This window comes from Cellulomonas sp. P22 (assembly GCF_044392165.1).
In genome coordinates this window covers 56095-111590 of the sequence record NZ_JBISBW010000001.1, presented here as the reverse complement: position 1 = coordinate 111590, position 55496 = coordinate 56095, and the positions used below count along the sequence as shown (strand labels likewise).

The following is a 55496-nucleotide window of genomic DNA, read 5'->3' as shown; positions in this document are numbered from 1 at the left end:
AGCAGCGGGCAGATGCACATTGTACCGGGCGAGATCCGGGTTGGACCGTGATCAGCGCGCGAGCAGACCTGCGCACGCCGTCCATGACGCCCACGCACGAATGCACGCTCCTGGTCAAACGGACCGCGCGGCCCGAAGATTCCCGATCTACGCCCGGGTCCCCGCCGGGCCCCGCCCGGCCCGTGTCTCCGCGAGGGTCAGACCGCGTCGGGCTTGACCGCGAGCACCGGGCACGGCGAGTCGAGCAGGATGCGCTGGGCGTTCGCCCCGAGGATCAGCTTGCCGACAGGGCTCCGACGGCGCAGCCCGATGACGATGAGCCGCGCACCGATCTCCTCGGCCGTGCTGATGAGGTCCTCGGCGACGTCACGCCCCCGGCTGAGCACCCGGATCTCGTACGTCACACCCAGCGTGTCGAGCTGGCCGCGGATCCCGTCGAGCGCGGCGTCGAGGTCCCTCCGCTGCTCCGGGGTCTCGTCACCGCGGTCGCTGACGACGACGACGAGCCGCTCCGCTCGACGCTGTGCCTCCGTCGCCGCGACATCGAGGGCGGTCTGCCCCTCCGGTGTCGCCAGGTAGCCGACCACTATGCCCATCGGATCTCCTCCAGCGTGCTCTCGCGACCATCGCGAGCTGTGACGCTACCGGAGCGCGGGGCCTCGGACGACCTCTACACGGCCGTGGGCGCACGTCAGCCGGACCTCACCCACCCCGGCGGGAGCGCAGCTGCGAGCGCGTCGTCGAGCAGGCAGGCCAGGCGGTGGGCCGGGTCGTGGGCCCGGGCCTGCGCCACGAGGATGCTCGCGCGCACCCCGTCGCCCTGCCACCAGGCGAGCATCGCGAGGAGCGTCAGGGCCGGCGCCTGGGCATCACGGCGCCCGTGCGCGACGACGCGTTCGAGCGTCTGCACGTGGGCCGCGGTGGGGCCGGGAGGCGGGGGCTGCGCGCTCTGGGGGTCGACGATGACGCCGACGGCCGCGCCCATCGCCCGCATGTCGGCGGGGTCGTCGGACCGCACCGACCGCTCGGCGAGGTCGCCCGTGCCCGGGACCATCGAGACGAGGACCGCGTCGCGCACCCGGCGGTCGGTCAGCCCGACCTCGATGCGTCCGAGGACCGCGGCCCGGGTCGGCTCCGCGCCGTCCTGCACGGCCCGTACCGCGGCACGCCACGCCGCCAACGACTGCTCACGCCAGGCCACCTGCGCGGCGGCTCCACCCTGTTCCGCGAGGACCTGGCGGGCCTGCCAGCGGCGCGCGACGCGGGCGACAGCGCGGCGGGCGTCGGCCGGGGCCGTCCGCACCCGCCCCACACCCGTGCGCGAGCGCGCGACGCACGATCCCGCGAGGACCATGTGGGCACCCACCGAGGTCGACTCGAGCTCGGCGAGCGGCCGCCCTCCGACGGGGCAGCACCGCACGTCCTCGCAGTCCAGGGCGAGGTAGCCGGTCGCGGTGACGACCCAGACCGGCACGTCACCCAGGGGAACGGCCGCCCCCTCGCGGAAGTGGGTCGCGGCGGCGCGGGCACCGACGGGGTCCAGCCCCGGCCCGCGGGGATCGGCGTCCGTGTACAGGACCAGCACCGTGCGCGCAGCGCGGTCGGCACCGAGGTGCGCGACGAGCCCGCGGGCCACCTGTGGCCCGCCCTGCGGGTCCGCCAGGTCGGGCAGGTCGACCCGGGCGACGAGCCCCACCCGCCCTCGGGGGGCGCGCAGGCTCACAGCGACCGCGCTCTCGTGCGGGTGGAAGCCCAGCTGGTGGGGCAGGTAGGCCAGGAGCTCGCGCGGTTCGTCGACCCGGAGGGTGGTGGTGTCCATGACGGCTAGACCACCGCACCCCGCGCGGCCCGGTGGAGCAGCCCGCGGCGACCTGTGGACGTCCGAGCGGCGCCACCTGCTGGGGGTGGCCACGCGCTCCCGTGGGCACCGCAGGACGCAGGCTACGGTGGCTCCCGTGCTCCCTCCCGACCGCCGCGCGCTGCCCGCCCTCGCCCTGACGGCGCTGCTGGCCGTGGCCGTCAGCGGCTGCACGGGCGACTCGGCGCCCGGCGCGAGCCCCGTGGCAGCCGTGTCCGCGACCGCGTCGCCCTCCCCCACCGAGTCCCTGCTCGCCGAGGCGCCCGACGAGCACTCGCAGGTCGGCGCCCTGGTCGAGGGCTTCCCGTCCGACCTCCTGCCGGTCCCCGAGGGCGCCGACGTGCTCGTGTCCGCCGCGGAGCCCGTCGACGGCACCGACATCACGACCGTCAGCCTCAACCTCCGCGCGCCGCAGGACGCCACGGCGCTCGTCGACAGCCTGCGCCAGCCGCTGCTCGCCGCGGGATTCACCGAGGCCCCCGTCGCGCAGAGCGAGCCGGGGCTCGCCGCCCAGACGACGTTCACGCGGGGCGACGGCTCGGAGTTCCTCGTGGTCGGGGTCCTCGACCGCGACGGCGTGCGCACCCTCACCCTGGGCGGACGCGTCCGCACCGGGACCTGAGCCCCCCGTAGGCTGCTCGCGTGAGCCCCACCAACCTGGTCGACGTCGAGGACGTCCGTTCCCGCGTGGACGCCGTCCTCGCCTCCCACGTGGCCGACCTGACGGTCCGGCTCGCCGCGTCGAGCTCCGACGCCGCACCCCTCGCTGACGCCGTCGCGCAGATGCTCTCGGGCGGCAAGCGGCTGCGGGCCGCGTTCTGCTACTGGGCGTGGCGCGCGCACGGCGGGGAGGTCGGCTCAGCGGCCTCGGACATGGTGGTCCGGGTCGGTGCCGCTCTCGAGCTGTTCCAGGCCGCGGCGCTGTTCCACGACGACGTCATGGACGACTCGGACACGCGCCGCGGGCTGCCTGCGGCCCACCGTGTGTTCGCAGCGCTGCACGAGCGCGAGGGCTGGAACGGTGACGCACGGCGCTTCGGCGAGGCCGCGGCGATCCTGCTCGGCGACCTGGCGCTCGTGGTGAGCGAGGAGGCGTTCGCGAGCGCGACCGCGGGCGAACCGGCCGCGGTCGCCGCGCCCGCCCGTGCCGTCTTCGACCTCATGCGCTCGGAGGTCACGGTCGGTCAGTACCTCGACGTGCTCGCGCAGGCGCTGCCGTGGGGCGAGGACCCGGCGGCCGACGAGGTCCGCGCACGCGAGGTCATCCGCGCGAAGTCCGCGCGGTACAGCGTCGAGCACCCGCTCGCGCTGGGCGCGACGCTCGCCGGCGCGACCCCCGAGCAGGTGCTCGCGCTGCGCGAGGTCGGTCTGCCGCTCGGCGAGGCCTTCCAGCTGCGCGACGACCTGCTGGGCGTGTTCGGCGACCCGGCCGCGACCGGGAAGCCCGCGGGCGACGACCTGCTCGAGGGCAAGCGCACAGTCCTGGTGGCCCGTGCCGTCGCGCGGGCCCGCGCCGCGGGCGACGACGCCACGGTCGACCTCGTCCGGGCGCAGCTGGGGCAGCGTGACCTCGACGAGCCAGCGGTGCAGGAGCTGGCCCGGGCCATCGGGGTCACCGGTGCGCCGGACGACGTCGAGGCCCTGATCGCCCTGCTGAGCGCGCGCGCCTTCGACGGGCTGGACCGGCTCGGACTGACCGAGCCCGGCCACGAGATGCTCGTCCGGCTCGGGCACGCGGCCGTCGACCGCCACGCCTGACCGCAGACGCGCCTCACCCCTCGGGGCGTGCCCACGCGGGGCACTCCCCGCGACTGCTCAGAGCAGGGTCTGCGCCCGACGCCGCACGGCCGTCTTGGCACCGCTGCGCAGCGCGTCGATCGGGCGGGTGGCGAGCTGATCGTCCTCGGTGAAGAGCCACTCGATGATCTCGGCATCGTCGAAGCCCGCATCGCCCAGGACGGTGAAGGTGCCCTGGAGAGCGGCGAGCACGGTCCACGCCGGGGCGGACTCCTCGGCCTCGTCGTCGCGCGGGCGGGTGGGTGCGGACGGGTTCGCGAGGTGCGCGGGCACCAGGAAGTCCTCGGGCACCGACAGGACGCGCGGGTCACCCCGCCGGACGCCCACGAGCCGCCCCTCCTGCACGATCCGACGCACCTTGCCCACGTCGATGCCGAGCCGCTCGGCGACATCGGGCAGCGTGAGCCACGAGTTGACGAGCTTGTCCAGGTCTGCGGTGTCGTTCACGGCGTCCAGCGTACGCACCTCGCGAGGTTCACCCGTTCGCCGACGGACGTGACCGCCACAATTCCCCCGGCCCGCTTTCGTTCGCCCCCGTCCTCGGATACGTTCGCATTCTGTCACTTGAGTCACATCAGCAACATCCATCACTTCAGTCTCAGAGGTTCACCGATGACGCAGCCCGTCGCCACCGCCTGCACCGCCCCCGCTGACGCCGCACCCGCGGGCGCCGAGCAGGGTCGTGCCCGCCGTCTGGGTGCGAGCGCGGGGGCCACCCTCGCGCTGGCCGCCGTCGCCGTCACCTCGGCCGGCTCGCCCGCGCACGCGGACGAGCAGTACACCGTGCGTCAGGGCGACACCGTGAGCCACATCGCGGCGCGCACCGGCACGAGCGTGCAGTCGATCGCCCGCGCCAACGCGCTCGCCGACGTGGCCCGGATCCGGGTCGGCCAGCAGCTCACGATCCCGTCGGCCGGCACAGCAGCCGCCCCCCTGACGACGACGATCGCACCCGCCGCGGCGACGCACACCGTCGCATCGGGCGAGACCGTCTCGAAGATCGCCGCGCGCTACGGCACGACCGTCCAGGCGGTCGTCGCCGCCAACGGCCTCGACTCCCGCGCCCTGATCCGCATCGGCCAGCAGCTCAGCATCCCGGGCACCACCGCGACGACGCCGACCACGGCCGCCCCGACCGCGACCGTCGCCGCTGCCACGACGAGCACCGCCACCACGACCCACACCGTCGCATCGGGCGAGACCGTCTCGAAGATCGCCGCGCGCTACGGCACGACCGTCCAGGCGGTCGTCGCCGCCAACGGCCTCGACTCCCGCGCGCTCATCCGCATCGGCCAGCAGCTGAGCATCCCGGGACAGGTGCAGGAGCCGCAGGCCCAGCTGGTCGGGAACACCTTCGCCGGACGCACCTACGCGGACGCGGTGGTCGCCTCGGCGAACGCGAACAAGGCGACGCTGCTGGCCATCGGCGTCCCGTCGAAGGCCGACATGCAGGCCAAGGTCTCCACGACCGCCCGCTCGATGGGCGTAGACCCCTCGCTCGCGCTCGCCGTCGCGTTCCAGGAGTCGGGCTTCAACCACACGTCGGTCTCGCCCGCCAACGCGATCGGGACCATGCAGGTCATCCCGAGCTCGGGCGAGTGGGCCTCGCAGCTCGTGGGCCGCCAGCTCAACCTGCTCGACCCGGACGACAACGTCGTGGCGGGCGTCGCGATCCTGCGGTCGCTCGTCAAGAGCGCCCCGGACCTGCCGACGGCGATCGCCGGCTACTACCAGGGCGCGAGCTCGGTCAAGCGCAACGGCATGTACGCCGACACCCGCCGCTACGTCGCGAACATCCAGACGCACATGGCGCGGTTCCGGTGAGCCCGCGCCTCCCCGTCGCACCCAGCGCGCGCCCGTAGACTGCGGACGTGGGAGCAACCGTCATAGATCCACTCGTCGGCCGACTGGTCGACGGGCGCTACGAGGTCGTGTCCCGCATCGCGCGTGGTGGCATGGCCACCGTCTACCTGGCCGTGGACCGACGACTGGACCGCGACGTGGCCCTCAAGGTCATGCACGCGCACCTCGCCGAGGGCACGAGCGGGTCGGCGTTCATCGCCCGGTTCCGCCGGGAGGCCCGCGCAGCCGCCCGCCTGACCCACCCGGGGCTCGTCGCCGTGCTCGACCAGGGCGTCGACGGCGAGATGAGCTATCTCACGATGGAGTACGTCGACGGCACGAACCTGCGCCGGCACCTCGAGGAGCAGGGTTCGCTCACCGTGGGCGGCGCGCTGCGGATGCTCGAGCAGATCCTCGACGCGCTGGCCGCCGCGCACCGCGCCGACCTGGTGCACCGCGACATCAAGCCCGAGAACGTGCTGATCGCCGCGGACGGACGCGTCAAGGTCGCCGACTTCGGGCTGGCCCGCGCCGTCACCGAGGTCACGGCCACCGCCACGGGCACCGTGCTGGGCACCGTGGCCTATCTCGCCCCCGAGCTCGTCTCGCAGGGGTCCAGCGACGCCCGGACCGACGTCTACGCGTGCGGCGTGCTGCTGTACGAGATGCTCACCGGCCGCCAGCCGTTCACGGGCGAGACCCCCATCCAGGTCGCGTTCCAGCACGTCAACAACGACGTGCCCTCCCCGTCCGTGCTGGTCGGATGGCTGCCTGCCGAGGTCGACGAGCTGGTCGGGGCGCTCGCCGCCCGCGCGCCCGCTGACCGGCCCGTGCACGCCGGCGCGGCGCTCGACCTGGTCCGCCGCACCCGCGCCAGCCTCGACGACGCAACCCTCGCCCGCCGGGCCGACGTGGACCCGACGATCAGCCTTCCCGCCGCGACCGATCCTGGCAGCGGCGACCCGGGGTCGGCCGACGACGACGCCGCCACGACGCGCCTCGAGCTCCCCGCCGCGGGCAGCACGGTCGCGCTGCCGATCGGCTCCTTCGCCGTGGACGGCACCGGGACGGGGGACGACGCGGCCCCCGCACGCCGCGGACGTCGCCGCCGTTGGGCGGTGGTGGCCGCGCTGCTCGTCGTGCTGCTCACGGCCGGGTCGTGGTGGTTCGTCACCGCCGGCCCGGGCGCGTACACGACCGTCCCGCCGATCCTGGGCGAGACCGAGGCCGAGGCGGTCGCGATCCTCGGCGACGCCGGCCTCGGCGCCGACCCGGTCACCGACTACGACGACGACGCCGCGCAGGGAACGGTCTTCCGCGCGGACCCCGCCGAGGGCGGCAAGGTCCGCAAGGACGGCACCGTGAGGTTCACCGTCTCGCTGGGCCCGGACCTGGTGGTCGTCCCCGGCGGCCTGGTCGGAGCGATGCAGGCCGACGCGTTCCGCGCCCTCGAGGAGGCGGGCCTCGTGCCCGAGACCGCCGACGGCGAGCACTACTCCGACACCGCGGCGACCGGCTCGGTGCTCGAGGCCTCCGCGGAGGCCGAGGCGCAGCTCAAGCGCGGCAGCACCGTGGTGCTCACGCTCTCGAGCGGTCCGGCGCCGGTGACGGTGTTCTCGGTCGTGGGGGCCTCGCAGGAGGACGCGACGAGCTCGCTCGAGGGCGCCGGGCTGAAGGTCGCGGTCGAGACCGCGTTCTCGGACACCGTGAAGAAGGGGCTCGTCATCTCGCAGTCCCCCGCGGCCGACACGACCGGGCACCGCGGCGACACCGTGACCCTGACGGTCTCGGACGGCCCCGAGCTGGTCGCCGTCCCGGACGTCTTCGGCCAGCAGTACGAGCGGGCCAAGGAGATGCTCGAGTCGGCCGGGTTCAAGGTCAAGCGCGAGAACGTCCTCGGCGGGCTCTTCGGCACCGTGCGCGAGCAGAGCATCGCGAAGGGCGAGATGGCCCCCAAGGGCACGGAGATCGTCCTCAAGGTCGTCTGACCTCCCACGCCGACGACGGCGGCTCCCGACAGACACGTGTGGCCGGTGACCCGAGGGTCACCGGCCACCGTCGTGCGACGTGGGGCGCTCAGGCCTTGCGGAGCAGCTCCACGACCTGGAACGCCATCTCGAGCGACTGCTGGTGGTTCAGGCGCGGGTCCACGAGCGTCTCGTACCGGCGGGCCAGGCCCGCGTCGTCGATCTCCTCGCTGCCCCCGAGCACCTCGGTGACGTCGTCGCCGGTGAGCTCGATGTGCAGCCCGCCGGGCACGGTGCCGAGCGCGCGGTGCACCTCGAAGAAGCCCGCGACCTCGTCCATGACGTCCGTGAAGCGGCGCGTCTTGTAGCCGCTCGCCGAGGTGATGCCGTTGCCGTGCATCGGGTCGCACACCCAGGTGACAGGCCGGCCGTCGGCCGCGACCTTCTCGACGATGGACGGCAGCAGCTCACGGATCTTGCCCGCACCCATGCGCGTGATGAACGTGATGCGCCCGGGCTCGGCGTTCGGGTTGAGCTTGTCGACGAGCGCGAGCGCGTCGTCCCCCGTCGTGGTCGGCCCGAGCTTGATGCCGATGGGGTTGTGCACGCGCGAGAAGTAGTCGACGTGCGCCCCGTCGAGCTGCCGGGTGCGCTCCCCGATCCACAGGAAGTGGGCCGAGCAGTCGTACGGCAGCCCGGTGCGCGAGTCGATGCGCGTGAGCGGCCGCTCGTAGTCGAGCAGCAGCCCCTCGTGGCTCGAGAAGAACTCGACCGACCGCAGCGCGTCGAAGTCGGCACCGCACGCCGCCATGAAGCGGATGGCCCGGTCGATCTCGGCCGCGATCTCGTCGTAGCGCGAGTAGGCCGGGTTGGCCATGAAGCCGCGGTTCCACTCGTGCGCCCGCAGCAGCGACGCGAAGCCGCCCGTCGTGAACGCCCGGATGAGGTTCAGCGTCGAGGCGGACGTGTGGTACGCCTCGAGCAGCCGCTGCGGGTCGGGCTGACGGTCCTGCGGGGTGAACTCGAACCCGTTGATGATGTCGCCGCGGAACGCGGGCAGCGTCACGTCGCCGCGCGTCTCGGTGTCCGAGCTGCGGGGCTTGGCGTACTGCCCGGCCATGCGACCCATCTTGATCACGGGCAGGCTCGCGCCGTACGTGAGGACGACGGCCATCTGCAGGATCGTCTTGATCTTGTTGCGGATGTTGTCGGCCGTGGCGGTCGCGAACGTCTCGGCGCAGTCCCCACCCTGGAGCAGGAACGCCTCGCCCCGGCCCGCCGCGGCGAGGCGGGCGCGCAGCGCGTCCGCCTCACCGGCGAAGACCAGGGGCGGGAGCCCCGACAGGCGGTTCGTGACGCGTTCGACGGCGTCGACGTCGGGCCAGCTGGGCTGCTGGCTCGCGTTGAGCGTGCGCCAGTGGTCGAGGCCCCGGAGGACCTCCGGGTCCGCCTCGACGCTCATGAGTGATCTGCGGGCACGAGGGGCTGGCCGATCTCCTCGAGCATCGCGCCGAACCACGGCTGGCTGACGTCGAACGCCTTCCCGCCCGCGATGCGCGGGAACGCGATGGCCTTGAGGCGGTCGCCGTCCTCCTCGTCGTGGCCGATGACGCCGGCGTCGCCCTTGAGCGCGCACTCGACCGCGAAGTCGGTCATCGACTTGATGAGGCGCAGGTCCTCGGGGTTGGCGGCCGCGGCGCGCGAGAAGTAGCCCGACTTCTGGACCATCGTCTTCTCGGCACCGAGCTTCTCGGCGAACTGCTTCGCGAACCACGCGCCGGGGTTGATCGTGTCGAGCTTGACGTGGCCGAACGGGTCGCGGGGCACCTCGGCGCCCGACGCCTCGAGCTGCTCGACGATCTCGTGCATGCCCGCACCCTCGGACAGGAAGATGTTGACGTTGCCGATCTCGTCCATGATGCCGCGCAGGCGGGCAGCCTCGGCGTCGATGTCGAGCGCGAGCTCGGGCACGAACACGGCGTGGATGTCCCAGCGCTCGCGCGTCTCACCGATGCCGGGGACCCACTCGCGGCTGTCGAGCCGCTTGCGGTAGTCGGCCGCGGCGGCGGCGGTCAGCCACCCGCAGTGCCGGCCCATGACCTCGTGCACGATGAGCATGCGCGGGCCCGAGCGGTGCTCGCCGATGACGTTCTCCGCGAACTTCGCGGTCTCCTCGGCAGCGGTCCACGCGCCCAGCGACTGGCGGATCGGGACGACGTCGTTGTCGATCGTCTTCGGCAGGCCGACGACGGTCAGGTGGTAGCCGTGCTCCTCGAGGTACGCAGCCAGGTCGGCGGCCGTGGTGTTCGTGTCGTCACCACCGATGGTGTGCAGCACGTCCACGCCGTCCTTCTGGAGCTGCTCGGCGGCGACCTGGAGCGGGTCCTGGCCCTCCTGCACGAGACCCCGCTTGACGCAGTCCGCGGCGTTGGTGAGCTTGACCCGCGAGTTCCCGATCGGCGAGCCGCCGAAGCCGTGCAGCAGGCCCGCGCGCGAGCGCGTCTCGTCGTCCACGACGATCGAGTTCCCGGTCAGCAGACCGTGGTAGCCGTACTGGTAGGCGATGATCTCGATCTCCGGCGCGATCTCGGTGTAGCGCTCGATGAGGCCACCGACGGCGGAGGACAGGCACGGGGCGAAGCCGCCTGCGGTCAGGAGAGCGACGCGACGAACCGACATGAGAAACACCTCTCGTTGTTCAACACAGCTGGCCTTGCAGATGTTGCAGGCTCGCCGCGGGCCACGATCAGGCCCTTGGTCCGGGGGGACCCTCACCGTCTGTGACGGCGACGACTGTCATCCTACTGAGGTGGGCGCGTCGTCCTCGGGCGGTCCCGGAACCTGGACGTCGGGGGCGGGCCGTCCTCCGGGCGCGGTGGGCAGGTGCTCGGCAGGGTCCGCGGTGACCGCGGGGTGCCCGGTCGCGATGCGCGCCTTCTGGGTCGCGGCGTAGACGTCGACGTACTCCTGGCCCGAGAGGCTCATCACCGCGTACATGATCTCGTCGGTCACGGCGCGCAGGATGAACCGGTCGTCCTCCATGCCCGCGTAGCGGCTGAAGTCGAGGGGCTTGCCGATCACGACGCCGAGGCGCTGCGGGCGGGGGAACTTGGAGCCCAGCGGCTGGGCCTTGTCGGTGCCGACCATGACCACGGGGACCACCGGCGCACCGGACTCGAGCGCGAGCCGCGCCACGCCCGTCTTGCCGCGGTACAGGCGCCCGTCGGGGCTCCGGGTGCCCTCGGGGTAGATCCCGAACAGGTTGCCGTCCTGGAGCACCTTGAGGCCCGTGGTGAGCGCCGCCTCGCTGGCCTTGCCGCCGCCACGGTCGACGGGGATGGTCCCGACCCCGCGCATGAATCCCGCAGTGAGCCGGCCTTTGATCCCCGAGCCGGTGAAGTACTCCGACTTGCCGATGAAGACGATCTTGCGGTCGAGCACGAGCGGCAGCACGAACGAGTCGATGACGGCGAGGTGGTTGCCGGCGAGGATCGCCCCGCCCTCGGCGGGCACGTTCTCCGCGCCCCGCACCCATGGACGGAACAGGAGGTGCAGCAGCGGTCCCACCAGGACCCGCTTCATCAACCAGTAGAACAACCTGCCACCTTCCGACCTCGCGCCCGCGGACGACGTGCGCGCCCGTTGCCCTGGTGTCCGACTCTAGAGTGCTCCCATGGGACCTGGCCCCGAAGAACCCGACGACGACGCCATCGAGCACGGCTCCGACGCCTCCGCGGAGGACTCGGTCGCGCCGGTGCCGACCGACGAGGAGCGCTGGGCCGCGATCGTCGCGGAGCTCGGAGAGCTCGACCAGGGCGCCCCGCAAGGTCCTGCCGTAACCTACCCCGTCGCCCCCTGGGTGTCCGACCCCCGCGTCGTGCGGGCGGCGAACGACGCCGCCGACGAGCCCTCCGTGACCGGGCGCGACTGGGACGGGACCCGCCAGATCGACGAGGCGGAGGCCCTGGTCGACGAGGACGAGCACTTCGTCCCGCCCGACCCCGGACCGGTGCTCGGCGGCGATCCGCTGCTGACCATGGCCTGGCTGGCCGCGGGGGGCATGCCCGTGCTCCTGCTCGTGATCGTCATCGCCTGGCAGGGCGCGCCGAGCGCGCTCATCCAGGCCGCAGGAGTGGTGTTCCTGCTGGGCGTGGGCGTGCTCGTCTGGCGCATGCCGAACCGCCGGGACGACGCCGACGACGACACGGGCGCCGTCGTCTGAGCGGACCCGCCGCGGGCAGGACGTGCGGTCCCGCCCACGGCGTGTCGCGGTGTCCTCAGACGCGCGAGAGGTCGGCCGCGCCGACGATGCCCGCGTCGTTGCCCATCGCTGCGAGCTCGATGCGCGCCTCGGGGCGGTAGCCCCGCGCCGAGAGCTGCTCGGCGAACGCGTTGCGGACGGGGGCGAGCAGCAGGTCGCCGGCAGCGCCGACGCCGCCGCCGATCACGATGAGCTCGGGGTCGATGAGCGCGGCGACGGACGCCGAGCCCTCGCCGATCCACCGGCCGAGGTTGGCGAGCAGCTCGATCGCGAGCACGTCACCCTCCTGGGCGGCCTGCGTGACGTCCGGGCCGGTGAGCTGGTCGACGTCGCCCCCGACGAGCTCGAGCAGGCGCGCAGCGCGCTCGGGCTGGGTGATGAGCGCGGACTGCGCGTCACGCACCAGGGCGCTCCCGGAGGCGTACTGCTCCCAGCAGCCCTCGTGCCCGCAGCCGCAGTAGTGCCCACCGGGCACGACGCGCATGTGCCCGACCTCGGCCGCCACGCCCCAGGCGCCGCGCACGAGCTTGCCGCCGATCACGAGCGCGCCGCCGAGCCCGGTGCCGACGGTCAGCATGAGCATGTCGTCGACGTCGCGCCCGACACCGAACCGGAACTCGGCCCAGCCCGCCGCGTTGGCGTCGTTCTCGACCACGATGCGCACGTCGTCACCGACGAGGGCGCCGACGCGCTCGTCCAGGGGGTAGTTGCGCCACGCGAGGTTCGGCGCGAACAGCACGCCCGAGCGGTCGGACGAGACGAAGCCGGCCGCGGCCAGGCCGATCGACCCGACCTCGTACGACGACGACAGCTCGGCGTAGATCTCGCCGATCGCCTTGTCGATCGAACCGGCGTCGTCGGGCTCGGTCACCCGCCGGGTCTGGGCGAGGATGTTGCCGTCCTCGTCCACCACCCCGGCGGCGATCTTCGTTCCGCCGATGTCCACACCGATGGCGTGCATGTCCGTCCCTGCTCCCCGCATGGTCGTGCCGGGCTGTGCGAGTGGTTGGAGAACCGGGCTCGTGCTCCGGTCCAGATGTGGGTCTCACGCTAGCGTGCGCCCGCGCCTCGGCGCGTCCACGTCCTGGCGCTGACGCCCCGGCATGGTAACCGTCGACGGAAGTCGGCGGCCGGTACGAAGGTCCCGGTATCGTGGATCTTCTCGCTTCGCCCACCTGCCACTGGAGTCAGCATGGACGAGTACCGCTCCCCCGCCCTCGTCGAGGTCGATCCCGACGAGAACCTCAACGACCTGCTCGCGGCACGCGTCGCCGCGATGCCCGACGCGACCTTCATCGAGCGCAAGCGCACCGAGGACGGTCCGTGGGAGGCCGTCACCGCGCGGCAGTTCGACGCCGACGTGGTCGCCGTGGCCAAGGGTCTGGTCGCACGGGGCGTCGCACCGGGCGACCGCGTCGGGATCATGTCGCGCACGCGCTACGAGTGGACGCTGCTCGACTGGGCCATCTGGGCCACGGGTGCCGTCCCAGTCCCGGTGTACGAGACCTCGTCCGTCGAGCAGGTGCTGTGGATCACCACGGACGCCGACGTGTCGATGCTGTTCGTCGAGAACGACGCCCACGCCGCGACGGTCGCCGAGGCGCGCGCCGACGCCCCGGACCTCACCGACGTGCTCGTGATCGACGACGGCGCGCTCGACCTGCTCCGCGCTGCGGGGGGCGAGGTCGACGACGCCGAGATCGTCCGCCGGCGGGGGCTCGCCCGCCTCGACGACCTGGCCACGATCATCTACACGTCGGGCACCACGGGACGACCCAAGGGCGCCGAGCTCACGCACGGCAACTTCGTGGTGCTGACCCGCAACGCGGTCGAAGGGCTCGGCGAGGTGGTGCAGACCCCCGGGGCGCGCACCCTGCTGTTCATGCCCCTGGCGCACGTCTTCGCACGTTTCGTCGAGGTGCTGTGCGTGCCGGCCGGCTGCGTCCTGGCCCACACGCCCGATACGAAGAACCTGCTGCCCGACCTGGCCTCGTTCAACCCCACGTTCATCCTGTCGGTGCCGCGGGTGTTCGAGAAGGTCTACAACTCGACCGAGCAGAAGGCCGCGGCGGGCGGAAAGCGCAAGATCTTCCAGTGGGCCGCGGCGACCTCGATCGCGTACTCGCGGGCCCTCGACGCGCCGCACGGCCCCGCGCTGGCCCTGCGCCTGCAGCACAAGGTCGCGGACGTGCTGGTCTACTCCAAGCTGCGCACAGCGCTGGGCGGCCGCGTCGAGTGGGCCATCTCGGGCGGTGCGCCGCTCGGTGAGCGCCTGGGCCACTTCTACCGCGGGATCGGCCTCAGGGTGCTCGAGGGGTACGGCCTGACCGAGACGACAGCACCGTCGACCGTCAACCGGCCCGGCCTGACGAAGATCGGCACCGTCGGTCCCCCGCTCCCCGGCGCGGGGGTGCGCATCGCCGCTGACGGCGAGATCGAGGTCTGCGGCCCGCACGTCTTCCGCGGGTACCACCGCAACGACGCCGCGACCGCCGAGGTCTTCGACGGCGACTGGTTCCGCACCGGCGACCTGGGCACCCTCGACGACGAGGGCTACCTGCGGATCACGGGTCGCAAGAAGGAGATCATCGTGACCGCGGCGGGCAAGAACGTCGCCCCGGCCGTGCTCGAGGACCGCCTGCGCAGCCACCCTCTCATCAGCCAGGTCGTGGTGGTCGGCGACGCCCGCCCGTACATCGGGGCGCTCGTCACGCTCGACGCCGAAGGGCTGCCGGGCTGGCTCGCCGCGCACGGGCGCACCGAGATCACGATCGCGGAGGCCGCGCTCGACGCCGAGGTGCTCGCCTCGATCGAGAAGGGTGTCGAGCGTGCCAACCGGGCCGTCTCGCGTGCCGAGTCCATCCGCAGGTACCGCGTCCTCGCGACCGACCTCACGATCGCGAACGGGTACCTCACGCCCAAGCTGAGCGTGCGGCGCGCGCAGGTGGTCAAGGACTTCGCGGCAGACATCGACGCGCTCTACGACGCCGCCCGCGTCGACAGCTGACCTCGAGCGGCCGCCCCGGGCCCCGCACCGCCTCCGCGGTGGCGCGGGGCCCGGGCCGGTCTACAGGCGCGACAGGCGGGCCAGCAGCGTCTCGGCAGGCACGGCCCACGCCCCCGCGGCCTGCACGTCGTTCGCGACCTGCTGGTCGCTCGTGACCACCACCACGACCCGGCCCGCGGGCTCGGCGTGCACGAGCCGACGGATGAGGTCGTCCGCGATCTCTCCCACCGAGAACAGCACCCTCAGGGTGCGCGGCGTCCCGGGCGTCCCGGCGGGGGCCCGCGACCCGGGCTGACCGTCGAAGCAGCACGTGATCTCGGCGCCGGTGCGGGCCGCGACGTTCGCGAGCTGGTCGACCAGCCGGCGACGCTGCTCGGTCAGGGTGAGCTGCGGGTACCCCGACTTCGTGACGTTGTAGCCGTCGACCACCAGGTGCGCGTGCGGCAGCGCGAGCAGCTCGTCCAGCAGCGCCGGGTCCTGCACCTCGCGCCCCCGTGACGTGGGGCGCGACCCCCCGCTCGCTGCGCGGGGGGCCACGGCGTCGGCGGGACGGACGTCGACCGGTGGCAGCGCGAGCTCGTGGCGCAGCGCCGCACCGGCGTCCACCAGCGTGTCCAGCAGCAGCCGGGCCCGGACCGTGGCGACGTCCTGGGCCAGGCGCACCTCGCCGCGTGCCGCGACGTGCTCGGCGGCCGCCGCCCTGCGCTGCTCGTCCGCACGGGTCGACGCCGCGACGGCCTCGGCCCGTGCTCGCTCGGCCTCGGCACGCTCGGCCTGCGCCGCGGCCAGGGCCTGGCGCCCCTCGCTGCGTGCCCGGTCGGCGTCCGAGCGCAGCCGGCGCTGCTCGCGGCGCAGCGTGGCCGCCTCGTCGAGCGCGCGGGCGGCCTCGAGCCGTGCGGTGCCGAGCTCGACGACCAGCCGGGCGGCCTCGGCCTCGGCCCGCTCTGCCCGACGCCCCGCGGTGGCCAGGAGCGCGTCGACGGGTGGGCCGCCCGGGGCTTCGTGGGGCGCGGTGAGGCGTGCTGCGGCCTGCCGCGCGAGCTCGGGCCACCCCTCGGGTCGCAGCAGCCACGCCCCCGCCGCGACCTCGGCGGGCTCGGCCGACGCGAGCCTGGCGAGCGCACCGGTGTCGGGCGGGTCACCGGCCCCCGCGACGAGCGCGTCCGCGAGCTCGGGCCGGGCGTGGCTCCAGACCCGCGCGACCCGCCCGCGGAACGCGTCGTCGTGCTCGAGCGCGTGCCACAGCGGCTGAGCACCGGCGCTCGCGCGGCGGCGGGGTGCGAACCGCTGCACCTGCCGAAGGCCCGCGGGAACCGCCGCGGCGTCGAGCGTCCCCAGCACCTCGGCCGCGGTACGGACCAGGCCGGCCCGCACCTCCTCGGGCAGCTCACCGGACATCCCGGGAGCTGCGTCGTCGTGCGGGTCCTCGCTCATGCGCCCACCCTAGGCGGGCACCCCCGACCGGACGTGTCGGCACCGGCGGATACCGTGCACGCCATGCCGTTCCACCCGCCGTCCCCGCCCTCGGGACGTGCCGACCTCACCTACCCCCCGTCCGGCCGGCCCGTGCAGCTCGCGCTCGACGAGCTCGGCACCCCGCTCTCGGACGTCACGTTCGTCGTGGTCGACCTCGAGACGACCGGGGGCACCCCGCAGACGTCCGCGATCACCGAGATCGGTGCCGTCAAGGTGCGCGGCGGCGAGGTGCTGGGCGAGTTCCAGACCCTGGTGAACCCGGGCGGCCCCGTCCCGGCGTTCATCTCGGTGCTCACGGGCATCACGACGGCGATGGTCGTCGAGGCGCCGCGCATCGAGGAGGTGCTGCCGAGCTTCCTCGAGTTCGCGCAGGGCGCGGTGCTGGTGGCGCACAACGCGCCGTTCGACATCGGGTTCCTGCGGGCCGCCGCGGCGCAGACCCACCACGCGTGGCCGGGTGCCCAGGTGGTGGATACCGTGCGCCTCGCCCGCCGGGTCGTGACGCGCGACGAGGCCCCGAACCACAAGCTCGGCACCCTGGCCGCCCTGTTCCACGCGACGGTCACCCCCGAGCACCGGGCGCTCGCAGACGCCCGCGCGACGGTCGACGTGCTGCACGCGCTCCTCGACCGGCTCGCGCCGCTGGGCGTCACGCACCTCGAGGACCTGGCGACCGCGACCGACCCGGTGCCTGACGCGGTCCGGCGCAAGCGTCACCTGGCCGACGACCTGCCCGACGCGCCGGGCGTCTACATGTTCCGCGGCCCGGGCGACGAGGTGCTCTACGTCGGCACGTCGACCACGTCGCTGCGCGCCCGCGTGCGCACGTACTTCACGGCCTCCGAGAAGCGTCGCCGGATGGCCGAGATGGTCCAGCTCGCGCACGCCGTGACACCTGTCGTGTGCGCGACCCCGCTCGAGGCCCGGGTCCGCGAGCTGCGGCTCATCGCCGAGCACTCCCCGCGCTACAACCGGCGGTCCCGCTTCCCCGAACGCATGCCGTGGGTGCGCCTCACGTCCGAGCCGTACCCCCGGCTCTCGATCGTGCGCGAGGTGCGCGACGAGGACCCCGACCAGACGGCGTACATCGGACCCTTCGCCTCCCGCGGCACGGCCCAGGCGGCGCTCGACGCCCTGCACGAGTCGTTCCCGATCCGGCAGTGCACCCGACGGCTGCCGCTCGTGGCCCCGCCGGGTGCGAGCTCGTGCGCCCTCGCGGGCATGGGCAGGTGCGGTGCCCCCTGCACGGGGGCACAGAGCCCCGAGTCCTACCGCGAGGTGACGGCGCGGGTGCGGGACGCGATGCTCGGCGACCCGGCGCCCGTGGTCGCGGCGCACGCCGAGCGCCTCGCGCTGCTCGTGGCGCAGGAACGCTTCGAGGAGGCCGCGGGGGTGCGCGACCGCCTCGCCGCGTTCGTACGGGGAGCCGGCCGCGCCCAGCGGCTCGCGCCGCTGGCCCGGTGCCCCGAGCTCGTGGCCGCGCGGCCCGGGGAGCGCGGCGGCTGGGAGCTCGTCCTGGTGCGGCACGGACGGCTCGCAGGGACCGCGACGACCACCCGGGGCGCCGACCCCTGGCCCAGCATCCGCGCGCTGCAGCTCGCCGGTGAGCACGTCGAGGCCCCGGTGGCCCCGGCCCCGGCGGCGCACCCCGAGGAGACCGACCTCGTGCTCGCGTGGCTCGAGTCGCCCGGGGTACGGCTCGTGCACCTCGACGACGGGTGGAGCTGCCCCGTGCGCGGCGCCCAGGCGCTCGCCGACCCCTCCGCGACCGTGGCGCACGTCGCCGCGGCCCGGACCGGTCCGACCGAGGCCGGGAGCACCACGGACGACGCGGGCGACGCGCCGTCGGCGGCGGTCGGCGTCGGTGCCACCGGCGCGGCATGATGTGGCCATGCTGACTGCGATCGTCCTCATCGACACCGACGCCGCCCGTATCCCGGAGGCCGCCGCCGCGATCGCGGAGGTCCCCGGCGTGAGCGAGGTCTACTCGGTGACCGGTGGCGCCGACCTCATCGCGCTGGTGCGGGTGCGCGAGCACGACGAGCTGGCGGACGTCATCGCGGACCAGGTCAGCAAGGTCGAGGGCGTGGTCAGGACCCAGACCTTCATCGCGTTCCGCACGTACTCCAAGCACGACCTCGAGCAGGCGTTCGACCTCGGCCTCGAGGACTGAGACCCGCACGGCGCAGGCCCCGGTCCAGGACGGACCGGGGCCTGCGGGCATGCTGCGGGGGGGTCAGACGGCCGTGGCGGCCTTCCACCGTGCGAGCACGTCGGCCGCGGCGCCGTCGTCGACCGAGCGTGCCGCGAGGTCGAGCCCCGCGGCCAACCGATCGAGCAGCGTGCCCTCCGCGGTGCCGGGCAGCGTGCCGTCCGCGACGATCGCAGCCGCCGCGTTGAGCAGCACGGTCTCGCGCGCGGGCACCTGGTCGCCCCTGAGGACGTCCTCCACGACGCGCGCGTTGAACGTGGCGTCGGCGCCGCGCAGGTCCGCGATCGTCACCGGTGCGAGGCCCAGGTCCCGGACCGCGTCCACGACGTGCTCGGCCACGAGCCCGTCGCGGACCTCCCAGACGTGCGCCAGCCCGGTCGGGGCGAGCTCGTCGAGCCCGTCGTCGCCCCGGAACACGAGGGCGCTGGTCCCCCGGGCGGCGAGCACGCCCGCCATGATCCCCGCCATCCGCGCGTCGGCCACGCCGATCGCGGTCGCGGACGGACGACCCGGGTTGGTGAGCGGACCGAGGAAGTTGAACGCCGTCGCGATGCCCAGCTCGCGCCGGGCGACCGCCGCGTGACGCATCGACGGGTGGAAGACCTGCGCGAAGCAGAACGTGATGCCGATCTCGGTCGCGAGGTCCTGCACCCGCTCGACCGGCAGGTCGAGCCGGATGCCGAGGGCCTCGAGCACGTCGGCCGAGCCCGAGGACGACGACGACGCACGGTTGCCGTGCTTGACCACGCGCAGGCCGGCGCCGGCGACGACGAGGGCCGCCATCGTGGAGACGTTGACCGTGTGCGCCCGGTCGCCGCCCGTGCCCACGATGTCGACGGTCCGGCCGGGCACCTCGAGGTGCTGGGCGTGCGCGAGCATCGTGTCGGCCAGCGCCGTGAACTCCTCGACGGTCTCGCCCTTGGCACGCAGGGCGACGAGGAAGCCGGCGACGCGGACCGGCGACGCCTCGCCCGACATGACCTCGTCCATCGCCCAGGCCGTCTGCTCGCGCGACAGGTCGCGCCCGGACACGAGGGCCGTGAGGAGATCGGACCAGGTGACCGCGACCGACATCAGGCCGGGGCCCCCGCGGTGAGGAGACCGGCGACGGCGCGCTGCAGCACTTCGGGGTCGAGCGGTCGGCTGATCACGAGGTCCGCGTTGGACCACGACCCGAGCCAGGCGTCCTGCGGACGTCCGGTGAGCAGGAGCACCGGCGGGCAGTTGTAGACCTCGTCCTTGAGCTGTCGCGAGACGGCCATGCCGCCGGTCTTGCGTGCCTCGCCGTCGAGGATGAGCAGGTCGTAGGTGCCCGTCGACGCCTCGGCGATCACAGCGGCGGGAGAGGCGGCCTCGGTCCAGGCGATGTCGGGAGCGCCGCGGCCCAGGCGACGGCCGACGGCGAGCAGCACCTCCTGACGCGCGTCGACGTCGTCGCTGTACACGAGGACGCGCGGCGCGTGGACGCGCTCCTCGGAAGCCTGCTCGTGGGGCTCGGCCGTGCTCATGGTGCTTCCTCACTCGTCGTCGACGTGCCTTCGGGTGCATCTTGGCATGACCGACGTGCTCAGGGCGCTGGGCGCGTTCGCACGCGCCGGAAGGTCCTCGGAATGTGACGGTGTGACATTTAACGCGCGGCGCGCCTAGGTCTAACGACCCATGCGGGCCCGTCTTCAGCCATACTGTCCGACGTGTCGACTGCAACGGCTGCCCCCCGCACCTCCGCTCACCTGAGCGTCAACCGCCCGAACCCCGTATCGGTCGGGACCATCGTGTGGCTTGCCAGCGAGCTCATGTTCTTCGCCGGCCTGTTCGCGATGTACTTCACGCTGCGGTCGGCCGTGCCGGACGAGTGGGTCAAGCAGACAGAGCACCTGACGGTCCCGTTCGCGCTCGGGAACACGATCGTGCTGGTGCTCTCGTCGGTCACCTGCCAGATGGGCGTATGGGCCGCGGAGCGCTTCCAGCCCGCACGCTCGGGGCGCCTGTACCAGGTCGGCCGGTGGGGCATGAACGAGTGGATGACGGCGACGTACGTCATGGGCTCGATCTTCATCGCAGGGCAGGTGCTCGAGTACGCCGAGCTCGTCGAGAACGGCCTGACGATCTCGTCGAGCCCCTACGGCTCGGTGTTCTTCCTGACGACCGGGTTCCACGGCCTGCACGTCATCGGCGGCCTGATCGCATTCCTCTTCCTGCTGGGCCGCTCGTTCTCCGCCAAGCGGTTCGGCCACCACGAGGCCACGACGGCGATCGTCACCTCGTACTACTGGCACTTCGTCGACGTCGTGTGGATCGCGCTCTTCTCGGTCATCTACCTGCTGCAGTGACGCGGCGACACCCCGCTCAAGACCTTCACCCTGACCCACCGTGCGAGACGAGGAACGATCCGTGAAAGCACTCGCAGCCCGCAGGCACCATCGGCACGCGCCGATCGTGCTGCTCCTGCTGGCGCTGCTGGCCACCGGCGCGCTGTACGCGGTCGCCATGCCGTCGTCGGCCGACGCCGCTGACGCAGCGACCGACGCGAACGACATCGCTGCCGGCGACAAGCTCTTCCAAGCCAACTGCGCGACCTGTCACGGCCCGTCCGCCGAGGGCACGAGCAGCGCACCCTCGCTGATCGGCGTGGGCGCCGCAGCCGTCGACTTCCAGGTCGGCACGGGCCGCATGCCCCTGGCGATGTCCGGCCCGCAGGCCCAGGCCAAGCCGCCGCAGTTCGACGCCGAGCAGACCGCGCAGCTGGCCGCCTACGTGGCCTCGCTCGGTGCCGGCCCCAGCATCCCCACCGCCGAGCAGGTCGACCCGTCGAAGGGTGACTCGGCGAACGGCATGGCGCTCTTCCGCACCAACTGCGCGATGTGCCACAACGCCGTCGGCGCGGGCGGCGCCCTGTCGGAGGGCAAGTACGCGCCCTCGCTCCAGGAGACGACCCCGACGCACCTCTACGAGGCGATGCTCACGGGCCCGCAGTCGATGCCCGTCTTCAACAACGCGAACCTCACCTCGGAGGAGAAGCGCGACATCATCGCCTACGTCGCGCTGCAGTCCGAGCCCTCCCCCGGTGGCATCAACCTCGGGTCCCTCGGACCCGTGAGCGAGGGCCTGTGGGTGTGGGTCGTCGGCATGGGGCTGCTCATCGGAGCAGCCGTCTGGATCGGAGCGAAGTCCTCGTGAGCACGCAGCAGAACCCCGGGAACGGCGACGGCAACGAGGTCGTGGTCCACGACGCCACGACGCCGATCCCGGCCCACTTCGAGAACCCCGGCCTCCCGCCGCACAAGGCGCGGCAGGCCGACGTGGACCCCCGTGCCGCCAAGCGCGCCGAGCGGCAGGTCGTGGCACTGTTCACGATCTCGATCATCGGCACCATCGGCATGATCGTGGCCTACGCGCTGGTGCCCCCGGGCGACACCCCCGGCAGCATGCGACAGTCGAACTTCCTGCTCGGCCTGGGCCTGTTCCTGAGCCTCATGGGCATCGGCACCGCTGCCGTGCACTGGGCGAAGACGCTCATGAACGACCACGAGAAGGTCGAGATGCGCCACACGCAGCGCAGCTCGGACGAGACGCGCGAGGCCGCCGTCGAGGTCCTCAAGGAAGGTGCTGAGGACTCCGGCATCGGGCGGCGCGGCGTGCTCAAGGGCGCGGTCGTGACGGCGCTCGCGCTGTTCCCCCTCACCATCGCGGTGCCGCTCGTCACGGGCGTCGGCGGCACGTGGAACGTCGGCGAGCTCAAGCACACGATCTGGCGCAAGGGCGTCCGACTGACCACCGACCCGGCCGGCCGGCCCATCAAGGCCGCCGACGTGACCATCGGCTCGGTGTTCCACGTCATCCCCGAGAACCTCGACGAGGCGCCCCACAAGCTCGAGGCGAAGGCCAAGGCCGTCGTCCTGCTCGTGCGGCTCGACCCCAAGGACCTCACGGAGGCCGAGGACCGCAAGGGCTGGTCGTACGATGGCATCGTCGCGTACTCCAAGATCTGCACCCATGTCGGGTGCCCCGTGGCGCTGTACGAGCAGCAGACGCACCACCTGCTGTGCCCGTGCCACCAGTCGACGTTCGACGTCGCCGACGGCGCAAAGGTCGTCTTCGGCCCTGCCAAGCGTCCCCTACCCCAGCTGCCCATCGAGGTCGACGACGACGGCTACCTGGTCGCACAGTCCGACTTCCTTGAGCCCGTCGGCCCGAGCTTCTGGGAGCGTCTCAAGTGAGCACCAGCACGACCAGCCCCGGCGCGCGGGCAGCAGCCGGCACCGCCGACTACCTCGACCAGCGCACCGGGATCGGCGGCGCGGTCAAGGAGTTCGCCCGCAAGATCTTCCCCGACCACTGGTCGTTCCTGCTCGGTGAGATCGCGCTGTACAGCTTCGTGGTCCTGCTGATCTCGGGCACGTTCCTCACGCTGTTCTTCGTCCCGAGCATGGGTGAGGTGCAGTACGACGGTCCGTGGCCCGCGATGCAGGGCGTCGAGATGTCCGAGGCCTTCGCCTCGACCCTGCGCCTGTCGTTCGAGGTGCGCGGCGGTCTGCTCATGCGTCAGGTCCACCACTGGGCCGCGCTGCTGTTCATGGCCTCGATCGTCACGCACATGATGCGCGTGTTCTTCACGGGGGCGTTCCGCAAGCCCCGTGAGATCAACTGGGTCGTCGGCTTCGTGCTGATGATCCTGGGCCTCGCGGCCGGCTTCTCGGGCTACTCGCTGCCCGACGACGTGCTCTCGGGCAACGGCCTGCGCATCACCGACGGTGTCGTCAAGGCGATCCCGCTCATCGGCAGCTACATGTCGTTCTTCCTGTTCGGGGGCGAGTTCCCCGGGACCGAGATCATCCCGCGCCTGTTCACCGTGCACATCCTGCTCGTGCCGGCGCTGATCCTCGCGCTCATCGGGCTGCACCTGTTCCTCGTCGTGCTGCACAAGCACACCCAGTACCCGGGGCCGGGCCGCACCGACAAGAACGTCGTCGGCTACCCGCTGTTCCCCGTGTACACCGCGAAGGCCGGCGGCTTCTTCTTCATCGTCTTCGGGGTCATCGCTCTCATGGCGGCCACGATGACCATCAACCCGGTCTGGAACTACGGGCCCTACGACCCGTCCCCGGTGTCCGCCGGCGCTCAGCCCGACTGGTACATGCTGTTCCTCGAGGGCGCCCTGCGCCTCATGCCAGGTCAGGCCGAGGTCGTGATCGCCGGGTACACGCTCTCGCTCAACGTGCTGATCCCCGCGATGGTCGTGCCGGGCATCCTGTTCGTCGCGATCGCCACGTACCCGTTCATCGAGGCGGCCGTGAGCGGCGACAAGCGCGAGCACCACGTGCTCGACCGGCCGCGCAACGCACCGTTCCGCACCGCGTTCGGGGTGTCGTTCCTGACGGCGTTCCTGGTGCTCGTGCTGGCGGGCTCGAACGACATCATCGCGACGCTGTTCAAGATGTCGATCAACGACATCACCTGGGCGTTCCGCATCCTGCTCTTCGTCGGCCCCGCGTTCGCGTTCTGGGTCACCAAGCGCATCTGCCTGGGCCTGCAGCGCAAGGACCGCGAGATCGTGCTGCACGGTCAGGAGACCGGGCGCATCGTGCGGTTCGCGCACGGTGAGTACGTCGAGGTGCACCGCCCGCTCGACGAGTACGAGCAGTGGGTGCGTGTCGCCTACGACCCGCCGCGCCCGCTCGAGATCGAGCCGGCCGAGGACTCCCGCGGCGTGCGTCGCAAGGGCTACCGCAAGGACCGGCTCAAGCAGCGCCTGTCGCGCACCTTCTTCGAGGACCGCGTCGAGCCGGTGACCCCTGCCGAGCTCTCGGCAGCGCACTCGCACGGGGAGCACGACACCCTCGAGCCCGGCACCTCGCACGCGCCCGCCCAGGTCACGTCCGAGGTCGGCGGCGGTCCGGTCCCTGAGACGGGCACGGACGAGCGGAATCGCTGAACCTGGTCCACAGTTGTCCTGTCCGGGCGGCGCGCACCCTCGCGGAGCGCGCCGCCCGGCCTATATTCGGAGCACCCCGTCGACTCGCACCCTTCGATGCGAGCAGAGGTAGGAGAGGCATCACGCATGGCTGACTACACACTCCCGGATCTGCCCTACGACTACGCGGACCTCGAGCCGCACATCTCGGGTCGCATCATGGAGCTGCACCACGACAAGCACCACGCCGCCTATGTCGCCGGCGCCAACGCCGCCCTGGCCAAGCTCGCCGAGGCGCGCGAGTCGGGCGATCTGTCCAGCGTGAACCTGCACGAGAAGAACCTGGCCTTCAACCTGGGGGGCCACGTCAACCACTCGGCGTTCTGGCTGAACCTCTCCCCGAACGGCGGCGACCGCCCCACGGGTGACCTGGCCGCCGCGATCGACGAGTTCTTCGGCTCGTTCGACGCGTTCCAGAAGCACTTCGCGGCCAACGCCGCGGGCATCCAGGGCTCCGGCTGGTCGATCCTCGCGTGGGACTCGATCGGTGAGCGCCTCATCGTCGTGCAGCTCTACGACCAGCAGAGCAACATCGCACTGGGCCTCGTGCCGATCGTGCTGCTCGACATGTGGGAGCACGCCTTCTACCTCGACTACGTGAACGTCAAGGCCGACTACATCAAGGCCTGGTGGAACATCGTCAACTGGGAGGACGCCGCGGCCCGCTTCGAGCGCGCGCGCACCCAGACGGCGGGACTCATCGTCCCGCGCTGAGCACTCCTCGCTCCACAGACAGACGCCGGTGACCCCCAGGGCCACCGGCGTCTGTCGTACCCGGCCATGGCCGTCCTGCCGTCGCCTGGGCGCCGCGCCGCGCGGACGCGCAGGGCAATGGCTCTAGTCGGCGATCGCAGGTGGCGATGTCGCCGAGCGAGGTCTTCAGCGTTGTGGTCTGCGTTGGTCTGGTCGAGCAGTGGGTCGAAAGCGTGTCGGAGCGCGGCCCCTGTGCACGCACGACGACGGCGCCCCCGCTGAGCGGGGGCGCCGTGGTCGTGCGTGCGTCGCTATGACGGATCGCGGGTCAGTGCGCGTGCTGTCCTCGGGAGAACTCGAAGACCCAGCCGATCAGGCCGATCACGCCGAACGCGGCGCCGATGTAGGCCATCCACCACCCGGCAGCCATGCCCAGGAACGTCAGGGCCACAGCACCGCCGATCACCAGCGGCCACCAGCTCCACGGGCTGTACACGCCCTGGTCGCCGGCACCCTGCTCGATCTCGCCGTTCGGGTCGTCCTCGGGCCGCGGGTCGATCCGTCGCGACAGGAGGGCGAAGTACCCGCCGATCATGCCGACGAGCGCTCCGACGAGCGGGATCCCGAGCGTGCCCATGGGCTCGCCATGGCTCCAGATGCCGTACACCAGGCCGACGGGCAGGAAGAACAGCAGCCCGTAGAGGAAGAGCTTGGACTCGAAGATCACCGCTGGTCCTCCGGCTTCTGGCCCTCGTCGGGGGCGTCGGTCACGTGCGTGGCGGACTGCTCGGGCTCACCCGTGCCCTGGGCGACCCGCTCCTGGACGAGCTCCTGCTCGCCGCGTCGGTCGGCGTCGCCCAGCAGCTCGTCGAGCACACCCGTGTTCGGCTGGGCGTGGTCGAGCGCGGCGATCTCCGGGTGGTGCAGGTCGAACGCGGGGCGCTCGGAGCGGATGCGCGGCAGTGACGAGAAGTTGTGCCGCGGGGGCGGGCAGCTCGTGGCCCACTCGAGCGACGCGCCGTAGCCCCACGGGTCGTCGACCGTGACCTTGGGCGCGTGCCGCCAGGTGATGTAGACGTTCCACAGGAACGGCAGCGTCGAGGCCGCGAGGAGCACCGAGCCGACGGTCGAGAGCTGGTTCATCCACGTGAAGCCGTCCTGCGGCGAGTAGTCCGCGTACCGACGCGGCATGCCGCTGACGCCCAGCCAGTGCTGGACGAGGAACGTGGCGTGGAAGCCGACGAACAGCATCCAGAAGTGGATCTTGCCGAGCCGCTCGTTGAGCATGCGACCGGTGAACTTGGGCCACCAGAAGTACAGGCCGGCGAACATCATGAACACGACGGTGCCGAACACGACGTAGTGGAAGTGCGCCACGACGAAGTAGGAGTCCGAGAGCTGGAAGTCGAGCGCGGGGCTCGAGAGGATGACACCCGTGAGGCCGCCGAAGAGGAACGTCACCATGAACCCGATGGTCCAGAGCATGGGGGTCTCGAAGGTGAGCTTCCCCCGCCACATCGTGCCGATCCAGTTGAAGAACTTCACCCCGGTGGGCACCGCGATCAGCATCGTCATGAGCGAGAAGAACGGCAGCAGCACAGCGCCGGTCACGTACATGTGGTGGGCCCACACGGTCACCGACAGCGCGGCGATCGCGATGAGCGCGTAGACGAGCCCCTTGTAGCCGAACAGGGGCTTGCGGCTGAAGACCGGGATGATCTCCGACGCGATGCCGAAGAACGGCAGCGCGATGATGTAGACCTCCGGATGCCCGAAGAACCAGAACAGGTGCTGCCAGAGCAGCGCTCCCCCGTTCTCGGGGTTGAAGACCTGGGCTCCGAGCCGTCGGTCCGCTCCGAGCGCGAACAGCGCCGAGGCGAGCGGCGGGAAGGCCATCAGCACGAGCAGCGCGGTGACGAGCGTGCCCCACGTGAACACGGGCATCCGGAACATCGTCATGCCGGGCGCGCGCATCGTGACGATCGTGGTGATGAAGTTGACCGCGCCGAGGATCGTGCCGAAGCCGGTCATCGCGAGCCCGAAGACCCACAGGTCACCACCGAGCCCCGGTGAGTAGATCGCGTTCGACAGGGGCGCGTAGGCGAACCATCCGAACGACGCCGCTCCCTGCGGGGTGAGGAAGCCGCCGCACGCGATGAGTGCGCCGAAGAGGTAGAGCCAGTAGGCGAACATGTTGAGCCGCGGGAACGCGACGTCGGGCGCGCCGATCTGCAGCGGCATGATCACGTTCGCGAAGCCCGCGAACAGCGGGGTCGCGAACAGCAGCAGCATGATCGTGCCGTGCATCGTGAAGAGCTGGTTGTACTGCTCCTTGGACTGCACGATCTGGATGCCGGGCTCGAAGAGCTCGGCCCGGATCAGCAGTGCGAGCACGCCGCCGAACGCGAAGAAGAGGAACGACGAGATCAGGTACATGTACCCGATCGTCTTGTGGTCGGTCGAGGTGATCCACTTGATCACCGTGCGGCCGAGCGTCTGGCGGCTGGGCGCCAGCCCGGGGATCTGCTCGACGGTTGCGGTGGCCATCAGTTGTCTGCCCCTTCGGTGGCGCTCTGCGTGACGCTGTCGAGCTGCTGGAGCCGGCTGTACTCGAGCCCCAGGGCGCCGGTCTGGCCCTTCTCGCGCAGCTCGGCGACGTGGGCGTCGTACTCGTCGCGCTCGACGACCTTGACGTTGAACAGCATCGAGGAGTGCTCCTCGCCGCAGAGCTCGGCGCACTTGCCGACGTACTCGCCGACGCGGGTCGGGACGATCTGGAACAGGTTGGTGCGGCCCGGGAACATGTCCTGCTTGTAGAGGAACGCGGGCACCCAGAACGAGTGGATGACGTCACGCGAGTTGAGCACGAACTGGACCCGCTCGTCGACCGGGAGCCACAGCGTCGGCTGCTCGGTCAGCACACCCTGGGTGCCGATGTCCTGGGCGTGCACGCCCGTGTCGTAGACGTCGTCGGTCAGGTAGTTGAAGTCCCAGCTCCACTGCTTGCCGACCACCTGCACGGTGAGGTCGGACTTCGCCTCGTTGGACTGGATCTCCGACTGGTCGCGCGCGGTGAAGTAGTAGAGGACGCCGACCATGATGATCGGCAGGATCACGTACATGGCCTCGAGCGGCACGTGGTACCGCAGCTGGACGGGGAGCGTCTCGTCGTCCTTGCGCTTCCGGTACACGGTGACGCACCAGAGGATCAGCCCCCAGGTGATGATGCCGACCACGAGGGCGGCGGTCCACGACCCGACCCACAGGTTGGTGATGCGTCCGGTCTGGTTGGTCACCTGCCCGTCGGTGTACCCGGGAAGGAAGCCGCGCCGGACCTCCGCGGAGCATCCCGACAGGGCGATGACAGCAACGGCGACCAGGCCCGCCCACTTCAGGGCTGGGCGCCGGTTCCGGCTGGGGTTCTGCGAGCGCACTGGGGACCTCTCACTCACGTCCCGGGTACTGTGCCACCACCTCGTCGGGCAGCCGTCACCTGGGACCTTCGTCCTCGACGCGAGCAGCCTAGCGTGATGTAGCGGCCGAGGAGTGCCCACGGCGCGCTGATGACGACGATCTGTCATCACCTGGCGGGTGGCGTGGGGTGCCTCCGCGGGCCGCCCGCGGGGCGGGGACGCGCGGTCTGCCGCGCTACGGTGCCGAGGTGAACCCGTACCGACCCCTCGCCCGACGCCTCGCAGCACGGAGGCACGTGTGACCGACACCACCCGTTCTGGGCGGGTCTTCCTCGACGCCGGCGGCCGCGCTCCCCTGCTTCCCGCGGCCCGTGAGGCGTTCCTCCAGGCCCTCGACCAGGGCTGGGCGGACCCGCGACGGCTGCACTCGGAGGGCCGCCGCGCCCGGCTGCTTCTCGACGGCGCGCGCGAGGCGATCGCCGCCGCGGTCGGCGCCCGCACCGAGGAGGTCGACCTGCTGCCGTCGCACACCCTGGCCCTGCACGCCGGGGTGCGTGCCGTCGCCCGGGGTCGGCGGCGCGCCGGCCGGGACGTCGTGGTGGGGGCCGTCGAGCGGGCGGCCGTGCTCGACACGGCGTCGTTCGTGGTGGCACAGCCGTGGACGCCTGTCACCGGTCGGCGCGTCGACGTGCCCGTGGACCGGGTCGGCCGGGTCGACCTCGCCCCGTGGGCCGAGGCCGTCGCGGCACCCGGGGTGGCGCTCGCCGCGCTGCAGGCTGCGAACGGTGAGGTCGGCACGCGCCAGCCCGTCGAGCAGGCGCACGAGCTCGCCCGGGGCGCCGGCGTCCCGCTGCTCGTGGACGCCGCCGGGGCCCTGGGTCACGTCGAGGTCCCGGGCTCCTGGGACCTGCTCGCGGCCGACCCCGCCGACTGGGGCTCGGTGGCGGGCGTCGGGGTGCTCGTGACGCGCACCGGGGTGCGCCGTGCGCCCGACTGGCCCGAGGACGAGGACCGCTGGGCCCCCGGCGGGGTCAGCGTCCCCGCAGCGCTGGCCGCGGCGGTCTCGCTCCAGCAGGTGCTCATGACGCAGGCCGCGGACGACGCCCGCCGTCGCGCGCTCGTGGGACGCATCCGCGAACGGGTCGCAGCGGAGGTGCCCGACGTCGAGGTGGTGGGCGATCCCGAGGACCGGCTCCCCCACGTCGTGACGTTCTCGTGCCTGTACGTCGACGGCGAGGCGCTCGTCGGCGAGCTCGACCGTGCGGGATTCGCGGTCGGGTCGGGATCGGCCTGCACCGCGAGCTCGCTCGAGCCGAGCCACGTGCTCGCAGCCATGGGGGTGCTGACCCACGGGAACGTGCGGCTCACGCTCCCCCGCGACGTCGCCGCGGCGGACGTCGAGCGGTTCCTCGACGTGCTGCCGGGCGCTGTCGCACGGGTCCGCGCCGTGCTCGGGGTCGAGGGCCTGTGACCGGGTCCGCCGAGCCGGTGGTCGTCGACGCGCGCGGCGAGCGCTGCCCGATGCCCGTGATCCGGCTGGCCCGCACCGCGCGCGAGCTGCCCGCCGGGGCGCTGCTCACGGTGCTGGCCACGGATCCCGCGGCCCGCCTCGACGTGCCGGCGTGGGCCCGCATGCGCGGGCACACGCTGGTGGGCGTCGAGGAGCTGGCCGACGGGGGTTCCTCGATCACGGTCCGCCTCGAGGCCCCGTAGCCGGCTCCTGCGGGCCTCGGACGCACGAGAGCCCGGCACCGCACGCGGTGCCGGGCTCTCCTACGAGGTCGGGCCGATCAGCCGAACGAACCGCCACAGGCGCACGAGCTGCCCGCGTTCGGGTTGTCGATCGTGAAGCCCTGCTTCTCGATCGTGTCGGCGAAGTCGATCGTCGCACCGTCGAGGTACGGCACGCTCATCCGGTCGACGACGACCTCGACACCGTCGTAGTCCCGCACGGCGTCGCCGTCGAGGACGCGCTCGTCGAAGTACAGCTGGTAGATCAGGCCCGAGCAGCCGCCGGGCTGCACGGCAACCCGCAGGCGGAGGTCGTCGCGACCCTCCTGCTCGAGCAGGCTGCGGACCTTGTCCGCTGCGACGTCCGTCAGGTTGACGCCGTGCGTCGCGGTCTCGGTGGTCTCGCTCATGGTCTCTCCAGGCCTCGATGAAAGGGTCGAGTGGTGCACAGGCACTTCCGTCGACGTGGACAACAGCACGCTCCGACAAGTTGTTCCCACACTACGCCGCCGCATCTAGGACCTTGGGCACCCCTGACGCCGCGACCTGGGACCTCGGTGCGTCAGCGTGACCAGGTCTGGGCCACGCGGGCCGCACGCCGGCGCAGCATCCCGGCCGGGTCGGCCATCGACGCCTCGACCTCCGCGGGCGACTGCGCCACCGCGTAGGCACCCGCCACGCCGGCCGCACCCCACTCGCGCCGCCCCAGCTCGACCTGTCCCGCGATGACCACGGCGGGCACGGCGACGTCGAGGGCCCGCTCGGCGACGGCCGCGACGACCTTGCCGTGCAGCGACTGCCAGTCGAACGTGCCCTCACCCGTCACGACCAGGTCGACGTCAGCGATCCGGTGCGCCAGGTGCACGGCGTCCGCGACGAGCGCCGATCCGGGCACGAGCCGGGCCCCGAGCAGCGCGAGCCCGAAGCCCAGACCCCCCGCCGCCCCGGCGCCCGGCAGCGACGTCAGCCGCGCGGCGGCCGACGTCGCGGCACGCGGCTGCAGCAGGTCGGGGCGGACCGCGTCGCCGAGGGCCGCGACGGCCGCGTGCGCGAAGTGCCCGAGCGCACGCTCGAGGTCCTGCGCCTGCTCGGGCGTCGCTCCCTTCTGGGCGGCGAACCCGGCGCTCGCCCCGTGCAGCCCGAGCAGCGGCACGTCGACGTCGCAGGCCGCGAGCAGCTCGACGCCCCGCAGCTCCTCGCGCACCGCGCGCAGCCCGGCCAGGTCGTGCGGCTCGACGGCACTGAGCGCGCCACCACCCCGCATCAGGGGCGAGCCGGGGCCCCCCACACCGAGAGCCGCGAGCATCCCGGCACCGGCGTCGTTCGTCGCCGAGCCGCCGAGCCCGACGACCACGCGGCGCGCCCCCGTGGCCACCGCGGCCCGCACGAGCTCGCCGACACCGGCAGAGGACGTGCGGGTCGGGTCGCGCTGCTCGCGCGGCACGAGGGTCAGCCCGGTGGCGTGGGCGGACTCGACGTACGCGGTGCGCGTGGCGTCGTCGGCCTCGACCACGAGCACGGCGGCGGGGGTCAAGGCGCCGAGGGGCGAGCGCACGGTGACAGCGAGCAGGTCGCCCCCCAGGTCGGCGCGCAGGGTGTCGAGGAAGCCGGGCCCGCCATCGGCCAGCGGGCAGGTCCGCAGGTCGTCCCCGGGAGCCGCCTCGCTCCAGCCGGCGCGGATCGCCTCGGCCGCCTGCCGTGCCGTGAGGGTTCCGCCGAAGCCGTCCGGGGCGATGAGCACGCGCATCGGGCGATGATGGCACGCCGTGCGTCCGCGGCACGCACCCGGCGCCCGGCGCACGCGTTGTGGGAAGATCGCGCACGTGAGCCTCACCGCCTTCCCGCAGACCGCCTTCACCGAGCCGGCGCCCTCGGCGCTCCTGCTGCTCGGCCGCGGAACCGACCTCGCCTCCGAGCGGGGCGTCGAGTGCGTCGGCGACCTGCCTGCGCCGAGCGACCCCGACCTCGTCGAGCGCGCCCGCGCTGCTCGCGCCGCGCTGGGCGACCGAGCCTTCGTGCTGGGCCACCACTACCAGCGCGACGAGGTGATCGACTTCGCCGACGTCACGGGCGACTCGTTCAAGCTCGCGCGCGAGGCCGCGGCCCGCCCCGACGCCGAGTTCGTGCTCTTCTGCGGCGTGCACTTCATGGCCGAGTCGGCCGACATCCTCACGTCCGACGCCCAGCAGGTCGTGCTGCCCGACCTCGCCGCCGGCTGCTCGATGGCCGACATGGCCGCCATCCACCAGGTCGAGGAGGCGTGGGACGTGCTCGCCGACGCGGGCGTCGCCGAGCAGACCGTGCCGGTGACCTACATGAACTCCACGGCCGCGATCAAGGCGTTCACGGGCCGGCACGGCGGCACAGTGTGCACGTCCTCGAACGCGCACGTCGCGCTGCGGTGGGCGTTCGACAAGGTCGGCGGGGTGGGCGGCACCGGCAAGGTGCTGTTCATGCCCGACCAGCACCTGGGCCGCAACACCGCGGTCCGCGCCCTGGGCCTGTCGCTCGAGGACTGCGTCGTGTTCGACCCCCGCAAGCCCGGGGGCGGGCTCACGGTCCAGCAGCTGCGCGACGCCCGGATGATCCTGTGGCGCGGGCACTGCTCGGTGCACGGACGCTTCTCCGAGCGCAACGTCAGCGACATCCGTGCCGCGGTGCCCGGCGTCAACGTCCTGGTGCACCCCGAGTGCCGCCACGAGGTCGTCACCGCCGCGGACCAGGTCGGCTCGACCGAGTACATCATCAAGGCCCTCGACGCGGCCGAGCCCGGCTCCTCGTGGGCCGTGGGCACCGAGCTCAACCTGGTGCGCCGGCTCGCCAAGGCCCACCCCGACAAGAACGTGCACTACCTCGACTCGACCGTGTGCTTCTGCTCGACCATGAACCGCATCGACCTGCCGCACCTGGTGTGGGCGATGGAGTCGCTCGCGGCGGGCCGGGTGGTCAACCGCATCGTCGTGGACGCCGACGACGCGCACTGGGCGCGGGTCGCGCTCGACCAGATGCTCGCGCTGCCGGGGCACTGACCCGCCGGGCCACGGCAGCACCGCACCGCCACCGCACCGAGGAGGAGACGCTGTGACCACCGGGAGCCCGCTGCGCGTGGGGGTGTTCGTCTTCGACGACTGCGAAGAGCTCGACGTGGTCGGCCCCTACGAGGTGCTCGCCTGGTGGGCGCGGCACTCGGCGCTGCGCCCCGAGGTCGTCACGTTCTCCGCGGACGGCGCCGGCGTGCGCTGCGCCAAGGGCCTGCGCCTCGTGCCCGACCACGGCGCCGCGGACGTCGGTCCCCTGCACGTGCTGGTCTACCCCGGGGGCCAGGGCACCCGGACCCTGCTCCGCGACCGCGAGCACCTCGACTGGGTGCGGTGGATGCGCGCGAGGGTGCCCCTCATGACGAGCGTGTGCACGGGCGCCCTGGTCTACGCGGCCGCGGGCCTGCTCGCGGGACGCCCCGCGACGACGCACTGGGGGGCGTTCGACGAGCTCGCCGTGATCGACCCGTCGGTGCTGCGTGACACCGAGTCGCGGTTCGTCGACGACGGTGACGTCGTGACGTCGGCCGGGGTCTCCGCAGGCATCGACATGGCGCTGCACCTCGTCGCCCGCCTCGACTCGCCCGAGGAGGCGCGGACGGTGCGCCGCGGCATCCAGTACGACCCGGCACCACCCGTCTGACCTGGAGGTCCGGCCATGTCGCTGCTCGCCACCCGCTGCGCGCCCGAGCCGCGCGCGTGAACCGGCTCGTCCGCCTGCTCCTGGTCTGGCTCGCGGCCCGTCGCGCGCTGCGTCGCACCCCGCCCGGGCAGCGGCCGTCGGCGTTCGACGAGGGGCGCACCCCGCTGCGGGTCATGCCCAACGACCTCGACCTGCTCCGGCACATGAACAACGGCTCGTTCCTCACGCTCATGGACATCGGCCGGGTCGACATGATGGTGCGGTGCGGCGCCCAGGCCGAGGTCGCCCGCCGGGGCTGGTACCCGGTCGTGGTCGGCGAGTCGATCCGGTTCCGACGCTCTCTGGTGCTGTGGGAGCGGTTCGAGATCGTCACGCGCGTCGTGGGCTGGGACGAGCGCGTGACGTTCGTCGAGCAGCGGTTCGAGCGGCGCGGACGGGACGGCTCGCCCGAGGTCGTCGCGGAGGCGTGGGTCGTCGCGCGGTTCCTGGCCCGGCGCGGCGGCAGCGTGCCACCCGCGGACGTGGCGACGTCGTTCGGCCTCGACGGGCCGAGCCCCGCGCTGCCCGCCGACCTGCTCGCATGGGCCCGCTCGCTCGACCTCGCGCACCGGGAGCCCGACGCGACGCGGCCGGTCGAGGGGCAGGACACGACCTCGAGATAGAGCCTGCGCGCCGCGCAGGCTCTATCTCGGCGGATGGTTGGGCGGGTGCGGTCAGCGCTGAGCGAGCCGGTCGAGCAAGAGCGCCTCCGCCAGGACGACACGTTCGAGCTCACCGAGGTCCTGGGACTCGTCGGCCCCGTGCGCGCGGCTCTCGGGGTCCTCGACCCCGGTGACGAGGATCGCCGCGTCGGGGAACACGTCGAGCAGGTCGGCGATGAACGGGATCGAGCCACCCAGGCCGATGTCGACGGGCGCTGTGCCCCACGACTCGGCGAAGGCCCAGCGGGCGACCTGCATGGCGTCGGAGTCGACCGGCGCCTGGAACGGCCGGCCCGTCTCGCCGTCGCGGACCGTGACGCGGGCACCGAACGGCGCGTGCGCGCGCAGGTGGGCACCGAGCGCGGCCTGGGCCGCGACGGGGTCCTGGCCGGGCGGGATGCGCAGCGAGAGCCGGGCCGTGGCGCGGGGCGCGATCGTGTTGGAGGCGCGGGCGACGCTGGTCGCGTCGAGGCCGATCACCGAGATCGCGGGCTTGGTCCACAGCCGCGCCGTGATCGAGCCCGTCCCCGCGAGCTCGGCGCCGGGCAGCACCGAGGCGTCCGCGCGGAACTCGGCCTCGTCGTAGTCGACCTCGGGCGCGGGACCCGTGACGAGCCCGGCGACGGCCACGTCACCAGCGTCGTCGTGCAGCGTCGCGATGAGCCGGGCGAGCAGCGTGACCGCGTCGAGCACGGGTCCGCCGAACATGCCCGAGTGGACCGCGTGGTCGAGCACCGCGACCTCGACGTCCAGGTCGACGAGCCCGCGCAGCGACGTGGTGAGGCCGGGGACCCCGACCTTCCAGTTGGACGAGTCGGCCACGATGATGACGTCCGCCGCGAGCTCGTCGCGGTAGGTGCGCAGGAACTCCCCGAAGCTCGGGGAGCCGATCTCCTCCTCGCCCTCGACGAAGAGGGTCACACCCACGCCGAGCTCGTCACCGAGCACCCGCAGGGCGCCGACGTGGGCCACGATCCCGGACTTGTCGTCCGACGCGCCGCGGCCGTACAGCCGTCCGTCGCGCTCGACGGGCTCGAACGGCGGGGTGGTCCAGGCGGACTCGTCGCCGGGGGGCTGCACGTCGTGGTGCGCGTACAGCAGCACCGTCGGCGAACCCTCGGGACCGGGGCGACGTGCGACGACCGCGGGCCGACCGGGCCGGCCCTCGGCGTCGGGCACGGACAGGATCCGCACGTCCTCGACGCCCGCCCCCCGCAGCAGCTCGGCGACCGCGGCGGCGCTGGCCGCGACGTGGGCCTGGTCGAACTCGTCGTTGGACACGCTGGGGATCCGCACCAGGTCCTCGAGGTCCGAGCGCAGCCGCCCGAACCCCTCGGTGGTGCGTCGCCGCAGCGTATCGATGCGGGCAGGGTCGGGAGCGGCAGGCATCGTCACAAGAGCCCACCGTACTCTCGACTACTCTGGGGGCTGTGTTCGGACGCAGCAAGGACAGCCAGGACGTGACCGGGGCGCACCGCTCCCCCGCGACGCCATCCGTCGAGCCTTCCGAGGCGGGCAAGGGTCGACCGACGCCCAAGCGGAAGCAGGCCGAGGCCGCCAACAAGCGACCCCTCGTGCCGACCGACCGCAAGGCGGCCGGCAAGTCGGCGAAGGCTGCCGCGCGAGCCCAGCGCGAGCGGGAGTACGCCGCGATGCAGACCGGCGACGAGCGCTACCTGCCCGCCAAGGACAAGGGTCCGGTCCGGCGCTACATCCGCGACTACGTCGACGCCCGGTGGAGCCTCGGGGAGTTCTTCCTCCCGGCCGCGCTGGTCCTCATCGTGCTGCAGGTCGTCCTGGGCGCCGTCAGCGCCGAGCTCGCGCTCCTCACGCTCGTGCTGCTCTACGTGTTCGTGCTCGCGATGATCGCCGACTCGTTCCTCATGTGGCGCGGGCTCAAGAAGCGCCTGGTCGCGAAGTTCGGCGCCGAGGCGATCCCGAAGGGCGCGACGATGTACGCCGTGCTCCGCGTCTTCCAGCTGCGCATGTCGCGGCTGCCCAAGCCCCAGGTCAAGCACGGCCAGCGCCCCTCCTGACCGCGGCTAGGGTGGTTGGATGGTCAACTACCGCTACCTGGGCAACTCGGGCCTGAAGATCACCGAGATCACGTACGGCAACTGGCTCACGCACGGCTCGCAGGTCGAGAACGACACCGCGAAGGCCTGCGTGCGCGCAGCGCTCGACGTCGGCATCACGTCCTTCGACACCGCCGACGTGTACGCCAACACGAAGGCCGAGACGGTTCTCGGCGAGGCCCTCAAGGGGCAGCGCCGTCAGTCGCTCGAGATCTTCACGAAGGTCTACTGGCCCACCGGCCCCGGCGGGGCCAACGACACCGGCCTGTCGCGCAAGCACATCATGGAGTCGATCCACGGCTCGCTCGAGCGCCTGCAGACGGACTACGTCGACCTGTACCAGGCCCACCGCTACGACCACGACACGCCGCTCGAGGAGACGATGCAGGCGTTCGCCGACATCGTGCGCCAGGGCAAGGCCCTGTACATCGGGGTCTCGGAGTGGACCGCGGACCAGATCCGCGCGGGTCAGGCGCTGGCCCAGGACCTCGGCTTCCGGCTGATCTCCAACCAGCCCCAGTACTCGGCGCTGTGGCGCGTCATCGAGGAAGAGGTCGTCCCGACCTCCAAGGAGCTCGGCCTGTCGCAGATCGTCTGGTCCCCCGTGGCCCAGGGGGTGCTCACCGGCAAGTACAAGCCGGGCGCCCCGCTGCCCGAGGGCTCGCGCGCGACCGACGAGAAGGGCGGCGCGCGCATGATCTCGCGCTTCCTGACGGACGACGACCTGCTGGCTCGGGTCCAGGCGCTGCGCCCGATCGCTGCCGAGCTCGACCTGTCGATGGCCCAGCTCGCCGTCGCGTGGGTGCTGCAGAACGACAACGTCGCGGCCGCCATCATCGGGGCCAGCCGCCCCGAGCAGGTCGCCGAGAACGTCAAGGCGTCGGGCGTCACCATCCCGGCCGAGCTGCTCGCGCGGATCGACGAGGTGCTCGGCGACGCGGTCGTGACCGACCCGTCGGAGACGGCCAAGAACTCCCCCGCCTCGCGCTGAGCACGTCACCACCAGCACGTCCCACGGCCGTGGTCCCCTGCCCTCGCGGGCGGGTGGCCACGGCCGTTCAGCGTCCTGGGACCGGCCCAGCCGGGCGTTGCGGCACCGTCAGCCGCGGCAGCAGCAGGTGCACCAGGGGGCCGATGCAGAGCGCGTACGCGAGCGTCGCGAGGCCGACGGTCCCGCCGAGCACCCAGCCCACCGCGACGACCAGGACCTCGATGCTCGTGCGCACCAGGTGCACGGGCCGCCCGGTGCGGGCCACCAGCCCGGTCATGAGGCCGTCGCGAGGCCCCGGCCCCAGCCGTGCGCCGATGTACAGGCCGCTCGCGACCCCGTTCAGCGCGATGCCGCCCACCACGAGAGCGACCCGACCCGCGGTGTCCAGGTCCGCGGGCAGCAGGTCGAGCAGCGCCAGGAACGGGTCGACGAGCAGCCCGATCACCACGACGTTCGCGATCGTCCCCGCCCCCGGACGCTGCCGCAGCGGGAACCAGCAGGCGAGCACGAGGACGCTCAGCACGAGCGTGGTGGTGCCGAGCGTCCAGCCCAGGTGCACCGCGACACCCTGACCGAGCACGTCCCACGGCATGTTGCCGAGGCCCGAGTGCACGATCATCCCGATCGAGGCGGAGAACAGCACCAGCCCGGCCAGCAGCTGCACGCCCCGGCGGGTCAGGCGACGGTCGACGACCAGCTCGGGGTCATGGTCGCCGGGTGCAGGCTCTGCCGGCTGGTCGGGCGTCCGCTCGTCGCGGGAGGACGCCCCGGTCACGGGATGCGCAGGACGAGCGTGGGAGTCGCCTGCCGGCCGTCGTGCAGCAGCCGGGCCGCGTGCACGCCCTGACCCGCGAGCGTGCGCCACTGCTCACCGATCCACTGCTCGGCGTCGTACTGCGTCGTGAAGACGGGGCTCACGGGTCGGTCGAGCACGCGGCCGTCCACGTCGTCGAGCTCCCACGCCCACTGCGGCCGCATGACCATGCGTCAACGTCCCCTGTCCTGGCGGGCGGCGTCCTGCGCGAGCGCCTTGTTGATCCGGGCACCCCAGAACGGTCCCTCGTAGATGAAGCCCGTGTAGCCCTGGACGAGCGTGGCACCGACGGCGAGGTACTCGCGCGCGTCCGCCGCGGTCGTGATGCCACCCACTCCCATGATGACGGGCTCCGGTCCGAGCCGCGTGCGCAGGCGGGCCACCACGTCGAGCCCGCGCCCGAGCAGGGGCGGGCCTGACAGGCCACCCTCGCCGAGGTCGTGGCCGATCGTCGTGTTGACCGCCACGACGCCGTCGAGCCCGAGCTCGGTCACGAGGTCGGCCACAGCGTCGACGTCCTCGTCGGACAGGTCGGGGGCGATCTTCACGAGCAGCGGCACGCGCGGGCGTCCGACGGCCTGGGTCGCCTCGTCAGCGGCCTCGCGCGTGGCCACCAGGATCGGGCGCAGCGCCTCGACGGACTGCAGGTCGCGCAGGCCGGGGGTGTTCGGGGAGGACACGTTGACGACGAGGTAGTCGGCGTAGGGCCCGAGCCGCGCCGCGCTCGTGGCGTAGTCGTCGGGGGCGTCCGCGGCGGGGGTGACCTTCGTCTTGCCGATGTTCACGCCGATCACGAGCGCGCGGCCCGACGCGGTCGAGCGGAGCCGGTGCAGACGCCGCGCGACCGCGACCGACCCCTCGTTGTTGAAGCCCATGCGGTTGCGCAGCGCCCGCTGGTCCAGCACCCGCCAGAGCCGCGGTGCGTCGTTGCCCGGCTGGGCGTGCGCGGTCACGGTGCCGATCTCGACGAAGCCGTAGCCGAGCATCCGCAACCCGCGCACACCGACGCCGTTCTTGTCGAAGCCCGCGGCGAGACCGAACGGGGCCGGGAACGTCCGCCCCAGGGTGCGCACAGCGCCGCTCGGCGGGGAGGCGCTCAGGCGTGCGACCAGGTCGCTCAGGAACGGGACGGCGGCGACGACGCGGATGAACCGGAACGCGAGCTCATGGGCCCGTTCGGGGGCCATGCGCCGGAAGACCAGGTCGAAGAGGAGGCGGTACACGGCCCCCAACCTAACGGGTCGAGCCGACCCGCCGACGACCGGTCCGTACCTGCCGGACCACCGCAGGTGCGGACGCACGTGACGTGCATCTCGACCGCCCGAACCACCCACGTCTCCGGCGTCATCCCTCTAGCCTCGACGCATGTTCGCCAACGCAGGAGTGTCGTTCGTCCACGTGCTGATCGCCCTGCTGATGTGGGCCATCGCCGTCGCCATCGTCCTGTACCTGGCGTACCGCGTGATCCGGCGCGGTGTGCGCGACGGGATGCTCGACGCCCAGGCCCGCACCATTCCCCCGACAGCCGGCGGACCGGTCCCTCCGACGGACTGAAATCGCTCGACACCGGCGCTGCGCTCGGGCACCCTGCGGCCATGACCTCTGCACGCGCCATCGACCGGGGCGACGCCAGGCAGGTGCGCATCGTCCCGCTCGACGCGGCGACGCTCACCGCCCTCGCGGACGGTGACCTGACCACAGCGAACCTCACCTCACCCGTCCCTCTCACCGCGTGCTTCGCGGACGTCGCGTGGCGCGGCGTGTGGCGCATGCGCAGCGCGCAGGTCACCGCCGACGCCAGTGTGGCGAGGTGGGTCACGGGGGCTGTCTGGGACACCCGGCTCGCCCTCGCGGTCGGGCGTGCAGGGTTCCACGACGCGCCCGACGCCGCCGGCATGGTCGAGGTCGGCTACGCCATCGACCCGGCGCTGCGTCGTCGCGGGTACGGGCGCGCGGCGCTCGAGGCGCTGCTCGCCCGCGCCGACGCGGATCCGGACATCCGGGTGGTGCGGGCCTGCATCAGCCCCACCAACGTCGCCTCGCTGGCCCTCGCCACCGCCCACGGCTTCGCAGCCGTGGGTGAGGAGTGGGACGAGGTCGACGGTCTCGAGATCGTCCACGAGCGCCCCGCGACCTGAGACCGCCGCGAGGCGCCCTCAAACCGCCAGACGCGGCGCTGGCGCCCGGTGGGCTGTCATCGCCCCTCGGGAGCCACCTCGCCCGGTGCTGCGAGCCGTTCCGACGTCGCACCGACCGGCGTGTCGACCGCCGCGGCGCCGGCCGGCGGCCGCTGCGTCCAGATGGGCGGCGCGGGCTTGGCGAAGAACAGCACGACGAGCGCACCGACGACGGCGGCGGCCGCGGGCAGCAGCAGCGCCTGCGACATCGCCGTGGCGAAGCCTGCGTGCAGCGCCTCGGGCAGCCCGGCCGAGAACGACATCTCGCTCGACGGGGCTCCCCCGCCGCCGGGCAGCTCGGCGGTGAGCCGTGACTGGATGAGCGCGGCGATCGCGGCGCTGCCGAGCACGGCACCGACCTGCCGGGTCGTGTTGAAGACGCCCGACCCGGCTCCGGCCTGCTGCGGAGCCAGGTTGCGCGTCGCGGTCGTGGACACGGGTCCCCACATGCACGAGTTCGCGACGCCCAGGACCGCGCTCGGCAGCAGCAGCGTCGTGATCGCGACGTCCGGGGTCAGCAGCGCCGAGTACCAGAACAGGCCCACCGCGAGCAGCAGCAGACCGGTGAAGGCGACGTACCGCGGGTTGACGCGGTCGATCATCTTGCCGACCAGCGGCGACAGGACACCCGCGACGACCGCCATGGGCGCCAGCATCAGCGCCGACCGTGTGGGCGTGAGCCCGCGCACCACCTGGAAGTAGAAGACGAGCGGCAGGGCCATGCTCGTGATCGTGAAGCCGATGGTCGAGATGGCGCCGTTCGCGAGCGAGAAGTTGCGGTCGCGGAAGAGCGAGAGCGGCAGCAGCGGCTCACCCGTGGTGCGCGCCTGCCAGAGCACGAACACCACGAGCACGAGGACGCCCGCGACGATCAGCGAGATCACCGAGATCGGTCCCACGATGGTGCCCCAGTCGTAGCTCGCGCCCTCCTGGATGCCGAAGACCACCAGGAAGAGGCCGACCGCGCTGAGCAGCACGCCCGGGATGTCGAAGCGGTGCGGGTGCGTCTCGAGCCTGGGGACGAGCCGCCACGCGAGCACGAAGGCGACGATCCCGATCGGGACGTTGATGAAGAAGATCCACTCCCAGCCCAGGCTGTCGACCAGGACGCCGCCCAGGATCGGGCCGACGAGCGTCGCGATCCCCGCGACCGCTCCCCAGAGACCCATCGCGGCACCGCGCCGGTCGGGCGGGAAGATGCGGGTGATGACCGCCATGGTCTGGGGGGTCATGAGGGCCGCGCCGAGGCCCTGCAGCACCCGGGCGACCACGAGCATCGTGATGTCACCCGACAGCCCGCACCAGGCGGAGGCGACGGTGAAGACGACCAGGCCCGTCAGGTAGAGCCGCTTGGGCCCGTAGCGGTCCCCGAGCCGGCCCGCGACGAGCAGCGGCACCGCGTAGGCGAGCAGGTAGGCGCTCGTGACCCAGATGACGTCGTTGATGTCGGCACCGAGGCCCGTCATGATCGCGGGGTTCGCGACCGAGACGATGGTCGTGTCGATGAGGATCATGAAGAACCCGATGACGAGCGACCAGAGGGCCGGCCAGGGCTTGGTGACGGTGTCCATGCGATCTTCTCTGCGAGGGTGGCGAGCGCCGTGGGCGCTGGACGTGGTTCTGACGGTCTGTCGGGACCTTACCCCGCACCACTGACACCTCCCGACCACCGCGGGTGCACGGGATGACCGGGCCTCCGCCGCGCGATAGCGTCCGCCAGATGAGCGACGAACCCACCTACGTGACACCCGCAGGCGCCGTGCTCGCCTTCCACGACCCGCTGCTGCTGGCCGAGCTGCTCGACCAGGAGCAGCGCTACGCCCTGACCCGTCTCGACCACGACGACGCGGCACGGCTCGGCAGCCTCATCGCCGACCTCGCGCACCAGCGCGGGCTGCCCGTCGTGGTCCGGGTCGAGCTCGAGACACCCGACGGCCCGCACACCGTCTTCCAGCGCGCGTTCGCCGGGTCCACTCCCGACAACGACTGGTGGCTCGCGCGCAAGGGCGCCGTCGTGCGCCGCTTCGGCCACTCGTCGTTCGCCGTCGGCACCCGCTTCCGCACCGAGGGCACGACGTTCGAGGAGTCGAGCGGGCTCGACCCGCAGGAGTTCAAGGCCCACGGCGGGGCGTTCCCGCTCATCGTCGACGGCGCGCTCGCCGGCATCCTCGGGGTCTCGGGCCTGCCCCAGCAGGACGACCATGCCCTCGCCGTCGAAGGGCTCGCCGCGTTCGTCGCCGAGCATCACACCGGACTCCGCGTTGCTGCAGAGCGCAGGCATGTCCAATGAACGAGACCCGCAAGCCACGCCGACCGGATGTCACCGCAGTCGAGCTCGTGGGTGGTGTCGAGACACTCACGCTCGACCTTCACGACTACGACGACCGGTGGGCCGGCATCTTCCGTGAGCACCGGGGGCGGATCCGCGACGCTCTGGAGGCCATGGACGTCGGGATCGAACACATCGGTTCCACGTCCGTTCCCGGACTGGCGGCGAAGCCGATCATCGACATCGTGGTCGTGGTCGACGACATCACCGCCGAAGAGGACTACCTCGATCCGCTCCTGGCCGTCGGGTATGAGCTGCGGGTCCGCGAGCCGGGGCACCGCCTGGTGCGCACCCCGGCACGCGACGTCCACGTGCACATCCTCGAACGGCACGATCCTGCCGTGGACGAGTACCTCCTCCTCCGCGACCGGCTCCGGTCCGACGCAGCTGACCGCGCGCTCTACGAGAGCACCAAGAGGACCCTGCTCAGTGAGCGCTGGGACGACATGAACGACTACGCCGATGCCAAGACCGACGTCATCCTCTCGATCAAGGCACGAGCGAGGGAATCTCTCGGACAGTGAACCGGGGGTCGGACGCCAGGTGGTCGTCGCCACTCCACGACGTCACCTCGAGGGCGGGCACGCGTGGCGGCCGTCGGGCACCGTTCACGGTGGCCGTGTGCTCCATGACAGGCGCCGGCGTAGCGTCGAGTGGATCACTCGATCGAGGAGGGTTCTGATGGCTGGACTGGAGTCGAAGAGCTTCGATGCACCCGACGACGTTCGTCCGTTCACCGACAAGGGTCAGGCGCAGGTCGTGACGCTTGCCGGCAGCTCGGTGGTCAAGGCCCGGTTCGAACCGGGCTGGCGGTGGTCTGACCACGTCCGCCCCATCGCGGGCACGGACACCTGCCAGTCACCCCATTTCCTCTACGTGCTCTCCGGGCGGCTGAAGGTGGTGATGGACGACGGCACCGAGGCGGAGGCCGCACCCGACGACGTCGTGCGCGTCGAGCCGGGCCACGACGCCTGGGTCATCGGGGACGAGCCCTGCATCACCGTCGACTTCGGGGCGTCTCCCAGCTACGCCACCCCGGGCAGCGCCTGAGGCCCGACCCGCGGCGGGCAGTGCCGGGCCGGGCCTCGTCCGGCCCGTCGCGTCACTGCGGCGACCGCAGCTTCCGGCCCGTCCGGGTGATGACGACGGCGGCGAGCGCATCGAGGGCGTCGATGACCGGGACAGCCGTGCCGAGACCCTGCGCAGCGGCGACCGACAGTTCGGTGCAACCAAGCACGACCACCTCCGCACCGCGCGCGTGCATCGCCTCGACCAGACCCACCAGCGCCGTGACGTCCACGGGGCGACCCGCCTTGACCTGGTCGTAGATGATCGCCTGCAGAACGCGGGCGTCGTCCTCGTCGGGCAGCACGACCTCGCACCCCACCCGCGCCGCCGACACCGTGTACAGCCCCGCCTCCACCGTGCCCTCGGTGCCGAGGACACCGATCCGCCGCACACCCGGGTGTGCGCGCACGACAGCCGCGATCGCCTCGTCCACCGTGCTGAGCACCGGCACGCGGGCCTGCGCGCGGAGCCCGGGGACGAAGTAGCACGCGGTGTTGCACGGGATCACGACGAACGAGACGTCGAGCCGCTCGAGCCGGCTCAGATCCTCCGCCAGCACCGGGCCGGGGTCGGTGTCGGACCGGCCGAGGATGTACGCCGTCCGGTCCGGGATCGAGGCGTGCTGCAGGACGGCCAGGTTGACGTGGTCCTGGTCCCGGTCAGCCGCGGTCAGCGCGACGACGCGCGCGAGAAAGTGCGCTGTCGCGAGCGGGCCGACACCGCCGAGCACTCCGACGGGTGGCTCGTCGACCACCGCGGACCCGCTCATCAGGCGTGCGACGGGTGGTGCTGCCGGAACTTGCGGAGGTGGTTCGCCTGGGCGAGCGCCACGACGGCCCAGCGCCGGGGGTCGCGTTCTGCGTGGTACCAGAGGGGGTTGCTCGCGCGACCACGGCGGATGAGCCGCCGCACCAGCGCCCGCAGGGTCGACGGCAGGTAGCGCAGCAGCACCGTGGCCGGGACCAGGCTGGTCAGGTGCTGCTCCTGCGCCCACACGTCGGGCCCGTCGAGCGGATCGAGGCCCTCGACGTACTCCCGGACGTACATCTGCGCCGTGTTGTGCCCCGACGCCGTGACGTAGGCGTGCGAGCGCCCGAGCCGCGGGTTCAGCTCGAAGAACACGGTCCGCCCGTCGCGCGGGTCGTACTTGAGGTCGAAGTTCGCGAAGCCCGTCCAGCCGATCACCTCGAGCAGCCGGACCGCCTGCGCGACGACGGCGTCGTCCCGGTCGGTGATGATCCCGACCGGGTTCCCCAGCGCCCCGGGCGTGTGCTCCTCGAGCAGCACGTGCCCGAAGGACGCGAACCGCACCCGCCCCGACCGATCGGAGTACGTCGTCAGCACGCGCATGCCCGTGTCGTCGCCGGGGATGCGGTCCTGGATGAGGAACGACCCCGTGTAGCCGGCGTCGCGCACCTGGGCGAGCAGCGCGTGCAGCTCGGCCTCGTCGGCGACGTCCGGGTACACCTTGCGCTTCCCGGGGAAGTCCACCCTGTGGTAGCCGGTGGCGTCCTCCGGCTTCGCGACCACCGGGAACTGGAGGCCGCTCGTGTCTGGCATCACCAGACCGCGGACGTCATGCACCACGGTCGTCGGGTGGTCCACCCCGTGCTCCGCGCACAGCGCCGCGAACGCGACCTTCGAGGTCACCCGATCGAGCACGTGCATCTCGACGTACGGCACGACGTACGCGGCGGGCAGCCGGTCGCGCAGCGCCGCGATCGTCCGGACGTGCCAGTCCGCGGTGCCGAGCAGCAGCAGGGCCCGGTCGGGGTTCCGGTCCGCGATCTCCTGGAGCACCCCGAGGACCTCCTCGGGCTCGTCCATCCGCGACGCGACGACGTTCTCCACGATCCGCGAGTACCTCAACGGCACGGTCGGCACCGTCGACACGACGATCGTCCGGCCGCCGTACGCCTCATGGAACGCCCGGGCGAGGCTGTAGCCGCCGACGTCACCGCCCAGGACAACTGCTCGGGCCTGCACGACATGCACCTCCACGTGCGACACGCCCCCGGGTCCACGACAGCTCGTCCGAGACGCGACTCAACGGGGCGCCCTCTGCGGCGAGTCGGGTGGCTGGCGGACGGCCCTAGAAGCCGTGCGGTGCTGGTCGAGGCGGCTCGGGCACCCGAATGCTATAGCGGGGAGGGATCAAATGGTGATGAATGACCTCCTCAGACCGATGGACCCGCCTCGCGGGAGCGCCGATGTTCGTCAGCGACACCCGAACGGTCGAACGGGACGCAGCGCACCCGCTCACGACAAAGGCCCCGATCCTGGCGGGGATCGGGGCCTTCGTCGTCGCTGTCTCAACGAGTGTCCGGAGGGGGACTTGAACCCCCACGCCCTTTCGGGCACTAGCACCTCAAGCTAGCGCGTCTGCCATTCCGCCACCCGGACAGGTGGACCTTTCAGAAGCCTTTCGGCTCCCTCAGGTGCGGCAGAAACATAGCACGGTGCGGCGGTCGGGCACGCATCGGCGTCGCGGTGCAGACTGTCCCGGAAGAGCGTTGCCGCAGCGTGCGGGGGTATCGGCGAGCGATCGCGTGACCCCCGTCACGTGAGACCCGGGGGTGGGGATGTCGGAACAGGGCGGGACGGGCGACCGAGCGGGAGGGACCGGCGACCGGACGAGCGGGACCGGTCGGTCGCCGTCGTCGTCGAGCGCTGCCCCGCGTCGTGTGGCCGGTTCGCGGCGCCCCGCGACGACGGCCGTGGACATGGACGCGACCGCTCCGCGCTGGCTCATGAAGATGGCCGGGGTGTCGTGGCGGCTGCTCGTGGTCGTGGCGACGATCGCCCTGATCTTCTACGCGACGTCGCGCGTCCTGCTGCTGTTCGTCGCTGTGTTCCTGGCCCTCGTCTTCACCGCGGTGCTGCGGCCCGCGGTCGACGCACTCTCACGCGTCCTGCCGCGCGCGGTCTCCACGGGGCTCGCGATGCTCGGCGGGGTGCTGGTCTTCGTGGGGCTGCTCACCTACGTCGGGGTCTCGGTCGCGGACCGGTGGTCGAAGCTCTCGGAGCAGTTCGGCCAAGGCATCGAGGACATCATCGACTTCCTCGAGAACGGCTCGCCGGTCCCGATCACCGTCGGCCAGATCGACCAGTGGATCGAGAACGGGCGCACCTGGGTCGAGGAGCACGGCGGTGAGCTGGCCGAGCAGGCGGTCGCCCGGGCCGGCAGCGTCGTGGAGGTGCTCACGGCCCTCGCGCTCGCGTTCTTCTGCACGATCTTCTTCCTCGCGAGCGGGCGCCAGATGTGGACCTGGTTCCTCAACCAGCTCCCCGCGAGCGTGCGGGGCTCGTGGAGCGCCGCCGGTGGTGCGGGCTGGTACGCGTTCTCGGGGTACACGCGCGGCATCCTGATCATCGCCGTCACGGACGGACTGCTCGCATTCATCCTGCTCACCGTGCTCGGCGTCCCGCTCGCCGCACCGCTGGCCGTGCTCGTGCTGATCGGCGCGTTCATCCCGCTCATCGGGGCACCCGCAGCCATGGTCGTCGCGATGATCGTGGCCCTCGCGGCGAACGGGCCGGTGCAGGCGGCCATCGTCGGCATCGGGATCGCGCTGATCGGCCAGTTCGAGGGCCACGTGCTGCAGCCGCTCGTGATGGGCAAGCAGGTCTCGTTGCACCCCGTGGTCATCGCGCTCGCCGTGGCGGGGGGCACGCTGACCGCGGGCATCCTGGGTGCGGTGATCGCGGTGCCGCTCGTCGCGGTCGCCTGGACCGTGTACTCGACGCTGCGCACGCCCGACCCGTCGCCCACGGACGAGGCCGACGTACCCACCGGGATCGAGGCGTACGAGGCCGGGGAGAGCCACCCGTAGCTGGACGGCCCAACCTGCCATGCAGGTCAGGCCGGGTCGCCCAGATCCGCGAGCGCCCGCTCGATCTGGGTGAGGACGAGCGGTCCGGGGCGCCGCAGGGGTGCCGGGAGCGGCCCCACCGCGAGACCCAGCATCTCCCCCACGGCGTGCACGACGCGCGCTCCGCCGCTGGCGACGAGGTCCCCGATCGGCGCGAGCGGAGCCATCAGCGCGAGGGCCCTGTCGGCGTCTCCCGCGGCCGCCGCCGCCGCGACCTCGGCGTACCGGGTCGGCAGCACACCTGCGAGGCCCGAGTGCCACGTGCGGGCGCCGGCGAGCAGCCCGTGCACGCCGAGCGCGTCGCCGCTGAAGCCGATCTCGACGTCCGCCGGGAGGTGGTGGTGGAGCTGGCGTGCGCGGTCGTGGACCGCGTCGCGGTCCGTCCCGCGGTCCTTGACGCCCTGGACGCCGGGCAGCCGTGCCACGTGCGTGAGGGCGTCGACGGTGAACGAGTACCGGGTGGCCACGGGGTTGTGGTACGCCCAGACGGGGATCCCGACGACGTTGGTGACGCACCGGTACAGCTCGAGCACCTCGTCGTCGGTGAGCGGCAGGTAGCTCATGGTGGGCACGAGGAGCGCGTCGGCCCCGGCGTGCTCGGCGTCACGCGCGAGGTCGAGCACGTCACGGGTCGTGAGCTCACCGACCCCCACCACGACCGGCACGCGTCCCGCGGCGGCCTCGACCGCGGCCCGGGCGACGCGGCGGCGCTGCTCGCGGTCGAGGTAGGCGAACCCGCCTGTGCTGCCCAGCACCGCGACCCCGCTCGCGCCGCCCGCGACGGCCCGCTCGACGAGGGTGGCCAGCACGTCCTCGGCCACGTCGTCCGCGATCGTGCGCGGGGTGGGCAGGTACGGGACGAGCGCGCCGAGCAGGGGCATCTCTGCAGCGTATAGCCACGGCGACGACCGCCGCGCTCAGCGGAAGTCGCGCGAGGAGGTGCGCACGCGCAGCGACAACGGCGCCAGGTGCTCGGCGAGGAGGTTCGTCGCGCCGTCCGCCCGTTCGAGGCGACCGCGGACCACGAGCGCGGCGGACGTGCGCGCGACCTTGCGGAACCGTTGCCACAGCCCCGGGGTGCACACCACGTTGAGCAGCCCCGTCTCGTCCTCGAGCGACAGGAACGTCACCCCACCCGCGGTGCCGGGCCGTTGCCGGTGCGTGACGACCCCGGCGACCGCGACCCGCCGCCCGGCCTCGTGCCGGAACGCCTGCTCGACGCGCAGCACCCCCGCGGCGTCGAGCCCCTCGCGCACGTGCGCCGTGGGGTACGAGTCGACCGAGACGCCGGTGGCCCAGACGTCGGCGACCGCGAGCTCGACGTCCGTCATGCCCGGCAGCACGGGGGCGCTCACCCCGACAGAGACGCCCGGCAGGGTGTCGGGCCCCTCCTGGGCGAGCGCACCTGCGGCCCACAGCGCCTCGCGCCGGGTCGCACCGAGCGACCCGAGCGCGCCGCCCGTCGCGAGCGCCTCGAGCTGGACCGTACTCAGCCGCACCCGGCGTGCCAGGTCGCGCAGGTCCGCGAACGGGCCGTGGGCGGCGCGCTCGGCGACGAGCCGCTCCGCGACGTCCTCCCCCACGCCCCGCACCGACGCGAGCCCGAGCCGCACCGCGAGCGCCCGCCCCGCGCTCGCCGCCGGGCCCTGCTGCGCGGTGGGCGCGGTGCCCGAGGGGGTGGGCACGAGCCGCGGCTCACCGTCCGCAGGGGTCGGCCCCTGCCGCTCGACCAGCGCCTGCACACCCGAGGCCTGCACGTCGGGGCGCAGCACCTCGATGCCGTGGCGGCGCGCGTCGGCCACGAGGGACTGCGGGGAGTAGAAGCCCATGGGCTGGGCGGCCAGCAGCCCGGTGTAGAACGCGGCGGGGTGGTGCACCTTGAGCCAGGCGCTCGCGTACACGAGGAACGCGAACGAGTAGGCGTGGGACTCGGGGAAGCCGAAGTCGGCGAAGGCCTTGAGCTTGTCGAAGATCTGCTCGCCGACCTCGGGGCCGATCCCGTTCGCGGCCATCCCCGCGAGCAGCCGCGCGTGCATGGCCTCCATCCGCTCGGTCGAGCGCTTGGAGCCCATGGCCCGGCGCAGCTGGTCGGCCTCGGCCGGCGTGAAGTCGGCCACGTCGATGGCCATCTGCATGAGCTGCTCCTGGAACAGCGGCACCCCGAGGGTCTTCGCGAGCGACTTCTCGAGCTTCGGGTGCAGGTAGGTGACCTTCTCGCGGCCGTGGTACCGGTTGATGTAAGGGTGCACCGAGCCGCCCTGGATGGGCCCGGGGCGGATGAGCGCGACCTCGACGACGATGTCGTAGAACCGGCGTGGCTGCAGGCGCGGCAGGGTGCCCATCTGGGCGCGCGACTCGACCTGGAACACCCCCACGGTGTCGGCGGCGCTCAGCAGGTCGTAGACGAGCGGGTCCTCGTAGGGCAGCGCGTGCAGGTCGAGCTCGACCCCCTCGTGCTCGCGCACCTGCTCGAACGCGATGCGCAGCGCGGTGAGCATCCCCAGGCCCAGCAGGTCGAACTTCACGAGCCCCGCGTCGGCGCAGTCCTCCTTGTCCCACTGGAGCACGGTGCGTCCCGGCATCCGGGCCCACTCGACCGGGCACACCTCGATCACAGGACGGTCGCACATGACCATGCCGCCCGAGTGGATGCCCAGGTGGCGCGGGAGGCGCAGGAAGCGTTCGGCGAGATCGACCACCGCGGTCGGGATCTCGTCGAGGTCCGCCGGCGCGGGGGGCTCGTGGCTCGTGCCCCACCACGCGTCGTGCTGGTCGTCGCGGGCACGGTCCCGGGTGGCGACCTGGTCCCGGGTGGCGACCTGGTCGCGCGCGGGGACGGCGTCACGCCCGTCGGGCGTCACGGGGTCGGCGCCACGCAGGCTCCCCCACCGGTCGATCGACTTGCTCCACGCGTCCTGCTGGCCCGCGTCGTAGCCGAGCGCGCGGGCGGCGTCACGCACCGCGGAGCGCGGGCGGTAGGAGATGACGTTCGCGACCTGGGCCGCGTGCGTGCGCCCGTGCGTGGCGTAGACGTACTGGATGACCTCCTCGCGGCGCGCGGACTCGATGTCGACGTCGATGTCCGGGGGCCCGTCGCGCTCGGGCGCCAGGAAGCGCTCGAAGAGCAGACCGTGCTTGACGGCGTCGACCGCGGTGACGCGCAGCACGTAGCAGACGGCCGAGTTCGCGGCCGAGCCACGGCCCTGCGCCATGATGCCGTGGCGGCGGCAGAAGTCGACCAGGTCGTAGACCACGAGGAAGTACCCGGGGAACCCGAGGTCCTCGATCACCCGCAGCTCGTGCTCGAGCTGCGCGTAGGCCCCGGGCACGCGCTCGGCCTCGGGCGGCCCGTACAGCTCGAGGGCGCCGCGCCGCACGAGCTCGCGCAGCCACGTGGCCTCGGTGTGCCCCGGGGGCACCGGGTAGGGCGGCAGCTGGGGGGCGACGAGCGAGAGGTCGAACGCGCACTCGGCCGCGAGCGCCGCGGCCCGCGCCACGGCCTGCGGGTGGCGACGGTGGCGCGCGAGCATCTCCGCGGCCGAGCGCAGGTGGGCCGTGGGCGCGCCGGGCAGCCAACCGTCCAGGTCCTCGAGCGAGGAGCGTGCGCGGACGGCCGCGAGCGCCGCCGCGAGGTCGGCGTCCCGGGGCGTGGCGTAGTGCACCCCACCGGTCGCGACGAGCGGCAGGTCGCCCGCGGCGGCGAGGGCCGCGAGCGCGTCGTTGCGCTCGGCGTCGAACGGGTCGCCGTGGTCGGTGATCTCCACCGCGACGTTCTCGTGGCCGAAGAGCCCCACGAGCCGGTCGAGCTCGGCGCGGGCGGCGACGAACCCCGCGGGGGTCACCTCACCGTTCGTGGCGCCGCCCGCGAGCGCCTGGCGCACCGATCCCTTGCGGCAGCCGGTCAGCACGAGCCACTGCCCGGCGGCCTGCTCGGCGAGCTCGTCCCAGCGGTACCGGGCGGCGCCCTTGGCCCCCGCGGCGAGGTGCCCGGTGGCGATCGCGCGCGACAGCGAGCGGTAGCCGTCGGGGCCGCGGGCCAGGACGAGCAGGTGGGTCGCGCGCGGGTCGGGGACGCCCGTGGGGGCGTCGAGCACGTCGGGGCCGAGCGCGCCCGCTCCCGAGCGGGTGGTCCAGCCGCCCCCGGGCACGGGCAGGTGCAGCTCGGCGCCGAACACCGTGGGCAGTCCCACGGCCCGGGCGGCCTGGGCGAACCGCACGACGCCGTAGAACCCGTCGTGGTCGGTCAGGGCCAGGGCCGAGAGCCCGAGGCGGGCGGCCTCGGCGGCGAGCTCCTCAGGCTGGCTCGCGCCATCGAGGAAGCTGAACGCCGAGTGCGCGTGCAGCTCGGCGTACCGGGGGGCGTCAGTCATAGGTGGCCTCGCACGCCCAGACGTCGTCCTGCCACGAGAGCAGCAGGGCGCTGCCGTCCTCGAGGCTGACCTGCAGGTGGGCGCGGCGGCGCGGCCGCTCGGTCCACGACCGGTCGAGCAGGGGCCAGGGTCCGGCCCACCCCGTGACGGGGTGCGTGGCCGTCCGCGTGCGCACCGCCGTGGGGTCGGCGCTCAGCGCGAAGCGGTCGTCGAGGCGCACCGGCACCCTGGTGGCGGCGAGCACCTCGACCGGCTCGGGCTCGGTCAGGACCGTGGCCGGCGCCGGTGCGGGCAGGCGTCCGGGCCACGGCCGATCGGCGGGGCGCGGTGGCGGGGTCTGCTCCCCCCAGGGCCGCAGGTGCACCTGCTCGCGCACGTCGCGGCCGCCCTGCAGGACGGCGACGAGCACGCCGTCCCCGCCGATGAGTCCCTGCACCCGGTCGAGGGCACGGTGCGCGCGCAGGTCCCCGCCCGAGGGCCCGCCCCACAGCCGCCCCTGCTCGGCGCCTGCCGGGGCGACCTCCTGGGCGGTGAGGGCCAGGTGCACGAGCGCGACGGGCTCGGGGTGCTCGCCGTCGTCCCCCGCGCCCGTGCGGGGCGGGCGGGCCAGCGACCCCGCGGTGAGCCACCCCTCGAGCTGCCAGCGGATCCGGTCCGTGATGCGGGCGGCCGTGAGCCCACCGAGACCGCCGAGGTCGGTACGCCACACCCTCACCAGGTCCTCGCCCGTGTCGGTGCGCGCGGCGACCTGCAGGCGCCCGCACGTGACCGAGTGCTCGAGGAGCATCGCGTGCAGCTCCTCGGCCAGGCGCCGGCCCATGAACGTGGCGGTGTCGACGCGCTCGGCCGGGGGGTCGAGCGCGCACGCGACCTCGAGGTCGGTCTCGGGGCGGCGCCGGGCGGGCGGGCGGGCGTCCTGACCGCGGGCCAGGAGCTGCGCCCACGCGCCGAGCGCACCGAACCGGGCGTGCACGTCACCGCTGGGCAGCGCGGCGAGCGCGCCGAGGGTGCGCAGCCCGAGCCGTCCGAGCAGGTCCACGAGCTCGGCGACCCGGGACGCGGCACCGTCCTCGACCGCGGCGTGCACGAGGTCACCGACCCCGCGCGGGGCCAGAAACGCGGGCGAGGCCCCCGCGGGCACCGTCGCGTCCGCTCGGGCGGCGAGGACCGCGGCGAGCAGCCCGTCGGCCGTCCCCACGTGCGCCTCGTGCCCGGTCAGCCGGGCGACAGCGGTCACGAGCCGTTCCGCGAGCGCCTCCTCCGACCCGTGGTAGCGGCTGGCCCCGTCGGCGGGGAGCAGGAGCAGCCCTGCGCGGACGACCTCGATCCCGGCGACCACCGTCTCGGCCGCGCTCGCCACCGGTTCGAAGAGCCGCACGTCGCGTCCCTCGTCGGCCGCGAGCAGGACCAGCTCGGGGCAGCAGCCCTGCGCCTGGCGTCGCCGCATGCCCCGGCGCACACCCTGGGCGCGGGCGAGCGCGGAGACCGCGCGCAGCCGCTGCCCGTCGTGGACCGCAGCGGGCAGGTGGGGGGCGACCTGGTCCGCGCGGACGGCTGCGACCACGGGCCAGTCGGGCACCCACAGCACGGTGGTGCGGGTGCTCATCCGACCAGCCTCAGCGGTGCGGGGGCGCGACCGGGTGCCGGGGCGGCCGGGGGCTCGGTACCCACCGGGCGGCCGAGCGGGAGCGTGACGTCGATGCTCAGCGGCACGCCGGCGCCGCCGCGCCCGCTGCGCGTGACCCGCAGCTCGTGCGTGCGCAGGCGCCCCTCGCCCTGACCGACGCCGTCCCAGCGCCCGGTCCCGGCGGTCAGGACGACGTTCGCGCCGGGCCACGCCACGCTCGAGAGCAGCGCGGTGCCACGTTCCCGGGCACGGGCGGCGAGCCGTCGCCGGTCACCGTCGGTGAGTGCAGCACCCGGGCCGACGAGCACGACGTCGAGACCGTCGAGCAGTGCGGCCACGACCGCCGGGGAGTCGGGACCCGGGCGCGGCACCACGGCGAGCCGTTCGAGGGCGACACCGGCCTGGGCCGCGGCGAGCAGCCCGACGGCGGGCTGCCCCACGACGGCCGCCCAGGCGCCCTCGGAGCACGCCCGGGCCAGCAGGGTCAGCAGCAGCGAGGTGGAGCCCGTCACGGCCGTGGTGCTGCCGCGGCGCAGCCCGTCGGGCAGCAGCGCGGCGAGCTCCGGAGGCACGGGCAGCGAGGGGCGTTCGCTCATCAGGAGCGAGGTGCGGCGCACCGCCGCCTCGACGACGCCACGCTCCTCGGGCGCCGGTGCACCCCGCAGGTCAGAGGGCGTCGCGGGCATGTCGGGAGGCCCGGGCAGGTCGGGACGCGCGGGCACCGCGAGGGGTGCGACGACGGGGACCGGTGGCTGCGGCACCACCGCGACCCCGGCGGGTCGCACGAGGCTGCGCGCGCCGGTGCGCTGCTCGGCGTGGGCCAGGGCCGCGCGGGCACGGGCCGCGCGCTCCTCCCGGCTCGTCACCTCCACGGTCATGCTCCGACTCCTCCCGTCTCGAACACGTGTTCGATCATGCCAGTAGACGCCGACAGCGCCGGGGGTGTCAATCGAGCCCGCGGGCAGGCGTAGCATCAGTCAACGGCTTGATGGATCCATCAATCCGTTCACCATCGGAGACCCATGCCCCTCCCCGCGCCCGGCGCCGACCGTCCCGTCCACGAGTTCAAGGCCGAGCTCTTCAAGGCCCTCGCCCACCCCGTGCGGATCCGCACGCTCGAGCTCCTCGCCGAGCGCGACCGGCAGGTCAGCGAGCTGCTCACCGAGATCGGCATCGAGGCCTCCCACCTGTCCCAGCACCTCGCGGTGCTGCGCCGGGCGGGCGTCGTCACCGCGGTGCGCCAGGGCAACGCGGTGCACTACTCGCTCGCCCACCCGGCCGTCGCCGCGATGCTCGCCGCGGCCCGCACCGTGCTGCTCGACACCCTCGCCGGAGCCCGCGCCGCGCTCGCCGACCTCGAGCGTGACGACCTCGAGCGCGACGACGCCGGACGCGAAGAACCCGCATGAGCACGGGCGAGCTGATGGGACGCGTCGACTGGCGCGCCACCCGGGCGTCGCTGGCCCGGCGCACGCTCCCCCGCCGGTCGGACTACGCCGGCCTGCGCCGGTACTGGCGCGCCGACGCGGTCGCCGGGTTGACGGTCGCGATCGTCGCCCTGCC

General features: G+C 72.9%; 54 protein-coding genes and 1 tRNA gene (1 of these 55 running past the window's edge). 28 read left to right on the top strand and 27 right to left on the bottom strand.

Translation table 11 applies throughout. From position 1 onward, the window contains the following. Positions 1-197: 197 nt before the first annotated feature. Together ACGIF2_RS00550 and ACGIF2_RS00545 are read right to left on the bottom strand one after the other, a co-directional pair. Complete coding sequence (locus tag ACGIF2_RS00550) at positions 198-596, bottom strand: universal stress protein (RefSeq protein ID WP_396042362.1); 399 nt, start codon at positions 594-596, stop codon at positions 198-200. 95 nt (positions 597-691) lie between these two features. Then, positions 692-1819: a DUF4192 domain-containing protein gene (locus ACGIF2_RS00545; protein WP_396042360.1), complete on the bottom strand. Its 1128-nt coding sequence runs from the start codon at positions 1817-1819 to the stop codon at positions 692-694. Between the two features lie 136 nt (positions 1820-1955). Here ACGIF2_RS00545 and ACGIF2_RS00540 point away from each other — a divergent pair, with 136 nt between their 5' ends. Both ACGIF2_RS00540 and ACGIF2_RS00535 read left to right on the top strand, forming a co-directional pair. Continuing rightward, positions 1956-2480: a hypothetical protein gene (locus ACGIF2_RS00540; protein ID WP_396042358.1), complete on the top strand. Its 525-nt coding sequence runs from the start codon at positions 1956-1958 to the stop codon at positions 2478-2480. 20 nt (positions 2481-2500) lie between these two features. Then, positions 2501-3616, top strand: a complete 1116-nt coding sequence (locus ACGIF2_RS00535; protein WP_396042355.1) for a polyprenyl synthetase family protein — start codon at positions 2501-2503, stop codon at positions 3614-3616. A 57-nt stretch (positions 3617-3673) separates the two neighbouring features. Here the strand turns inward: ACGIF2_RS00535 and ACGIF2_RS00530 are convergent, their stop codons facing one another. Further along, entirely contained in the window at positions 3674-4102 is a 429-nt protein-coding gene (locus tag ACGIF2_RS00530; protein WP_396042353.1) for an Rv2175c family DNA-binding protein, read from the bottom strand. 165 nt (positions 4103-4267) lie between these two features. Between ACGIF2_RS00530 and ACGIF2_RS00525 the strand changes: the two genes are divergently transcribed. Both ACGIF2_RS00525 and pknB read left to right on the top strand, forming a co-directional pair. Beyond that, on the top strand, positions 4268-5479 hold the full coding sequence (locus ACGIF2_RS00525; protein ID WP_396042351.1) for a LysM peptidoglycan-binding domain-containing protein: 1212 nt from the start codon (positions 4268-4270) through the stop codon (positions 5477-5479). A gap of 47 nt (positions 5480-5526) precedes the next feature. Then, entirely contained in the window at positions 5527-7485 is a 1959-nt protein-coding gene (gene pknB, locus ACGIF2_RS00520) for a Stk1 family PASTA domain-containing Ser/Thr kinase (protein ID WP_396042349.1), read from the top strand. A gap of 88 nt (positions 7486-7573) precedes the next feature. Here pknB and ACGIF2_RS00515 read toward each other — a convergent pair whose 3' ends face one another. The 3 genes from ACGIF2_RS00515 to ACGIF2_RS00505 all read right to left on the bottom strand — a co-directional run bounded on the left by ACGIF2_RS00515 (position 7574) and on the right by ACGIF2_RS00505 (position 11061). Beyond that, positions 7574-8926, bottom strand: coding sequence for a class II 3-deoxy-7-phosphoheptulonate synthase (locus tag ACGIF2_RS00515; RefSeq protein ID WP_396042347.1), 1353 nt, complete (start codon positions 8924-8926; stop codon positions 7574-7576). Further along, positions 8923-10143, bottom strand: coding sequence for a pyrophosphate--fructose-6-phosphate 1-phosphotransferase (locus ACGIF2_RS00510; protein ID WP_396042345.1), 1221 nt, complete (start codon positions 10141-10143; stop codon positions 8923-8925). Before ACGIF2_RS00510 ends, ACGIF2_RS00515 begins: the two co-directional genes overlap by 4 nt. Positions 10144-10260: 117 nt before the next feature. Further along, positions 10261-11061 carry a lysophospholipid acyltransferase family protein gene (locus tag ACGIF2_RS00505; RefSeq protein ID WP_396042343.1) on the bottom strand — a complete coding sequence of 267 codons (801 nt, stop codon included), beginning with the start codon at positions 11059-11061 and terminating at the stop codon, positions 10261-10263. 76 nt (positions 11062-11137) lie between these two features. Between ACGIF2_RS00505 and ACGIF2_RS00500 the strand changes: the two genes are divergently transcribed. Beyond that, positions 11138-11686, top strand: coding sequence for a hypothetical protein (locus tag ACGIF2_RS00500; RefSeq protein WP_396042341.1), 549 nt, complete (start codon positions 11138-11140; stop codon positions 11684-11686). 55 nt (positions 11687-11741) lie between these two features. On the opposite strand, the gene ACGIF2_RS00495 is transcribed toward ACGIF2_RS00500, so the two are convergent. After that, positions 11742-12686, bottom strand: a complete 945-nt coding sequence (locus ACGIF2_RS00495) for an ROK family glucokinase (protein ID WP_396042339.1) — start codon at positions 12684-12686, stop codon at positions 11742-11744. A 231-nt stretch (positions 12687-12917) separates the two neighbouring features. Between ACGIF2_RS00495 and ACGIF2_RS00490 the strand changes: the two genes are divergently transcribed. Further along, the gene (locus tag ACGIF2_RS00490; RefSeq protein ID WP_396042337.1) at positions 12918-14732 is read left to right on the top strand and encodes an AMP-dependent synthetase/ligase; all 1815 of its coding nucleotides are present in this window, start codon (positions 12918-12920) and stop codon (positions 14730-14732) included. A 60-nt stretch (positions 14733-14792) separates the two neighbouring features. On the opposite strand, the gene ACGIF2_RS00485 is transcribed toward ACGIF2_RS00490, so the two are convergent. After that, entirely contained in the window at positions 14793-16166 is a 1374-nt protein-coding gene (locus tag ACGIF2_RS00485) for an NYN domain-containing protein (protein WP_396042335.1), read from the bottom strand. Positions 16167-16229: 63 nt separating this feature from the next. On the opposite strand from ACGIF2_RS00485, the gene ACGIF2_RS00480 reads away from it, so the two are divergent. Both ACGIF2_RS00480 and ACGIF2_RS00475 read left to right on the top strand, forming a co-directional pair. After that, entirely contained in the window at positions 16230-18092 is a 1863-nt protein-coding gene (locus ACGIF2_RS00480; protein WP_396042333.1) for a DEDD exonuclease domain-containing protein, read from the top strand. A gap of 7 nt (positions 18093-18099) precedes the next feature. Continuing rightward, entirely contained in the window at positions 18100-18381 is a 282-nt protein-coding gene (locus ACGIF2_RS00475) for an Lrp/AsnC family transcriptional regulator (protein ID WP_396042331.1), read from the top strand. A gap of 63 nt (positions 18382-18444) precedes the next feature. On the opposite strand, the gene trpD is transcribed toward ACGIF2_RS00475, so the two are convergent. Then, a complete protein-coding gene (gene trpD, locus ACGIF2_RS00470; RefSeq protein ID WP_396042329.1) occupies positions 18445-19494 on the bottom strand; it encodes an anthranilate phosphoribosyltransferase in 1050 nt (349 codons plus the stop codon). Continuing rightward, positions 19494-19928 (bottom strand): hypothetical protein, encoded by a 435-nt coding sequence (locus ACGIF2_RS00465; RefSeq protein WP_396042327.1) that lies wholly within the window; start codon positions 19926-19928, stop codon positions 19494-19496. The genes trpD and ACGIF2_RS00465 overlap by 1 nt, the downstream gene beginning before the upstream one ends. A 174-nt stretch (positions 19929-20102) precedes the next feature. On the opposite strand from ACGIF2_RS00465, the gene ACGIF2_RS00460 reads away from it, so the two are divergent. The 5 genes from ACGIF2_RS00460 (at position 20103) to ACGIF2_RS00440 (ending at position 25105) form a co-directional block, all read left to right on the top strand. Next, the gene (locus ACGIF2_RS00460) at positions 20103-20750 is read left to right on the top strand and encodes a heme-copper oxidase subunit III (protein WP_396042438.1); all 648 of its coding nucleotides are present in this window, start codon (positions 20103-20105) and stop codon (positions 20748-20750) included. A gap of 61 nt (positions 20751-20811) precedes the next feature. Beyond that, on the top strand, positions 20812-21597 hold the full coding sequence (locus tag ACGIF2_RS00455) for a c-type cytochrome (RefSeq protein ID WP_396042325.1): 786 nt from the start codon (positions 20812-20814) through the stop codon (positions 21595-21597). After that, positions 21594-22637 carry a Rieske 2Fe-2S domain-containing protein gene (locus tag ACGIF2_RS00450; protein ID WP_396042323.1) on the top strand — a complete coding sequence of 348 codons (1044 nt, stop codon included), beginning with the start codon at positions 21594-21596 and terminating at the stop codon, positions 22635-22637. Before ACGIF2_RS00455 ends, ACGIF2_RS00450 begins: the two co-directional genes overlap by 4 nt. Continuing rightward, on the top strand, positions 22634-24352 hold the full coding sequence (locus ACGIF2_RS00445; protein ID WP_396042321.1) for a cytochrome bc complex cytochrome b subunit: 1719 nt from the start codon (positions 22634-22636) through the stop codon (positions 24350-24352). The genes ACGIF2_RS00450 and ACGIF2_RS00445 overlap by 4 nt, the downstream gene beginning before the upstream one ends. 126 nt (positions 24353-24478) lie before the next feature. Further along, positions 24479-25105 (top strand): superoxide dismutase, encoded by a 627-nt coding sequence (locus tag ACGIF2_RS00440; protein ID WP_396042319.1) that lies wholly within the window; start codon positions 24479-24481, stop codon positions 25103-25105. Between the two features lie 307 nt (positions 25106-25412). On the opposite strand, the gene ACGIF2_RS00435 is transcribed toward ACGIF2_RS00440, so the two are convergent. Genes ACGIF2_RS00435 through coxB form a run of 3 tightly spaced genes read right to left on the bottom strand, consistent with a single transcriptional unit; the run spans position 25413 to position 28518 of the window. Further along, complete coding sequence (locus tag ACGIF2_RS00435; protein ID WP_396042317.1) at positions 25413-25811, bottom strand: cytochrome c oxidase subunit 4; 399 nt, start codon at positions 25809-25811, stop codon at positions 25413-25415. Beyond that, complete coding sequence (gene ctaD / locus ACGIF2_RS00430) at positions 25808-27631, bottom strand: cytochrome c oxidase subunit I (RefSeq protein ID WP_396042315.1); 1824 nt, start codon at positions 27629-27631, stop codon at positions 25808-25810. The genes ACGIF2_RS00435 and ctaD overlap by 4 nt, the downstream gene beginning before the upstream one ends. Next, positions 27631-28518, bottom strand: a complete 888-nt coding sequence (gene coxB / locus ACGIF2_RS00425; protein WP_396042436.1) for a cytochrome c oxidase subunit II — start codon at positions 28516-28518, stop codon at positions 27631-27633. The genes ctaD and coxB overlap by 1 nt, the downstream gene beginning before the upstream one ends. 277 nt (positions 28519-28795) lie before the next feature. Here coxB and ACGIF2_RS00420 point away from each other — a divergent pair, with 277 nt between their 5' ends. Both ACGIF2_RS00420 and ACGIF2_RS00415 read left to right on the top strand, forming a co-directional pair. Further along, the gene (locus ACGIF2_RS00420; RefSeq protein WP_396042313.1) at positions 28796-29968 is read left to right on the top strand and encodes a cysteine desulfurase family protein; all 1173 of its coding nucleotides are present in this window, start codon (positions 28796-28798) and stop codon (positions 29966-29968) included. Beyond that, entirely contained in the window at positions 29965-30210 is a 246-nt protein-coding gene (locus tag ACGIF2_RS00415) for a sulfurtransferase TusA family protein (protein WP_396042311.1), read from the top strand. The genes ACGIF2_RS00420 and ACGIF2_RS00415 overlap by 4 nt, the downstream gene beginning before the upstream one ends. Before the next feature lie 77 nt (positions 30211-30287). On the opposite strand, the gene erpA is transcribed toward ACGIF2_RS00415, so the two are convergent. Beyond that, positions 30288-30638, bottom strand: coding sequence for an iron-sulfur cluster insertion protein ErpA (gene erpA / locus ACGIF2_RS00410; protein ID WP_396042309.1), 351 nt, complete (start codon positions 30636-30638; stop codon positions 30288-30290). 152 nt (positions 30639-30790) lie between these two features. Continuing rightward, positions 30791-31975 carry a glycerate kinase gene (locus ACGIF2_RS00405; protein WP_396042307.1) on the bottom strand — a complete coding sequence of 395 codons (1185 nt, stop codon included), beginning with the start codon at positions 31973-31975 and terminating at the stop codon, positions 30791-30793. A gap of 76 nt (positions 31976-32051) precedes the next feature. Here ACGIF2_RS00405 and nadA point away from each other — a divergent pair, with 76 nt between their 5' ends. Genes nadA through ACGIF2_RS00390 form a run of 3 tightly spaced genes read left to right on the top strand, consistent with a single transcriptional unit; the run spans position 32052 to position 34571 of the window. Next, positions 32052-33257, top strand: a complete 1206-nt coding sequence (nadA, locus tag ACGIF2_RS00400; RefSeq protein ID WP_396042305.1) for a quinolinate synthase NadA — start codon at positions 32052-32054, stop codon at positions 33255-33257. Positions 33258-33309: 52 nt separating this feature from the next. After that, entirely contained in the window at positions 33310-33909 is a 600-nt protein-coding gene (locus ACGIF2_RS00395) for a DJ-1/PfpI family protein (RefSeq protein ID WP_396042303.1), read from the top strand. Between the two features lie 56 nt (positions 33910-33965). Beyond that, positions 33966-34571: an acyl-CoA thioesterase gene (locus tag ACGIF2_RS00390; RefSeq protein ID WP_396042301.1), complete on the top strand. Its 606-nt coding sequence runs from the start codon at positions 33966-33968 to the stop codon at positions 34569-34571. A 51-nt stretch (positions 34572-34622) separates the two neighbouring features. On the opposite strand, the gene ACGIF2_RS00385 is transcribed toward ACGIF2_RS00390, so the two are convergent. After that, positions 34623-35999, bottom strand: coding sequence for a dipeptidase (locus tag ACGIF2_RS00385; protein ID WP_396042434.1), 1377 nt, complete (start codon positions 35997-35999; stop codon positions 34623-34625). Positions 36000-36040: 41 nt separating this feature from the next. Here ACGIF2_RS00385 and ACGIF2_RS00380 point away from each other — a divergent pair, with 41 nt between their 5' ends. After that, entirely contained in the window at positions 36041-36646 is a 606-nt protein-coding gene (locus tag ACGIF2_RS00380; protein ID WP_396042299.1) for a DUF3043 domain-containing protein, read from the top strand. Positions 36647-36665: 19 nt separating this feature from the next. After that, positions 36666-37676: an aldo/keto reductase family protein gene (locus ACGIF2_RS00375; RefSeq protein ID WP_396042297.1), complete on the top strand. Its 1011-nt coding sequence runs from the start codon at positions 36666-36668 to the stop codon at positions 37674-37676. A gap of 67 nt (positions 37677-37743) precedes the next feature. On the opposite strand, the gene ACGIF2_RS00370 is transcribed toward ACGIF2_RS00375, so the two are convergent. The 3 genes from ACGIF2_RS00370 to ACGIF2_RS00360 are packed head-to-tail and all read right to left on the bottom strand — an operon-like array spanning position 37744 to position 39713. Next, positions 37744-38451: a YitT family protein gene (locus tag ACGIF2_RS00370; protein ID WP_396042295.1), complete on the bottom strand. Its 708-nt coding sequence runs from the start codon at positions 38449-38451 to the stop codon at positions 37744-37746. Further along, complete coding sequence (locus tag ACGIF2_RS00365) at positions 38448-38660, bottom strand: hypothetical protein (RefSeq protein ID WP_396042293.1); 213 nt, start codon at positions 38658-38660, stop codon at positions 38448-38450. The genes ACGIF2_RS00370 and ACGIF2_RS00365 overlap by 4 nt, the downstream gene beginning before the upstream one ends. 3 nt (positions 38661-38663) lie before the next feature. After that, positions 38664-39713, bottom strand: a complete 1050-nt coding sequence (locus ACGIF2_RS00360; RefSeq protein ID WP_396042291.1) for a quinone-dependent dihydroorotate dehydrogenase — start codon at positions 39711-39713, stop codon at positions 38664-38666. 142 nt (positions 39714-39855) lie between these two features. On the opposite strand from ACGIF2_RS00360, the gene ACGIF2_RS00355 reads away from it, so the two are divergent. Beyond that, a complete protein-coding gene (locus ACGIF2_RS00355; RefSeq protein WP_396042289.1) occupies positions 39856-40044 on the top strand; it encodes a hypothetical protein in 189 nt (62 codons plus the stop codon). Positions 40045-40085: 41 nt separating this feature from the next. After that, positions 40086-40628 (top strand): GNAT family N-acetyltransferase, encoded by a 543-nt coding sequence (locus ACGIF2_RS00350; RefSeq protein WP_396042287.1) that lies wholly within the window; start codon positions 40086-40088, stop codon positions 40626-40628. Between the two features lie 56 nt (positions 40629-40684). Here ACGIF2_RS00350 and ACGIF2_RS00345 read toward each other — a convergent pair whose 3' ends face one another. Continuing rightward, positions 40685-42238 carry a DHA2 family efflux MFS transporter permease subunit gene (locus tag ACGIF2_RS00345; RefSeq protein ID WP_396042285.1) on the bottom strand — a complete coding sequence of 518 codons (1554 nt, stop codon included), beginning with the start codon at positions 42236-42238 and terminating at the stop codon, positions 40685-40687. 149 nt (positions 42239-42387) lie between these two features. Between ACGIF2_RS00345 and ACGIF2_RS00340 the strand changes: the two genes are divergently transcribed. The 3 genes from ACGIF2_RS00340 (at position 42388) to ACGIF2_RS00330 (ending at position 44046) form a co-directional block, all read left to right on the top strand. After that, the gene (locus ACGIF2_RS00340) at positions 42388-42957 is read left to right on the top strand and encodes a heme-degrading domain-containing protein (RefSeq protein WP_396042283.1); all 570 of its coding nucleotides are present in this window, start codon (positions 42388-42390) and stop codon (positions 42955-42957) included. Beyond that, on the top strand, positions 42954-43520 hold the full coding sequence (locus tag ACGIF2_RS00335; protein ID WP_396042281.1) for a GrpB family protein: 567 nt from the start codon (positions 42954-42956) through the stop codon (positions 43518-43520). The genes ACGIF2_RS00340 and ACGIF2_RS00335 overlap by 4 nt, the downstream gene beginning before the upstream one ends. A 97-nt stretch (positions 43521-43617) precedes the next feature. After that, positions 43618-44046, top strand: a complete 429-nt coding sequence (locus ACGIF2_RS00330) for a cupin domain-containing protein (RefSeq protein WP_396042279.1) — start codon at positions 43618-43620, stop codon at positions 44044-44046. Positions 44047-44098: 52 nt separating this feature from the next. On the opposite strand, the gene ACGIF2_RS00325 is transcribed toward ACGIF2_RS00330, so the two are convergent. From ACGIF2_RS00325 to ACGIF2_RS00315, 3 genes are all read right to left on the bottom strand, one after another. Then, positions 44099-44833 carry an aspartate/glutamate racemase family protein gene (locus tag ACGIF2_RS00325; RefSeq protein ID WP_396042277.1) on the bottom strand — a complete coding sequence of 245 codons (735 nt, stop codon included), beginning with the start codon at positions 44831-44833 and terminating at the stop codon, positions 44099-44101. After that, positions 44833-46050, bottom strand: a complete 1218-nt coding sequence (locus ACGIF2_RS00320; protein ID WP_396042275.1) for a carboxylate--amine ligase — start codon at positions 46048-46050, stop codon at positions 44833-44835. The genes ACGIF2_RS00325 and ACGIF2_RS00320 overlap by 1 nt, the downstream gene beginning before the upstream one ends. Positions 46051-46384: 334 nt before the next feature. Then, positions 46385-46467 (bottom strand) — tRNA-Leu (locus ACGIF2_RS00315). Between the two features lie 320 nt (positions 46468-46787). Here ACGIF2_RS00315 and ACGIF2_RS00310 point away from each other — a divergent pair. After that, entirely contained in the window at positions 46788-47897 is a 1110-nt protein-coding gene (locus ACGIF2_RS00310) for an AI-2E family transporter (protein ID WP_396042273.1), read from the top strand. A 26-nt stretch (positions 47898-47923) separates the two neighbouring features. On the opposite strand, the gene ACGIF2_RS00305 is transcribed toward ACGIF2_RS00310, so the two are convergent. From ACGIF2_RS00305 to ACGIF2_RS00290, 4 genes are read right to left on the bottom strand one after another with little or no spacing between them, the layout of a single operon-like run. Continuing rightward, a complete protein-coding gene (locus tag ACGIF2_RS00305) occupies positions 47924-48817 on the bottom strand; it encodes a dihydrodipicolinate synthase family protein (RefSeq protein WP_396042271.1) in 894 nt (297 codons plus the stop codon). Between the two features lie 36 nt (positions 48818-48853). Then, positions 48854-52306, bottom strand: coding sequence for an error-prone DNA polymerase (locus ACGIF2_RS00300; RefSeq protein WP_396042269.1), 3453 nt, complete (start codon positions 52304-52306; stop codon positions 48854-48856). Then, entirely contained in the window at positions 52299-53912 is a 1614-nt protein-coding gene (locus tag ACGIF2_RS00295; protein WP_396042268.1) for a DNA polymerase Y family protein, read from the bottom strand. Before ACGIF2_RS00295 ends, ACGIF2_RS00300 begins: the two co-directional genes overlap by 8 nt. Continuing rightward, complete coding sequence (locus ACGIF2_RS00290; RefSeq protein WP_396042266.1) at positions 53909-54811, bottom strand: hypothetical protein; 903 nt, start codon at positions 54809-54811, stop codon at positions 53909-53911. Before ACGIF2_RS00290 ends, ACGIF2_RS00295 begins: the two co-directional genes overlap by 4 nt. A 144-nt stretch (positions 54812-54955) precedes the next feature. Here ACGIF2_RS00290 and ACGIF2_RS00285 point away from each other — a divergent pair, with 144 nt between their 5' ends. After that, a complete protein-coding gene (locus ACGIF2_RS00285) occupies positions 54956-55342 on the top strand; it encodes an ArsR/SmtB family transcription factor (RefSeq protein ID WP_396042264.1) in 387 nt (128 codons plus the stop codon). Next, positions 55339-55496, top strand: the beginning of a protein-coding gene (locus ACGIF2_RS00280) for a SulP family inorganic anion transporter (protein WP_396042262.1). Its footprint extends 1588 nt past the window's final position; 158 of the gene's 1746 nt are visible here — the first part of the coding sequence; the start codon lies at positions 55339-55341; the stop codon falls past the right edge of the window. Before ACGIF2_RS00285 ends, ACGIF2_RS00280 begins: the two co-directional genes overlap by 4 nt.

Coding starts and splice junctions, on each gene's coding strand:
- ACGIF2_RS00550 (WP_396042362.1), bottom strand. CDS start 596: ATGGGCATAGTGGTCGGCTACCTGGCGACACCGGAGGGGCAGACCGCC.
- ACGIF2_RS00545 (WP_396042360.1), bottom strand. CDS start 1,819: ATGGACACCACCACCCTCCGGGTCGACGAACCGCGCGAGCTCCTGGCC.
- ACGIF2_RS00525 (WP_396042351.1), top strand. CDS start 4,268: ATGACGCAGCCCGTCGCCACCGCCTGCACCGCCCCCGCTGACGCCGCA.
- ACGIF2_RS00515 (WP_396042347.1), bottom strand. CDS start 8,926: ATGAGCGTCGAGGCGGACCCGGAGGTCCTCCGGGGCCTCGACCACTGG.
- ACGIF2_RS00510 (WP_396042345.1), bottom strand. CDS start 10,143: ATGTCGGTTCGTCGCGTCGCTCTCCTGACCGCAGGCGGCTTCGCCCCG.
- ACGIF2_RS00500 (WP_396042341.1), top strand. CDS start 11,138: ATGGGACCTGGCCCCGAAGAACCCGACGACGACGCCATCGAGCACGGC.
- ACGIF2_RS00495 (WP_396042339.1), bottom strand. CDS start 12,686: ATGCACGCCATCGGTGTGGACATCGGCGGAACGAAGATCGCCGCCGGG.
- ACGIF2_RS00490 (WP_396042337.1), top strand. CDS start 12,918: ATGGACGAGTACCGCTCCCCCGCCCTCGTCGAGGTCGATCCCGACGAG.
- ACGIF2_RS00485 (WP_396042335.1), bottom strand. CDS start 16,166: ATGAGCGAGGACCCGCACGACGACGCAGCTCCCGGGATGTCCGGTGAG.
- ACGIF2_RS00480 (WP_396042333.1), top strand. CDS start 16,230: ATGCCGTTCCACCCGCCGTCCCCGCCCTCGGGACGTGCCGACCTCACC.
- ACGIF2_RS00475 (WP_396042331.1), top strand. CDS start 18,100: ATGCTGACTGCGATCGTCCTCATCGACACCGACGCCGCCCGTATCCCG.
- trpD (WP_396042329.1), bottom strand. CDS start 19,494: ATGTCGGTCGCGGTCACCTGGTCCGATCTCCTCACGGCCCTCGTGTCC.
- ACGIF2_RS00465 (WP_396042327.1), bottom strand. CDS start 19,928: ATGAGCACGGCCGAGCCCCACGAGCAGGCTTCCGAGGAGCGCGTCCAC.
- ACGIF2_RS00440 (WP_396042319.1), top strand. CDS start 24,479: ATGGCTGACTACACACTCCCGGATCTGCCCTACGACTACGCGGACCTC.
- ctaD (WP_396042315.1), bottom strand. CDS start 27,631: ATGGCCACCGCAACCGTCGAGCAGATCCCCGGGCTGGCGCCCAGCCGC.
- erpA (WP_396042309.1), bottom strand. CDS start 30,638: ATGAGCGAGACCACCGAGACCGCGACGCACGGCGTCAACCTGACGGAC.
- ACGIF2_RS00405 (WP_396042307.1), bottom strand. CDS start 31,975: ATGCGCGTGCTCATCGCCCCGGACGGCTTCGGCGGAACCCTCACGGCA.
- ACGIF2_RS00385 (WP_396042434.1), bottom strand. CDS start 35,999: ATGCCTGCCGCTCCCGACCCTGCCCGCATCGATACGCTGCGGCGACGC.
- ACGIF2_RS00375 (WP_396042297.1), top strand. CDS start 36,666: ATGGTCAACTACCGCTACCTGGGCAACTCGGGCCTGAAGATCACCGAG.
- ACGIF2_RS00365 (WP_396042293.1), bottom strand. CDS start 38,660: ATGGTCATGCGGCCGCAGTGGGCGTGGGAGCTCGACGACGTGGACGGC.
- ACGIF2_RS00355 (WP_396042289.1), top strand. CDS start 39,856: ATGTTCGCCAACGCAGGAGTGTCGTTCGTCCACGTGCTGATCGCCCTG.
- ACGIF2_RS00350 (WP_396042287.1), top strand. CDS start 40,086: ATGACCTCTGCACGCGCCATCGACCGGGGCGACGCCAGGCAGGTGCGC.
- ACGIF2_RS00345 (WP_396042285.1), bottom strand. CDS start 42,238: ATGGACACCGTCACCAAGCCCTGGCCGGCCCTCTGGTCGCTCGTCATC.
- ACGIF2_RS00340 (WP_396042283.1), top strand. CDS start 42,388: ATGAGCGACGAACCCACCTACGTGACACCCGCAGGCGCCGTGCTCGCC.
- ACGIF2_RS00335 (WP_396042281.1), top strand. CDS start 42,954: ATGAACGAGACCCGCAAGCCACGCCGACCGGATGTCACCGCAGTCGAG.
- ACGIF2_RS00325 (WP_396042277.1), bottom strand. CDS start 44,833: ATGAGCGGGTCCGCGGTGGTCGACGAGCCACCCGTCGGAGTGCTCGGC.
- ACGIF2_RS00310 (WP_396042273.1), top strand. CDS start 46,788: ATGGACGCGACCGCTCCGCGCTGGCTCATGAAGATGGCCGGGGTGTCG.
- ACGIF2_RS00305 (WP_396042271.1), bottom strand. CDS start 48,817: ATGCCCCTGCTCGGCGCGCTCGTCCCGTACCTGCCCACCCCGCGCACG.
- ACGIF2_RS00300 (WP_396042269.1), bottom strand. CDS start 52,306: ATGACTGACGCCCCCCGGTACGCCGAGCTGCACGCGCACTCGGCGTTC.
- ACGIF2_RS00295 (WP_396042268.1), bottom strand. CDS start 53,912: ATGAGCACCCGCACCACCGTGCTGTGGGTGCCCGACTGGCCCGTGGTC.
- ACGIF2_RS00290 (WP_396042266.1), bottom strand. CDS start 54,811: ATGACCGTGGAGGTGACGAGCCGGGAGGAGCGCGCGGCCCGTGCCCGC.
- ACGIF2_RS00285 (WP_396042264.1), top strand. CDS start 54,956: ATGCCCCTCCCCGCGCCCGGCGCCGACCGTCCCGTCCACGAGTTCAAG.